This is a genomic window from Microcoleus sp. F4-D5, from assembly GCF_036704885.1.
GTDB lineage: Bacteria > Cyanobacteriota > Cyanobacteriia > Cyanobacteriales > Microcoleaceae > Microcoleus.
In genome coordinates this window covers 1-57,383 of sequence record NZ_JAUBSX010000006.1, presented here as the reverse complement: position 1 = coordinate 57,383, position 57,383 = coordinate 1, and the positions used below count along the sequence as shown (strand labels likewise).

Genomic DNA, 57,383 nt, shown 5'->3' with positions numbered 1-57,383 from the left:
GGTCGATCGCACGCGGCGAATTCCTATCACCGACGGCATCGGCGAACGACGGCGATCGTTCTCAATATTGCTAGGCCACAAACTCCCGCGAGAAACACTGCGAGTCTGATTAAAAACAGCACCGTTTAAATCCAACATTTCAATTTGCCGACTCAGTACAGTACCGTCATCGATCGGGCAATCTTCCCCCGGATGCTGCACCGAAAGCAACAGCGTATCCCCCACAAAAGTCGGCCCCGTCATTTCGCACCGATTCGGGCCGTAAGCAAACGGAATTACTGTTCCCGCATTCGGGCCGGAAGTCGGAATATAAAACAGCCAATTGTTGCCGAAAACTCCAGTAAAATCTGATACATTTCCAGTCTTTTTATGGTCGATCGCCGTTGGCTTTCCAGCCGCACCGACATCAAAACCGTTATGCGTGCTCGTAGACATATCAGTGACGGCCCAAATATTGCCTTGACCGTCAAAATCCAAATTGTCTGCACTAGCAAATCCCGACCCAGCTACCGAACCCGCTTCTCCACCTTGAGCCAAACGCTGCCAGCGGAACGTCAAACCTGCACCGTCGGGACTGTCTTCAATTATTTTGTAAAGCCCTCCCGACTGCTGAGTGCTGTTAACTGCGGTACCGTATTTAGCAACATTAAAAATCCGAGAATCTGGATAACCGTCGCTTCCCGGTGCGCCGTCAGTATAAGCAATAAAAACTTCCTGAGTAGTAGGATTTATTTCCAAATCTTCCGGTCGCGCCGTCGGAGTGCCTCCAATCAAATTAGCAGCTAAGAAAGCATCAACTAAAACCGCACCTTGGCTGCTGTAAAAATTAGCAAGAGTTTTATTCGCGTACCCAGGAAGTGCTGTTGCTTCATTGGTTGTATCCATCACAAAAGAACCGCCGTCTTCGGTTTGACCGGCAATTCCGCTGCGTTTGGGCAAGCGAGTATTTGCATCTCTTTGAGCTTTTCCAAAACTTGCTAATTCCGCCTCGCCAACTTTAGAAGGACGCACCGGATTCGTCGGGCTATTTATAGTTAGCGGCAGCCATTTTCCCGCACCGTTGCGGTTGTATTGGGCGACGTACAAAGTGCCGTCTTCAAACAAGCGGCTGTTGTTTTTATCTGCGGGATTGGTGACAGTACCGCTGCTGACAAATTTCCAGGTGTGACCGCCGCGCCGATCGTCCCCCATGTACACTACTAATTTGCGGCCCGCTGCGGCGCGAATCGCGACGTTTTCGTGGCGGAAACGGCCTAAAGAAGTGTGTTTGCGGGGGCGGAAACTCGGATCTTGAGGATCGACTTCTACCATCCAGCCGTATTTTTCGCCGACTAATCCGAATTCCTCGCCGGTAGTGCCCTTGGCGTAGCCGGTTTGGCCGCCGTTGGGTTTGACGTTTTCCTGAACTCCGACAAAGAATAGTTCGCTACCTTGGAAGTTTTCTTCGGCGGAGAGGATTGTGCCCCAAGGGGTTGTGCCGCCAGAACAGTTGTAGGCTGTACCGATGATGCGGTTTCCCAGTCCGTCGGTGTTGACTTGCGCGAAGACTTGGGTGGCTGCCGGACCCGTGCCCGTGAGGTACTCGTTATCGCCTTGTATGGTTCCCCAGGAGGTGACATCTTTATATTTGTCCGCACGCTGGCTGTTGATGCCGAGGCCGGAAAGTCCGTGAATGCGTCGGTTGAGGGGGTCGCGGGCGATCGCCCCAAAGCGTCCGTTGGCTTGTTTGGTGATGCGGACGATCGAACCGCCGAGATTGTACAGGAATTCGCCGAAGCTGTCGCGATTTTTTACGGATAAGTCTTTACCGAGTACGGCGCGATCCGTTGCTGGAAATGATGCCACATCTGAGGGCGCTTCCGGTGCTACTTTCGACATCGGGAAGGATACGTACTCGTGGTTAACCCAGAGATAGCCGTCGCCATTGCTGCCGCGAAGGGGTAGGAAGGCGGTGTAGTCGCAGTTGTAGCCGAAATAGTCGGCCTGATTCGGAAAAACTCGATCGCCCCAGCGGAGAATCACGTACCGTTCGTATTCCGGCGGCACAACCACATCGTCAACAACGCTGTAACTCGTTAATTTAGTATCCTGTGAGGCAGGCATCACGGTTCCCAGTCCGTTTAAGCCCGTCGGCATAAAGCTGGGCAGTTCTCGATAAATCGGCAGCGGGTGGGGAAGTCTTAACGGAGTGAAAGATAGCGGCCCTGTAACAGATTCTGCCGAGGTGGAATTGATGCCGAATAGTGTTTGAGTTAGTTGAGGGGCAAACACAGTGGTAGCTGCACTGCTGCCGAAGAAAATTAGCAGTTGTCGGCGAGTTATTTTAGACATAAATTCCTTTTCAAACCAACATCCTCAGATGATTCCGTATGAAACTCTATCACTGTTCAATTAAGAGCAGTTAACCTAAAGGTTAATTAACAGTACATTGTATTTTGGTTAATAACAAGTTAAATATTTTTGTTACTGGTTATTTGTTATTGGTTGTTTGTGACAAATCCCCCCTATCCATGACAATTACTAATTTTTCAATCATCTCGAAAACCCGGATCGTTTTGTCTGGATGTCGATCGACTGGCGGCAGGTAAACCGATCGCTTGCGAAGACCCAGCATTTGCGGGCGAAGTATTGCCGTCTCTGAATCCCAGCAGCAATTGAGCATCGGCAAAATATCTAGTCCACTGTTCGATTCTCGCATCTTTCTGCCAGTCGCGGCGGGATACTCTCGATCGCAAAACTGGAACTCTTTGTCGGCGGCGATCGGCTGTAATGATGACTGTAACTTCTGTTAATGCCGGATTTTCTTGAAACGATCGGGCGATCGACTCTTTCGCTAAATCTTCCGCCTGCTGCACTAAACTCGCAAAAGATTGACTGCCGTCCGAATCTAGGATAAGATAGCTTTTCTTAGTTTCTGCTAAAGATACTGATATACTTGCCGCGAAAAAGACCGCTGCCAAAATAAAGGCTGAAAATAAGCGCAGGTGCAAACTCATTATTTTTAAAACTAAATGCTGACACTTGTCAATGATAATAAATAAAAATTAACTGCCAATTAAGCTTTGATTAAAATAATATTTTATGTCACCATATTTCGCCAAAAAAGCGTCCTGTCTGCTCAATTTACCCCAAAACTAAGGTTTGTCGGGGCAGGTTTTACCAGAAATATTTGTCGGTAGCAAAGGATATCGATAAACCCGCCCCCGCGTTACTCAGAAAGTAACTAGCAATTACCAATTCCCAACTACCAATTACCAACTACCAATTGCCCATGAAATCAACAAAATGCGCGATCGCCCTCGGTAGCAACTTAGGCGACTCCCTCGCCACACTCAAAAGCGCGATCGCAACCCTCAACAACACCCCGGGAATAGCAGTAAAATCTCATTCAAGCTGGTATCAAACCGCCCCCGTCGGGCCGCCCCAACCCGATTACATCAACGCCTGTGCCATCCTAGAAGTGGCATTAGAACCCGAACAATTGCTAGCAAATTTATTAGAAATTGAAATAAAATTTAATCGAACTCGCCGAGAAAAATGGGGGCCGAGAACCCTCGACCTAGATTTGCTGCTGTACGACAATTTAATCCTAGAAACTCCGACACTGACTCTACCTCATCCCCGGATGACCGAAAGAGCTTTTGTATTAGTACCTTTGGCAGAAATTGCCCCGGATTGGGTGCATCCGGTGACGAAAAGTGCGATCGCCCAACTCTTGCAAACAGCAGACTGTTCCGGAGTGGAAAAATTGCAACTGTAAAAATTGAGGAAAATTCGCGGATCTTACCAATTTTAAAAAAAATGCAACCGTAGGTAATCTCCAAACTGTGATAGTTATCAGTCATTGCCAATCTAAAATCTAAAATCTAAAATCTAAAACCCTATGAGATCGCCTATGATGTCTTAAATCGGTGCAATCAAACATTATTCGCTTGTCGCTTATGTCGATCGGTCAAGAACTACCCCAACTCCTGAAACAACGCCTATTTTACCAAGGGCGCAAATTTAATTTTGACGTAGCCACCCTCCGTCTTCCCAACGGTTCCGAAGGCGACTGGGAATGTATTCGCCACCCTGGGGGAGCACTTGCTGTTCCCGTCACCCCCGACGGTAAACTCGTCTTGCTGCGACAATACCGCTTCGCCGCCAAAGGGCGGATTTTAGAATTTCCCGCAGGTACAGTCGAAATCAATGAAAGCCCCGCCGAAACTATCAAACGCGAAATCGAAGAAGAAACTGGATACCGCGCCGGAAAATGGCAGAACTTAGGGCAATTTTTTCTCGCCCCCGGTTATTCCGACGAAATCATTTACGCTTTTTTAGCCCAAGATTTGGAAAAACTAGAAAAACCCCCAGAACAAGATGATGATGAAGACATTGAAACAGTTCTATTCACTCCAGAAGAATTAGAACAAGCTATCTTAGCTGGCGAACCAATTGACGCGAAATCAATTTCTAGCTTTTTCTTGGCGCGTCCATTTTTGAGTTAAATAGAACTGACGAAAAAAACCCGGTTTCTGATAATAATCGTGCATCAAACCGATAAATCTTAACTTAGAAACCGGGTTTTTGACCCCGCGTGTGTCCAGAACTGTAAAATCTAAAATCTAAAATCTAAAATCTAAAATCAAATGTCAGATCTAATTTTATTTTGGCACCGCCGCGACTTGCGTATTTCTGACAACATCGGACTGGCAGCAGCGCGCCAGCAAAGCCCCAAAGTAGTCGGGATTTTTTGTCTCGATCGCAATATCCTAAATCGCGATGACGTAGCCCCAGCCAGAGTCACATACATGATCGGCTGCTTGCAAAAACTCTCCTCGCGTTACAGGGAAGCAGGCAGTCAATTGCTAATAATTCAAGATGACCCGAGTCTCGGAATACCGAAATTAGCAACAGCTATAAATGCCAAAGCAGTATTTTGGAACTGGGATGTAGAACCCTACGCAAAACAGCGCGATCTGTCTGTATCAAACGCCCTCCAAGAAGCAGGAATTCAAGTTCAAAATTTCTGGGATCAAGTCCTGCACGCCCCCGATGAAATTCGCAGCGGTACAGGGACTCCCTACACAGTTTATACACCATTTTGGAAAAAATGGAACAGTAAACCCAAAGCCCAACCAGTAGAGACACTGCCGATAACATATCTGGAATTAATGACCGGATTAACCGCAGAAGAACAAGAAATCGCCAATCAAGCAGGTGCAATTGAAACAGTCCCAACTGCCTCTAGTTTGGGATTTATTTGGGAAAATCCATTAGTAATAGAACCCGGAGAAGATGCAGCGCAACAAAAATTAGAAGAATTTTGCGATCGGGCAATTTACGAATATCAAGAACAGCGCAATTTCCCCGCAACTAACGGCACATCTCAACTCAGCGCCGCCCTCAAATTTGGTGCAATAGGTATCCGCACTGTTTGGCAAGCTACCCAGATAGTAATGGAAACTTGCCGCATCGAAGAAGCGTGCACAAGCATCCGCACTTGGCAACAGGAAATAGCGTGGCGGGAATTTTACCAACACGCCATGTATAACTTCCCAGAATTAGCAGACGGCCCCTACCGTCAAGCATTCAAAGACTTTCCTTGGGAAAACGATGAAAAGCTCTTTCAAGCTTGGTGTCGGGGCAAAACTGGCTATCCTATTATTGACGCGGCAATGCGGCAGTTAAACCAGACAGGTTGGATGCACAATCGCTGCCGCATGATAGTCGCCAGTTTCCTCACCAAAGACTTAATTATTAACTGGCAGTGGGGCGAAAAATACTTCATGCAAAACTTGATAGATGGCGACCTTTCTGCTAACAACGGCGGCTGGCAGTGGAGCGCATCGAGCGGCATGGACCCGAAACCTTTGCGAATATTCAATCCCGCCAGTCAAGCTCAAAAATTTGACCCAGAAGGGGAATATATTCGGCACTGGGTTCCAGAATTGCGCCGCGTTGATACTAAACTTTTGCTAACAGGAAATATTTCGCCTTTAGAACGCCGACTTCTTCATTATCCCTCTCAGATCGTAGACCACAACGAGCAGCAGCGCAAGTTTAAGGAACTGTACAACCAGCAAAAAAACGCAGATTAGACAGCTCGATTTTTGGCAAAAGTTACCAGTAAATTAAGTTGAGGGTGCGCTGTACACCCCTCAACTTAAAAGATTGTATCAGTTATAATAAAATTCAATAAATCGGAGGTTGAAATGGTAACGCTGCAATTAAGGCAAATCAGTGTACCCCCAGGACATAGAGTGTTGTTCCATGATGTCAACTGGCAGGAATTTGAAGCAATTTTAGAAGAGTTGGGAGAACACCGTGGCTCTAGAATAGCTTACAGTCAAGGAACTTTGGAGATTAGGATGCCACTACCAGAACACGAGAAAGCTAAAATCATTATTGGCTATTTAGTGAAGATTTTGTTTGAGGAACTAGAAATCGACTTTGAACCATTTGGTTCGACGACTTTTAAGCGAAAAAGTATGTTACAAGGAATTGAACCTGATGAATGTTTTTACATTCAGAATCACGCTCTAATGATTGGTAAAAAACGGATCGACTTAACTGTAGATCCGCCGCCTGACTTAGCAATTGAAGTCGATCTAACTTCCAAGACTCAACTGGACGCTTACGAAGCTCTGGGAGTCCCTGAAATCTGGCGCTATGAAAATAACAAGCTTCAGATTAATGTGCTTCAAGATGGGAAATATGTTGAATCGGAAATTAGTCTGATTTTTCCCAATCTGCCAATTATTGAAGCTATTTCTCAATATTGCGAACAAAGCCAAACAGCGGGCACGAGTCAGACTCTCAGATTGTTTCGGAAGTGGGTTAAAGACCAAATCAGGCTTTGATTACTGAAGTATTCACTACAAAAATGACTGTTTCCCAATGCCCAATTACCGATATAGATAAGTTATCATAAACTTAAAGAAATAGGAGGTTGAAATGGTAACGCTGCAATTAAGACAAATCATTGTACCACCTGGACATAGAGTGCTGTTAGATGATGTCAACTGGCAGGAATTTGAAGCAATTTTAGAAGAGTTGGGAGAACACCGTGCCTCTAGAATAGCTTACAGTCAAGGAACTTTGGAGATTAGGATGCCGCTACCAGAACATGAATTCAATAAGGAAATCATTGGCGATATGGTGAAAATCTTACTCGAAGAACTTGAAATCGATCGAGAATGTTTTGGTTCGACGACTTTGAAGCGAAAAAATATGTTACAAGGAATTGAACCTGACAACTGCTTTTACATTCATAATTATGCTCTAATGATTGGTAAAAAGCGGATCGACTTAACTGTCGATCCGCCGCCTGACTTAGCAATTGAAGTAGATTTAACTTCCAAGACTCAACTGGACGCTTACGAAGCTCTGGGAGTCCCTGAAATCTGGCGCTATGAAAATAACAAGCTTCAGGTTAATGTGCTTCAAGATGGGAAATATGTTGAATCGGAAATTAGTCCGATTTTTCCCAATCTGCCAATTATTGCAGCTATTTCTCAATATTGCGAAGAAAGTCAAACACTGGGTACGAGTCAAACTCTCAGATTGTTTCGGAAGTGGGTGAAAAACCAAATACAAAATTGATAGGAAATCCCTAGTTAACGCACTTGCTGTTAAAAAGCAGGCTTCTGGACGAGCCAAAAAGCCATTTTCTCACAGCAAGCTTCCAAATCCCGCTGTATTTTTAATTGCGCTTTTGGGAAATAGAGAGAGAGTAAGGGTGTTGACCTTGAGATCGATCGCCCACAAAAATAACGTAAGTCCCCTTGTCCCCATAACCGGAAAATTCTACATTCCCCGCAGCAGCATTCGCCGGCAGGACGCAGAAACGCCCCCTCGGCCCCTGAATCATCAAAGTCGGAGCTCCAGCGGTTTGTACTGCAATCCGCCAGTAAGGTAAATCCTGCGTTACTTCGATGACGTGGTTCGGTGCTTGGGACACAAAACCGCAGTCGCCGCTATTGTTCGGGCCGCCGGAAACTCCAGAAACTCCCAGGGGTTCGGGAAATCCCGGAGCAATTTGTAACGGTTGGCTCCGAAGGGCACCGGCATCCGCTAAAATCATTGCCAAGGCTAGGGTCACGATCGAGCTAAACCACAGTTTGCCGCGATCGCCCGGATAATGGATCTTCATGTTTCCTCACACAATGGCATTTGGTTCTAGTTCTTTGACGGTAGGGGATAATGGCAGTTCCGAACACATTAATCTAAACAAACTTCCGAATTTTTTTATGAATCCTCAACATAACTTCAATTGGCAGCAAGCGTTCGGAGAACTAAAAGCTAAACTAGAACGATCGCCACTCATCACACAAAATTCAGACAGCTATCAAGCCCTCGGAACCTTATACAACCAATTACTCGACAAGTTTCAAAGACTCCCCAAACCCGGGCAGGTGGCAGCCTTTGCCGTCGGAGCGATAATTGTCCTGACAGTCTTCAATAGCCTCGTACAGCTAATTTCAGCGCTGATGACTCTTGCCGTTCTCGGAGTGCTAATCTACATAGCGTATAAATTGGCAATTTCCCCCCAGTCCTCAAATACTAACGACAAATAATAGGAATTTTTAAATATGGCTAACCCCACCGCGCCCAGCGGCATCAATCAACCCGATCCGTCTTGGCAAACACAATCCAAGCAAATGCCACTGCTGGTTCGCAGGTGCGGCGCTTGGGCCGTGGAAATTTCGTTAATTGCCGCCAGCGCCCTCGTTCCCTTCAGTATCGGGGTATTGGTCAACAAGGAATCTCAAACCGTGCCCCTCAATCCCTCAGTAGCAGCAGCATCCGAAACCGTCGCCCGTACTTTGGGCATACCCGTGCGCGATCGCAGCCCCAGAGTCGCACCCCTAACTAATCTATTCTGGTCAGGGGCGCTGCTGGCACCTGCAGTTTTAGCGGGGTGGCAACTGTTTTTGCTCGCCAGAACCGGTCAAACTCTCCCCAAACGCTGGTTTGGCGTCAAAGTTGTCACAGCGTCTGGTACTCCTCCGGGTTTTGGGCAAGTGCTAATTCGCGAAAGTTTGGGGCGCTGGGGAGTGCCTCTGGGCGTCGCTTACGGCATTTGGCGCTTGACGGGTGCGTTTCCGGATTTGGTGATTTTAGGGGGGCTGTGCGGCTTGGCAGTGCTCGCAGACGGTGCGGTTGCGTGGCGTTACAAACGGCAAGCGGGACACGATCGACTCGCGAATACTTTGGTCGTCAGCGCTCGATCGTCGAATGAATTGTCTGACAATCCTGTCCAGACTCAAGATTGGACTGAGGAAGACGCGCAGATTGCGGCTTTGGTTGTGACTCCACAAAGCGGGCTGAAAGTAAATCGCAGTTTGTGGAATTGGATGCGCCAACACCCGGGCACGACTTTAGTGATAGTTACCGTCGGCAGCGCGGGATTGATTTTAAGTTTGTTTGTCGGCACTCTCATCTACACTCAAACTCAAGCAAATATGCGGGATTCGCGACAGCGGAACGACGAATTATTTGTGGCTTTAGTCAGCAAATTGTCTCCCACATCGGCTAGCGGGGCAGCGGGCAGGCGATCGGCAATTTTGGCTTTGGGGGCAGTGGAAGACTCCCGCGCCGTACCGCTGCTAGCGGATTTGCTCGCTCAAGAAGACAACCGCGCCATGCTGGACGCGATCCAGCAAGCTTTAGTCAGTAGCGGGCCGAAAGCTTTGCCTGAGTTGCAGCGGTTGAATCAAGCCCTCAGCAACGACCTCGATTCCCTGCGCTTCGGCGGCAAAGCCCCGGAACGCGACTTAGCGGCCGCCCGCCAGCGAACAGTACAAAGGGCGATCGGCAAAATTCTCACAGTGTATAGCAGCCAGCTCAACGGCGCGGATCTCAGCCGCACGGATTTAGCTCAAAGCCCTGCCGGCCCGTCTCAGTTTACTTTAGTATTAAACAAAGTTGACTTGTCGGGAATTAAGCTGAGAAATGCCAATTTAACCAATGCCAGCTTGCAGGGAGCTCGCTTTTACGGCACCGGCGAAGACAGGCGTCCGGCTACCTTTGACGATTGGATTTCTGACTTGAGCGGCGCTAATTTGGAAGGAGTAAATTTGACCGGGGCGTCTTTGAACAGTGCTGTAATGAACCGGACTACTTTTGTGCGCGCTGTCCTGAACAAAGCTAATTTGTCAAGCGGCAATTTGAATTCAGCTAACTTTAGCAGTGCTATTTTAATTGGAGCAAATTTGCAGCAAGCACAGTTAAAAAACGCAAGTTTTACCGGGGCAGATATAGGAAGCGCGAATTTGTCGGGAGCGGATTTGTCAGGTGCGCGTTTGGGCAAAGTGAAGGCTCAAGGCGCTCAGTTGTCCTTGACAAATTTGTCTAAATCGGAATGGCAAGGTGCTGATTTGTCCGGTGCAGATTTGAGCGGCGCGAACTTACAAAATGCCGATTTGAGTTCGACTAAACTCGCCAACGTGAATTTAAAAGATGCTCGGTTGCAAGATGCTAATTTGCGGAATGCGGAGGTGAGTTCGGTTGATTTTAGGGGCGCAAATTTAGAGGGTGTGAATTTTAAAGGCGCTGTGTTTCTGGGGAAAACACCTCCAGATCAATTTATTCAAAGTCCGACTGGTAGTAAATCTGGTCGATTCCAAGGAGTTGATTTTGCCGAGGCTAAGAATTTAGATAAAAGTCAAATTGCTTACATTTGTTTGCAGGGGGGGATTCATCCGAAGTGCCCGCAGAAAAAGTAAGGATTGGTTGTTAGCGAGTAGGGTAATACAGTTGAGCAAAGAACTGGTAGGGTAAAATTATGAGCATTAAGCGAATCATTTATCTCATCCTAGCAATTCTGGGGCTTGTGCTGCCTTGGTACTATAACTTACAGTTTTTTAGCAATGCTGGCTTGCTCGACTTTGTAAACGAGAGTTCGGCTAATCTTGCTGCGAAATCGGTAAGTTTAGATTTGTTTATCGCAACTGTAGCAGGAAGCACTTGGATGTACGTCGAGTCGAAACGATTGGATATAAGTTTTGTATGGCTGTACTTACTTCTGGGCGTGCTTGTTTCGTTTTCATGTGCTTTCCCGCTTTTCTTGTTTGTGCGGGAAACCAAACTGGAAACATCAAGTGAAGTCTCAAGTTGAACATTTGTTTAACCGGTTAGTGCCGCGCAGCACAATAATTCAGTGCAGGCGATCGAGGTATTGTACAATTTCCGGTAAAATCACTGTTATAGGTTTGTAGTGATGACAGAAGTGCTCAGAATTTTATGAGGATTAAAGTTATCACTACAAATCAACTTAATACTTCTCGATCGAGATGGCATAATATTAATAGCAATTTCACTCATTTCTTGCTAAAAACTTTTGTGTAGAGTTTCGTTCTACAGACCCAACCTACTACTGCATTGTTGATTGATAGGACTTACGCACGGGCGGTCAGAAACCGGTTTTTTTTACCGAAAGACTCGTTACAGACGGCAGAACAGCGTAAAAAACCGGGTTTCAGCAGGTTTTGATGCGTAAGTCATAATTGAAATTGCTATTACGCAATAGCATCCGAACTGACAAGATTCTCAAATTGCGCCAATAGCATTCCATCACTCTTATTTGGAATTCCAAAAATTTTAGGTAGCTGACCTGTTTCAGCGAGAACTTGTCTCACTTCTCGGTTAGATACATCGGCTAGATTTTTGTTATTTAGAAGCGCATTAATCGCAGCGATACCCACACCTTGACCAACTGCGGCGTTGAATTCAACTATTCTGCCGACAGAACAGGCCAACCCTTCAAATCCAGAACACGGACTGACTACTGCCAGGTTAGGAACGTTTTTAATTAATGCGTGGCGGATGCCAATATTAAAGATAGGCTGTTTAAAACTCAGACTTTTAAACCATCCTAAACTGTTTGCTTTCTCGCCAATACCCGGGATGCCTCCGCGGACATCAAAATGATAGCTAAATGTTGCCAGTGCCTCATTACCTGGTACGCCACCTAACAGCATTTGTGCGCCCGTTAAAGGTTCTACAACTCCCGTCACATTGCCGGCGTGTCGGATATAAAGTTCTGAGGCATAAGTAACAGAAGTAGCCCCCAAACTCCTCAGCCAAGTTGTAAGAAATAACATCTCCTTTTGCATATTAGCCGTGGGTTTGCTCCCGCTTCTCGCTAACGCTTCTGCTTCGCTGGCGCTGACTGCAAATAAAATCGCATTCCACGAAAGTCTTTGATTTGGAAGTATTGCTATATTTCCCTCATCTAAAATTACGCCGGTTTCAGGAAAAGATAGTTTTATTCCTCTAAAGGAGTGGTAAGCTACAGACAGAGCCGGCGAGCGAACATCTATGTAATCGTTACCCGCCCACAGAGTTTTGAGATTGCCTCTAGTGTCGATCATTTCCCGCCGAAGTTCTTCTACTAGTTTGGCATCCTTGCCTGCAGCGTACAGCAAAAAATATTGACTCTCGGAATCGGCAAGGTTTGTGAAACGTTTGAGATAAATGTAATCGAGTTCTTTCAGTGCTCTTGCACTGAGTCCTTGGGTTTCAAAAACGAGGGTAACTGGAAGTTCTGAATTAGGCAGACCAAATGTTTCAAATCCCTTCAGCTTTCTCACGCCTGCGGCTTGAGCTAATTCGGCATTGACAGTGGCATCAATAAATTGCTTGCCGGCATAAACTATGCCTTTAGATGTGGTTATACTGGCAATTTTCTGACCTTCTTTATTGACTGATTGAATTTCTACTTTGCTGAGGATATCGACTCCAGCTTGTAACAGCATTTCTTTCAGCGCTGCACTGGCTTTGCGGGGGTCAAGTGCAATTGCGCTGACACCGGATTTTTGCAGGAACTCTTTATAGATTGCCGCCGGTGAACCAAAGATATCTAAATTTAAAGATTTTTGAAGTTCTTCACTAATCTGGCTTCTATCTAAATAAGCAAGGCCGCCTCTTACCAAATGCCCGCCAATTCCTTCTTGCAAGCTTCCTTTAGACATCAGCAGAACTCGCGGATAACGCTTTGTGCGGCGACGATATTCTCTGGCCGCCGAGATAACAGCGAGAACTCCTGGAACTTCATCACCAAAGCCGATGACATCGTAATAACGCAGATCCATGACCATTGTTTAATAACCTCTGCTGATTGTCATTTTTTCGAGCTGCATCTCAATGTTTTCCGTCAAACTCTCTGTTTTTTCCACATCTAGCTGCATTTTTCCTGAGTTTTGCGATAAATATTCACATATTCCTGGATGCGGCAACCGGGTTTTTTCCAGAAAATTTTTCGTTGAGGACGATCGATCTCGGTTTAAAAACTCGGTTTCTCAGCGTCTAGAGTCCGTCAGTCTGGTGCTCTTGATTGCCATCAGCTTAGATTATCAGGATCTATCCCCAACTCCCGCAGTCGCTGAGCTAGTCGATCGGAACGTTGGGCCAATCGATCGGCGCGCTGCGATTCCTGTTGGGCGCGCTGGGCTTCCTGTTGGGCGCGCTGCGATTCCTGTTGGGCGCGCTGCGATTCCTGTTGGGCGCGCTGCGCTGATTCTTTCACCTGTTCTTCAGGAGTCAGATAACGTTTTCCACCGGCATCATACCAATACAACCACTCCCTTGTCACCCCAGAATAACTTCCCCTTTCACAACCAATCCCCAAACCAATTTCTGGCATCCAAACTGGATTTCCTGGCTGCAACTCGTACTTCCCATTGACTAACTTGTGTACTTCCAAACGGGGTTTACGGCGGCGGCGGGAAGAATAAATCACGTAATAAAGTACGCCTAAAGCTTGATATTCCTCCAACTTTGTGCTGTATTCCTTGCGATAAGTTGGGGAAACTACTTCCAGCACAAAAGTCGGCAAAACATTTTCATCCCACAGCACGTAACTGGGACGCAATTCTTCATCGTAAAACCTTTCTACACCTAAACTCAAGAAAGCATCTGGCACAATGGCAGGTTGATCGGGGTGATAATAGATACCCATATCTATGCCAAAAAACCAGTCCATGCGTTCTGCCCAAAGTATCAGCAATATTGCTTTTAACAACCCCGGTATTAGTTCTTGCAGTTCGTTATCCACAGGCGTTTCATCAGAGTCTGGTAGTTCATCGGCTGAGGGCCAGTGCCTGGGCAAGTTGTACTGTAACATTGCGGCTTTCCTCAAAACTCATTAATATTATACCGTTGATTTGTTTGGCGATAGTATTGATTGAACGAATCGCGAAGACGCGAAGGAAAAGAAGAAAATATGATAGGTAATTTTGACAGAGTTAATCTGAATGAATTTTTGTAAAATATTTGCTGAGACTTACGCGATCGACTAAACTATGTCTAACCAGTCGGTTCTAATGGGGAGCAGCCGTTAGAGGAAACGGGGAAAGTTCGGTGCAAGTCCGGCGCTGTCCCGCAACTGTAATGAGAGTCATGTCGCTTTCTGAGTCAGGATGCCCGCCGATGTGTTAATTTACATAGTCTCATCTGCGAGGTTCAGCGTGAAGGCCAGAAATCGGAAATTGGTCAGCTTGGGATTGATGGCTGGCTTGAGTTGTTATATTGTCCTGGGATCGGCAACGCCCGCCGCAGCTATGCACATTTCGGAAGGTTTTTTGCCGGTGCAGTGGGCTGCGTTTTGGTGGATGGTGGCGTTGCCTTTTTTTGCAGTAGGTTTGCGATCGATTGCTCGCATTACAAAAGAACACCCGGAACTTAAACTATTGCTTGCTTTGGCGGGTGCGTTTACTTTTGTGCTTTCTGCTTTAAAAATTCCCTCGGTAACGGGCAGTTGTTCTCACCCGACGGGTACGGGTTTGGGTGCAATTTTGTTCGGCCCTTCGGTGATGGCGGTACTGGGGGCTTTAGTCCTGTTGTTTCAAACGTTACTGTTAGCGCACGGTGGCTTGACAACGCTGGGAGCGAATATGTTTTCGATGGCGATTGTCGGCCCGTTTGCCGCGTATTTTATCTATCAATTGCTGTTGCGAACTGGCAACCAGCGGGCGGCAATTTTTTGTGCGGCGGCTTTGGCAGATTTACTGACTTATGTGGTGACTTCGATTCAATTAGCGTTAGCTTTTCCGGCAGCAAGCGGCGGTTTTATGGCTTCGTTTCTCAAGTTTGTTGGCATCTTTGCTATCACTCAAGTACCCCTAGCAATCAGTGAGGGATTGCTGACTGTATTAGTCTGGAATTGGCTGCATTCTTACGGGAAGCAGGAGTTGGAAACTTTGAAATTATTGAGACAGGAGTCATAAGCCGTGAGTCAAAAAAACACAAGAAATCAGCAAGCTACTTCACAACAAAATTGGATGTTGGTAATTGCTGTCATCGCGCTTGCCGTTATTCCCCTAGTTTTTGTCCGGGGTGAATACGGCGGAGCGGATGGGGAAGCTGAGAAAGCGATTGCGGAAATTCAACCGGACTATCAACCTTGGTTTAACCACTTTTTTGAGCCTGCTAGCGGAGAAATTGAAAGTTTGCTGTTTGCGACTCAAGCGGCGCTAGGGGCTGGCGTAATTGGCTACGCGATCGGGCTGTACAAGGGGCGCACGGAATCTCATAAATCTGATGATGAATCGCCGTCGGAATAAATGGCGAATAAACGGCGAATAGAATTCGCTTCTACACATACAAAGTCCGCCTGCGCGGACTGAAAGACTTTGGAATGAACCATCAGATTGATAGTCTGGCTTATACAAATCGCTTGCGGGGGTTGCCGCCATCTCACAAGTTATCCTTTGCGATCGCCCTTTTAATTCTGTCTCTAGTTTCTGGGGCGATCGTCCAATTGTCGATCGCCCTTTGGTTGGCCGTCTGGATCGTCGTCTATGCGGGTATTCCGGGGAAACTGTATTTGCGGTTGCTGTCGCTACCATTGATGTTTTTGCTGACAAGTTTGCCTGCTTTGGCGATGGGTGCGGTTGCGGGCGATCGTATCCCGGCAATTGGGTGGGATATTTGGCAAGGTTGGGGCATTAGCACCGGCACTTTTTATCTCTATGTGAGCCGCTCTGGGATATACCAAGTGAGCTTGCTGTTTGCCCGCGCCTTCGCATCGACAAGCTGTATGTATTTCATCCTCTTGACGGTGCCATTTACCGAAATCTTGCAAATTCTCAGACAATTACGCTGTCCAGAGTTAGTCACAGAACTGCTATTACTAATGTATCGGTTTATTTTTAGCTTATTGGCGATCGCCGATGAACTTTGGATTGCTCAAAACTCGCGCTGCGGCTACCGCACTTGGAAGCTGGGAATGCACAGTTTAGGTATTTTAATCGGGCAATTGCTTCAGCGAACTTTGGAAAACTACCGTCAAGTCTCGCTGAGTTTAGCGTCGCGCGGCTTTAATGGAGAACTGCGCGTTTGGAATTCTTACCCTTACAAACCTTCGCGAAGATATACCTTGGAAGCCGTGTTTGGGTGTACAGTTTTAACTTTGTTAGGTGTTGTATTTTAATCTAATTAAACTTTGGGGCGGGCTAGAAGCCCACCCCACTCATGGTTTCAAGAAACAGGACTGTCAAAATTAGAGGTGCACCACCTTAGCAATTCTAAATGAATTGTGAGATGGGCTTCTAGCCCTTCCAAGCTAGAAGCAAACCATCCCAATCTTCATTTTATCAATATGACTTTTATGAACTAAAGTAATGATTTTTATGAATTGACCTTACAATAAACCTATTGAATAATTGTCATCAATAGCTGTTATGTAGGGAAATTACATTATGAACAAACGGCACTTCAAAAAAATACTTTATTTCTTAATGACCTCCTTGACCGTATTTATGGTCACAGTCACTCATGCAGCAGCCCAACAACTACCGTTTTACTGGGATAACATCAACGTCACAATCGACGTTCAGACGAACGGAGATATGTTAGTTACCGAAACCCAAAAATATGTGTTCACAGCCGACTACAACACTGAACGATATCGCTATATTCCTCTAGGTAAGGTAGATGAAATTAAAGATGTCACCGTTCAAGAAAATAATCAAATAATTCCGAGTAGTACGGGGATTGAAAACAATGAACTTTGGATTCGTTGGCAACATCGATTAAAAGCGCCAGAATCACATACTTTTGTCATCAAATATCGCGTGATAGGCGGATTGCAGCTACATGGTGAGAATACTCTAGTTTATTGGAAAGCTATTGCAGCGGGTCGCAAAGCTCCGATTAATACGGGAAAAGTTACGGTGAAATTACCAGAAGCTTTGTCAGGTCAAGTTCTCTCGTTTACGAATTTTGGTACAGCCGCAGTTCCGCGTCAAGTAGATCCTAAAACATTTGAGTTTGTGGCAAGTCAGCCTATTCCACCCGAACAAGAATTAGAAGTACAAATCGCATTTCCTCAGCAAATTTTGAATATACCTCAACCTAGTTGGCAACAAACTGGCAACCAAGCTCAATCTTCTTCGGGAGAACAAGGCTTTTTCCTAGACCCCGGAGCCATTTTTTTTCTAATGTTTTTCGGACTTTTTCCAGCTTTAGGAATTATCACATCCATTGCAAATCGACGCTGCCCTGAGTGTAAAAAGTTCCAGCTTAAACGAACTTATAAAGTTTTGATTCCTGCAACTACTAGCCGTTCAGGAAAGCAGCAAGTTACCCACCACTGCGGAAGCTGCTCTTACCATAACGAGTACGAAGCAATAATTCCAGTCATTAGCAATGACAGCGGTGGCGGTGGCGGTGGCGGTGGCGGTGGCGGCGGTGGCGGCGGTGGCGGTGGCGGCGGTGGCGGTGGCGGCGGTTAATATCAACGAGACTTACGCATCACAAGCAAAGAAACCGGGTTTTTACTCAATTTGGGGGTTGTAACCAAGTATTCTCGCAAAAAACCCGGTTTCTGAGCACCCGCGCCTCCAGGAATATTGTTGATAATTCTCGTATTCTCGTTAGTTTAGCGGGCAGGATTTGCATCAGGGCGATCGCACTTCCTGCAACAGCTATTACAAATATGACTTTTATGAACTTAATTAATGAATTATATGAATTGACGCGAACAGTAGTTGCATGAATAATTACAGTATCAAAATACCGAGAAAAAATTATGTATCAAGATACTAACAAAAAAAACAGTCCGCCGCCCATTGTTTTTATTATTGCCATCGGCTTAATTGGGTTTGGCGCATACAAGTTCCTTCCCAGTTTATTGAATGCCAAAACTTCAAATACACCTACATCTACATCTACTACACCGACACCGACAACGATCGCACCCGGAGCGATCGCCAATCGTATCAGTTTAGGAAATCAGATATTGCTGACATCCTACGCAACACCTGACAAACAAGCAGGAGTTCAAGCTTTTGCTGAGGGAAATTACCAAGCTGCCGCCCAATATTTTCAGGCATCGCTGCAAAAAAATCGCAACGACCCGGAAACGATTATCTATTTGAATAATGCCCGAGCCAGCAATGGTTCTTCCTTAAAAATTGCTGTCAGCGTCCCCATTGGTAGCAACCCCAATGTTGCCCAAGAAATCCTCCGAGGTGTTGCCCAAGCTCAAGATGAAATCAATACTAGCGGTGGCATCAACGGTGCCAAACTGCAAGTAGAAATTGTTAACGATGACAACAGTCCAGAAGTGGTCAGAGAAGCTGCAAAGACATTGACAAAAGATCCGAGTATACTAGCAGTAATTGGACACAATGCTAGCAACGCATCTCTCGAAGCTGCTCCGATCTATCAGCAAGAAAAACTGGTAATGGTGACACCGACGAGCTTTGCCAACAATCTATCAGGATTTGGGAGCTACATCTTTCGGACAGTACCCAATATTAGCTTAATGGCTGCTCCCTTAGCAGAATATATAGTTAAAACAGAACGCCAAACTAATATTGCTGTTTGTTATGACTCCCAAGCACCGGATAACATATCATTTAAAGATGAATTTGTGGCATCTCTTACTGCTGCTGGAGGCAAATTAGTTCCTACTGTTTGCGACTTTTCATTACCTTCTTTTAATCCCGACAAAGCCCTTGCCGATGCTGTCAGCAAAGGTGCACAAGGATTGATGCTAGCACCCCACGTCGATCGCATTGACCGTGCGATTTCTCTGGCTCGCATCAATCGAGGCAAATTGCCGCTCTACGGCAGCACTACGCTCTACACCTTTGAAACTTTAAAAGACGGACAAAAAGACGTTGACGGGCTTGTTTTGCCCGTTCCCTGGCATCCTGAAACTAATCCCGGTAGCCGTTTCCCAGAAAATGCCCGCCAGCGCTGGGGAGGAATAGTAAATTGGCGAACAGCAACGAGTTTTGACGCGACTCAAGCTGTCATCGCCGGCTTGCGTCAAAGCAATACGCGGTTCGGGTTGCAACAAGCACTCAGAAATCCGAATTTCTCGGCAGCAGGATCGAGCGAGGATGTGAAGTTTTTGCCCGCGGGCGATCGGGCTGGTAAGCCGATTTTAGTGCAAGTTAAACAAGGAGGAAGCACTGGCTATAACTTTGTCCCGCTGCGGTAAGTTTGTTAAGTGCGATCGGACTAATTATTCTTGTTCCCAGGCTTTGCCAGGGAAGGCGTAGCTGGAGGAAGAACCTCCAAACAATATCAAAATAAGGAGAAAAAATCATGTATCAAGATACTAACAAAAGAAAAAGTCCGCCACCCATTGTTTTTATAATCATTTTCGGCTTAATTGGGTTTGGCTCATACAAGTTCCTTCCCGGTTTATTGAATGCCAAAAGTTCAGATACACCTACATCGGGAACGAGTCCATCGGGAACGAGTCCATCGGGTGCGATCGCAACTCGCATGAGTTTAGGAAATCAGATATTGCTGACATCGCAAACAACAGCCGAAAAGCAAGCAGGCGTTACAGCTTTTGCCAAAGGAGATTACAAAGAAGCTGTTCAAAAATTTCAGGCTTCGCTGCAACAAAATCGCAACGATCCGGAAACGGTAATCTATTTGAATAATGCGAGAGTAAGCGATCGCACTTCTCTGAAAATTGCCGTCAGCGTGCCGAGCGGCAGCAACCCCAATGTTGCCCAAGAAATCCTCCGAGGTGTCGCCCAAGCTCAAGATGAAATCAACGCTATAGGAGGAATTAACGGTGCCGGTTTGCAAGTTGAAATTGTCAATGACAACAACCGTCCAGAAGTTGCAAAAGAAGTTGCAGCCGCCTTAGCAAATGACCCGAAAATTCTAGCGGTAATCGGACATAATGACAGCAATGCCTCTTTAGCAGCCGCTCCAATTTATCAGGAAAAGAAACTGGTAATGATCACACCTACCAGCAGTACGAATAATTTGTCAGGTTTTGGCAGCTATATTTTTCGGACAGTCCCCAATACTCGATCGATGACGGCTCCTTTAGCAGAGTATATCGTCAAACAAGTCGGCAAAAGCAATATTGCCTTCTGCTACGACTCTCAAGCTGCTGGTAAAGCTTCGTTTAAGGATGAATTTATTGCCTCTCTTTTAGCATCAGGTGGCAGATTAGTTCCTATTGTCTGCGACTTGTCAGCGCCGACATTTAATCCTAACGCTGCGATCGCGGATGCTGTTAGCCAAGGTGCACAAGGATTGATGCTAGCATCCCACGTAGATCGCATCGATCGCGCGATCGATCTAGCCCGTGCAAATCAAGGCAAATTAGCGCTTTACAGCAGTTCAACTCTTTACACCTTTCAAACGCTAAAAGACGGGCAAAAGGACGTTGACGGGCTTGTTTTGCCCGTTCCCTGGCATCCTGAAACTAATCCCAACAATCCATTTCCTAAAAATGCCAGTCAGCGCTGGGGAGGAGTAGTAAATTGGCGAACAGCAACGAGTTTTGACGCGACTCAAGCTGTCATCGCCGGCTTGCGTCAAAGCAATACGCGGTTCGGGTTGCAACAAGCACTCAGAAATCCGAATTTCTCGGCAGCAGGATCGAGCGAGGATGTGAAGTTTTTGCCCACGGGCGATCGGGCTAATAAGCCGATTTTAGTGCAAGTTAAACAAGGAGGAAGCACTGGCTATAACTTTGTCCCGCTGCGGTAAGCTTGTTAAGTGCGATCGCCCTCACATCTTGCACATTCTCAATCAGCCTTTCAGGGGGGACCATCCTGCCCGCCCCACCAGAAAATTCCCTCTTCGCTTCACAGGCATCTTGCCTGTTTATTCGCATGATTGAAATCTACTTTTGTCTTGAATTAGGAAAATTTTAAAGATAAACTAAAATAAGTAGATTAAAAGAGAGCGTTATATATGATCGCGCCAGTTGAAACCAAAACCTACACGGCTGAGGAATATCTAGAATTGGAAATCAATTCTCTGGATCGGCATGAATTTATCAATGGGGACATTGTTCTGATGGCTGGCGGTACACCGAATCACAATGAAATTACCACTAATTTAGTTGTTGCGCTGAAGCTGGCGTTAAAAGGGAAACCGTATCGGACTTTTGGTTCGGATCAGCGGCTGTGGATTTCCCAGCTTAATAATTATACTTACCCGGATGCGATGGTGGTAGCGCGCCCGATCGAGCTGCAATCTGGACGGACGGATACAATTACTAATCCCGTGTTTATTGCTGAGGTGCTATCTAAAGGTACTAAAGCTTATGACCGCGATGAAAAGTTTGCTGCTTATCGCAGTATTCCTAGTTTTCAAGAGTATTTATTTATCGCTCAATATCGGCTGCGGGTGGAGCAATATTCTAAAACAGATGCGAATAAGTGGATTTTTTCGGAATATAGCTGTATGGGCGATCGGTTGAGTTTAACATCTGTTGCTGTGGAAATTTCGCTGGCCAATTTGTATGAAAATATTGAGTTTGGTGAATAGGCGGACGGTTTTTTGTCAAATGTTCCAAATAGTGGTAATATTCCCGTATATCGATCGGCTCTGATGGAGAACAGCCATCAGACGTAAGGGGGAAAGTTCGGTGCGAATCCGGCGCTGTCCCGCAACTGTAAGGAGATTCTTGCTTCTCTGAGTCAGAATGCCCGCCGATTTGTTTGCAATCATGTTTTTCATCTGCGAGGTATGGATGATGGTGAGTTTATTATTTTTTTTATTATTGGATTGGGATTTTTTAACCGCAGATATCTGCCGATAAACGCAGATGAACGCTGATGTAATTTGATGGGCGTTCTAAAGCATATTGTATTTTAATGGAAATGAAAAGAAATGCGAGTGGAAGATAGTGTTTGGCAGGGTAGTTTTGGGTACTGGCAAAACTTGTTTATTCATCAGAATATTTTGTCGATCGGATATACTGCTTGGAATGGTTTTTTGCATCGAGGGCGAGGCTTGGTTGCTTGCCAAATCAATACTCCCATTAACCCCTCTGTGAATTGGAGCGTAGATACTATAAAGTACGATCTGGAATTTATTTCCGACTTGGAAGCAACCGTTTATTTGCAACAACTAGAAATAGAGGAAAACACTGTTTTAAATCTGCTCCAAATCATTGCTGGCTACGAGCCAAAGGAAGCAATTATATTTTTGTCGATCGCCAACGCTCAGATTGATATTAATTTGTTGCAAAAGTTGGCAATTTCTCCTGTTGAGTGCTATGAACAGGTATGCAAGCGCTGGGAAGAATTTCAACTCTGCCCGCAATCCTAAAACTTACTAAATTTTCCCAATGTCGCAGCCAAAATCAATCGAAATTTCCAAAGTAACTCGCTACCAAAATGCAGCGCTTAATTACTATTTGGGCCTGACAGATTCGCCCTACCTTCACTACGGTTATTGGAAAACCCTACCTGTGCCTGCTGAGGAACTCACGATCGCGCGGCTGCGCATCGCTCAGCAAGCTTACACAGATAAACTCTTGGATTTGATCCCCAAAGACATCAAAACCGTGCTGGATGTAGGATGCGGGATAGGGGGAAATGCGGCTTATTTGCTCGATCGAGGTTTTCGAGTGGAGGGACTCGCACCCGATCCGTTCCAACAACAGCGCTTTCTCAAGTGTACGGACGATCGGGCAATCTTCCACCTCACGAGGTTTGAAGACTTCAAAGCAACCCATTTCTACGATCTTATTCTCTTTAGCGAAAGTAGCCAGTATATGTCGGCTGTTGATATTGCTAAGGGTGCTGCCACTGTCCTCAATCCTGGTGGTTATGTACTGCTTGCCGATATGATGCGCTCTGATGTTAACTATACAGAGGGAATGTTTTCTAACTGTCACGTGGTGAAAGAGCTTCAGATTGCATTGATGCAAGCGGGGTTCAATGTAGTAAAAACTGAGGATATTTCGGCTCATATTTTACCGACGATTGACCTGTATGTAGATACTTTCCGCAGGTATGGACTGAACACAATGATTTATGTTGCGGATTTAATTGCGATCGCAGTTCCCCCCGTCCACAAATTCCTGCGCTGGATATTTCGTCGCTGGTTCAAGAAGCTGGTGGTTGAAGGATTGGATGCAAGTCAACTTTTTGAGCAACATCTCTGTTATGAAATGCAACTTTGGCAGTTGTCAAAATCCGATCGAGGCTGATACAAATTGTGTGAATTTCTTACTCCCTCCCCTTGATAAGGGGAGGGTTGGGGTGGGGTAAAAGTTTACGACTCCTGCAAGGATTTCTATACAATAGAAATCGGTAATCGGTAATCGGTAATTGGAGGCATAGCCTCCGGGTATTTATTCCCAGGCAGAGCCTGGGAACAAGGCTAAATAAAAAATAACAAATAACAAATAACAAATATGTCTGAATGGATTCTCGAATTCGCTGGCATTTCCTACTCCTATCCCTGCGGTTCGCGAGTGGCTATTCAGGGTTTAAATCTCAAAGTACCCGCTGGGAAACGCTGCGGGCTAATCGGTCAAAACGGCTGCGGCAAAACCACCTTTTTTTTGTTAGCAAATGGCTTGTATCAACCGCAACAGGGAATTATTAGCTGGCACGGTGAACCCTTGCGCTACGATCGCAAATCTTTGACGAAACTGCGCCAACAAATCGGACTCGTCTTTCAAAACCCCGAACATCAATTAGTAGCTTCGACGGTAGAAGAAGATATCTCCTACGGATTGTACAATTTAGGCTTAAAAGAATCCGAAATTGCTCAACAGGTACAGCAGGCGATCGACCAATTCGATCTAAGCGAACTCGCCCGCGAACCAATTCACAATCTCAGTTTAGGGCAGAAAAAGCGGGTGTCGATCGCCGATATCATGGTTCTCAAGCCCAAACTGCTGCTGCTAGATGAACCTACCGCCTATCTCGATCCGCGTCACACCCGACAACTTATCGGTTTACTCCAACAAATTCACAGCGCCGGAACCACCATTCTGTTAGCAAGTCACGACCTCGATTTCATCTACCGCTGGGCTGATTGGGTGTTTGTAATGGATCGAGGAAAATTGATTTTAGAAGGAACACCGGAAACCGTTTTTGCTCAGCGGGATGTCTTGGAACAATTGCAGCTTGGGGTACCGCTGGCGATCGAGCTGATGGAGCAAATAAGGGCGATCGTTGAGAGAGATGATAACTCAAAAATTCACACTTTTGAGCTGTTGCAACAAGAGATTTTACAAGCGCGGCGGCTGCTTTAAAGATTAAGCAGTTGTGCGATCTGGCCGGACAGGAACTTCATAGTGCAACTCTGCGAAGGCATCTCCATAAACCTTCGCGGATAAAAGTCTTAGCGGGGGTGTTGCGATCGTGCGCGGTAGCAAAGGTGCTCCGCTACCAAGTGTCACCGATGCAATTGACACAATTACCTCATCAAGCAACCCGCGATCGTAGAATTGACCAACCAGATCGCCACCTCCTACAAGCCAAATATTCTTATTTCCTGCCGCCGCCATCATCTCTTGATGCACAGGTAAGACATCCCCTTTGACAAATCGAATATCTGCACCCTCGATCGCAGGCAAAATCCGAGAGGTAAATACCCAAGCCGGTTGTTCATAAGACCATGCTTGGGGACGATCGGCACCTTCATTAATCTGATGGGTCAGAATCCATTCATAAGTAGTTGCTCCCATTGCTATTGCCCCTACTTCGTCGATGAAATTAGGATAGCTGTCTTCCGCCTCGCCGAACTGAAACAACCAATCGAGAGAGTGGTGTGAATCAGCAATAAAACCATCTAAGCTGGCGGCAGTGTAATATTGAGTTTTCATTAAAAGTAACGTCTCAAATGCCTTTACGGATGAAAATACCCAACCGTTTCTATTGTATATCGTTCAAGTGCGCTTGTCTATAATTTAAAAAAGTGAAAGATGGCGATCGTACTCTTCACCTTCATATCCCGTTATTTGGTGGGGAGATGAACGAGTGACGAGGTGCGATCGTCACGCTAAGAGCTAGCTGCTTGGTGTATTGGCGGCGATCGAGCTGATGGAGCAAATAAGGGCGATCGTTCAGATAGATGGTAGCTCAAATATACAAAATTTAGAGCTGTGGCAACAACAGATTTTACAAGCGCTGCGGCTGCTTTAATCCTCCATCTAACTCAACTTTACTTACGCACGTTCTGCAAATCTTTGAACAGCTTTTGGAGCAAAAGCAGCAACAAAAAAAGCAGTTGTAATGTATTTGCCCTCAGAATTATTGCTAGTTATTGTGATTGCGCCAAACACTATCGCTGCAATCAACACAGTAAAACTCATGGCTCGCATTGTCGAGTATTTCCCGTTATATTCCTGGAAATATTTGGCAAATTCCTTTCCATGTTCCGAAAACTTTGGTTGAGTCTCGACGCTATAAAAAAGTGTCTTTTTATTGACTACATAAAAGGTTAAAATTTGGCGTTGCTTAATCAGGTATGAAAAAATCAGTTTAAAATCCATAAACTGTGTCGAAAAAGGTTTCTATGACTTGCATATTTTGCCTTGCATACCGTAAATCAGCAACGCCTAAAATTTAACTAAATCATCACTTATTTATTGCTGAACTAGCGGGAAAGAGCGATCGCACTTGCAATCTTCATTTCCCGTTATTTTGTGAGGAGATGAACGAGTGACGAGGTTCGGGTCTGCACTGTGTACCTGCTGCTAACTAGCAATTGCAACTCACCTATACTTCACATACGTCCCTGTGACTTTAACCTTTGACCAACCTCGACCGACCCAAAACTTTCCCTTTGGACTCCGTGCATACGTCCGAACCTTGATTGTTTGTGGCAACTTAATCCCTGTTCCTGGTATGATTTCAACTAAATTTTCATAAATTATCTCGTGAGTATTTTCTGACCCGTTATCGGAAAGCCATTCCACCTTCACTTCATTTTGGTTAATTACGTGGTCAGCAGGAGCGGTGTTGGAAGTCCAATCAGACCAGGCATCATGCCTGGTACCATCAAAATCAGTTTCTCTAGTAGACACTTCAGACACAATTTCAAAACCAGCCATTGTAAGTTTCTCCTTTGTAAGCTAAATAAAAATTGAACAACTAAAGCCTGATGCCTCTGTCGGTGAAAAAAAGTGAGTGAGTTACATTATGGAAAATCAACCCTGATACCGACACTGACAGACTGATCTCGTTCTCGACGACCCTGAACAGTTACTCGATCGTTAACGGGTATATCAACGCGAGATCTACCATCCATAGAATCTCGAATAGATTCGGCAAGGTCGCGCTTTGTATCTTCGCTAATACGATCGAAATCACCATTCAATGCGTGTCCGACATCCTCTCTGAATCGATCTACCCGTTCACAAACTGCATCAACAACACGTTCTACTGGATCGCGATCTTGTGGCATTGGTCTTCTCCTTCGCTTTCTTTGCTAAGAAACAGGTTCTAATTCTTCTAGATGAAGTACAAGCAACATACGACCACAACCTCATACTATAGAGACGATATAACGAAGTGCATTTTTAGTATAAATTTTCAATTTTCTAGCGAAGATAGTAGAGTAGATGCCACCCAGTCAAAGATTAGTTTCAATTTCTAATCTTAAGTTATGGAATTACAAGGTTTTGTCCGGGAAAAATTTGATCGGGATCTTGTCCAATAACGCTACGATTAGCCTCATGAATTGTCTGCCATAAATTAGCATCGCCATAGAAATTTTGAGCAATAACTGACAGAGTATCTCCGGGTTGAACAGTGTATGTTCTAGGACTACCGCTAGCATTAGTAAAACCAGGAATTACAAGATTTTGCCCTGGAAAAATCCGATCTGGGTCTTGTCCAATAATGCCACGGTTAGCCTCATAAATTCTCTGCCATAAATTAGCATCGTTATAGAATTTTTGAGCAATAACTGACAGAGTATCTCCAGATTGAACAGTGTACGTAGTCATAGTTGTCTTCTTCAAGTACGTGAATACAGTTGCAAATGTTGTTTAGAGTGAACAACAGTTAACCTTACGGTCTAACCTATTGATAACGCACTCCCGATCGCCCTGCCGGTGAGAAAAAGTGACAAGCTTTAGTTTTGAATAGCCTGAATAGCTTTTGCTCTGCATTAACTCAAAGAATAAACCACCCCGATCGCCCTGCCGGTGAGAAAAAGTGACTAGCTTTTGTAAACTTAAGTAAATTCACTCAATCGATTTGAGATTTGATATCTGAGATTGTGCAATTAACCTCATCCCCAATCCGGGTTAATATCCCCTTATTTCTTAGTTTCGGAAGGCGGACTTTGTTTGTGTAGATGCGGTTTAAACTGCCAAGTATAAAAAGGATTACCTTGCGGTTAATTCAGTCAATTTGTTTTTTTTCCTGAACAGCAACTCCCACTCATGAAACATCAGTAAATTTACTGAATAGGTCAAAATGGCAAGCTATGAAAGGACAAGAAGCGATCGCCCTAGTTGATAGTCTGTTACAATCCGCAAACAAAAAGCAAAAACTCAATGACATTCAATCCCGCGTCTTTCTGGAAACTTGGGAGGGACACTCTTATCAAGAGATAGCCGATGGCTTACTTTACGAACATGACTATATCAAAAAAGTCGGTTCGCATTTGTGGCGAAAACTCTCTCAAATTCTTGGCGAAAAAATCTCAAAGCAAAATCTGCAGGCAGTCTTGCGCCGCTACCAGCATCGCAGTGCGGGCATCTTGCACGCTAGCGAAGCAGATAGCAGCACTCAAGATTGGGGAGAAGCGATCGATGTTTCCCAATTTTACAACCGGCAACAGGAACTGGAAACATTAGAAACTTGGATTAGCGGCAATTCTACTCGTCTGGTTGGTATTTTTGGACTTGGCGGTATCGGCAAAACTTCTCTCTCTGTCAAACTCGCTCAGCAAATTCAATCTCAATTTGAATTTGTTATCTGGCGGAGTTTGCAGCAAGCACCGCCATTAGATGCTATCCTCAGCAATATCTTACCGATTTTAACAGGTTCTGAAGCGACAACAAATAACTCTATTCCTGTTCTCATGGAACTGTTGCGGCAAAAACGCTGTTTGTTAATTTTAGACAATCTAGAGTCGATTTTGCAAGGGGGAAATCGCAGCGGACAATATCAACAAGGATATGAAGATTACCGACATTTATTTGCGTGCATTGCTGACGAACCTCACCAAAGTTGTCTGATTTTAACCGGACGAGAAAAACCGGGCGGGTTTGCTGTGCGATCGGGCGAAAATTTACCAGTGCGATCGCTCAACCTCTTCGGAGTTTCACCGCCAGTATGCCAGCAAATCCTCGCGGCCAAAGGATTAAAGGCAACGCTATTGCAGTGTCAAGTTCTGGTCAACTACTTTGGCGGCAATCCCCTCGCCCTCAAACTTGCTGCAACGACTATTAAAACACTTTTTGGCGGTGAAATTCACGCATTTTTAGTGCAAGGAAATACTGTTTTTAGCGACTTGTGGGATTTGCTCGATCGCCAGTTCGATCGCTTGTCACCCCTGCAACAAAAAATTATGTACTGGATCGCCATTAATCAAGAAGGAGCGACCCCTGCGAAGTTAAAAGCGGAAATTTTGCCCAAAGTTTCGGGACGGCAACTGATGGAAGCATTGGAGGCGCTGGCTGAACGATCGCTCATTGAAGATCGGCGATCGCTCAATGATACCGAATCAACAAGTTTAATGCTACAACCGGCGATCGTCGAGTATGTCAGAGAACGCTTGCTCCAAACTGCTGAGCAAGAAATTATCCCAAACAAACTTAACTTATTGAAAACTCATGTTTTAATTGAATCCCCAACCCAAGACTAGATCGGCTACTCATAAATTCAACTGATTTTGTATCCTTTCATTAAACGTCTATTAACCCATTTTGAAACTGCAATTCAACTCAAACAAGACCTCGGCAATATTTTAGCTTGGTTGCGCGATCGAACAGCAAACCAGACAGATTATCCTGCCGTTAATCGGCTGAATTTATCCAGTCATCTCAAAACCGATATCAGAGGCTTTGATTGCTCTTAGGATTTACGCAGGGGTGGTCAGAAACCGGGTTTTTTACGAAAATACTGCGTTGTGCCCAGCAGATTCAGTAAAAAACCCGGTTTCTTTGTCTGAGTGCGATCGCGAACTGATTAAGTGCGATCGTACCAACTTTGCAGCGCCAAGCGGTGAACTTCGCGCCAGCTAATATTTTTAAGTCGGGCAATTTCCGCGCAATCTTCGTATTCCGGCTGCACGTTAACAATCGTTTGTCCAGACTTCGCAACTTTTATTTGCACTTCACCGTATTCTGTTTGAACTGTCTGGATTTCCCGGTGCAGAATAGTTCTCTGTTGAGTCGATCGCCTAATTCCCAAAGTAGTAGTCTCGCGAAAGATCGCAGCTTCGCAAGCATCCTCAAATTCGGGATAACAAATCGCAGTTAACAAAACCCCCAGCCGCGACTTTTTCATCACTATTGGGGCAGTAAAAACATCCAGAGCTCCGGCGGCAAACAAAGCATCAAAAACATAGCCGATCGCCTGCGGACTCAAATCATCAATTTGCGTTTCCAGTACCGCAATAGTTTCTATGGAATTGGTAATCGGTAATTGGGAGTCCGTAATTGGGAATTGAGTATTGTTTAAAAACTTCCCTCTTCCTTCTTCCATCTTTCTAACATCCGTTACATCACCTACAGTGCTAGTTGCCGAACTACTCTGTGCCTTCTCCCCAATCCAGAGGCGCAAGATATTAGGAATTGCCAGCATTCGAGAACCTGCACCCAAACCGATCGCCTGAATTTGCATCGGCGGCGGCGGGCCGAAACCGGAGGCGAGAGTACAGGCGATTGCAGTTCCCGTAGGCGTGCACAATTCGCGATCGATCCCGTTGCTGTAAACCGGCACTCGGTGCGTTTCCCACAACCGCATCACCGCCGGCGTCGGCACCGCTAACTTACCGTGGGCCGCCTTCACCGTACCCCCACCAGTCGGCATCGCCGAAAAGTAAAATTCGTCAATATCCAACCAATCCAAACCCAAACAAGTACCGACAATATCAATAATTGCATCCGTCGCCCCCACCTCGTGAAAGTGAACCTCGCTTGCGGGGATACCGTGTACGGCACCTTCTGCCTCTGCTAATTTCCCAAATACGGCCAAACTCCAGGCTTCCACGCGCGGAGGCAATTTTGCAGAGACAATAATCTGCTTGATTTCTGGCAAATGGCGGTGATGAGTGTGGCTAATTTCGGCATCTGCTTCGCCGTGACTGTGAGAATGTTCTTCCCCGTGATGATGGTGGCGGCGGGCGTCAAAAGTCGGGGATTCCGTTTCCGAGGGATCGAGTTGGGTAGCGGGATTTGTGGGTTTTAACCATAAATCGCCACTTAAATCGACATAAAATTTAGTTGCTTGTTGAGTATTCCGATGGACTAATTCCGTCCGCAACTGGTACTCTGTCGAAATGCCGAGCAAATTGAGTTTTTCGATTAGGTAGTCTAAAGGAACGCCGGCGTGGACGAGAGCCCCGATGCACATATCGCCAGCAATGCCGGTGGGACAGTCAAAATAAGCTATTTTATTCATTATTAACAATTAATTTTCAGCATTGATTGTTTCATTCGATATTTCGATCGCCCACTTAGCCTGCAATAGCTTAACATGGCAACTATTTACGAAGTGCATCCTGTTGCACCGCAAAAAGACCGGATCGAGAAGATTACAAAAACTCTGAAAGATGGGGCAGTGATGCTTTATCCGACAGATACAGTTTACGCGATCGGCTGCGATCTCAACTCCAAGTCTGCTGTAGAACGAGTCAGGCAGATCAAGCAACTATCCAATGATAAGCCTTTAACGTTCCTGTGTTCCTCTCTGTCAAATATCGCAGAGTATGCTGTCGTCACTGATGAAGCATACAGAATTATCAAACGATTAATTCCCGGGCCTTACACATTTTTGCTGCCAGCTACCAAATTAGTGCCGCGGTTGGTAATGAACCCAAAACGCAAAACCACGGGAATTCGCGTTCCCGACCAGCGGCTTTGTTTTACACTGTTGGAAGCCTTGGGAAATCCGATTATTTCAACTTCCGCTCACATTACCACTGACGATGAAGGTGCAGCACCGGTGTCTTCAGCAAAAGCAGAAAGCTTTGGCAAAGCTGAACTTTTTGACTGTTTGTCAAAGTTAGTAGATGTCATTGTCGATGACGGTTCCGATCCGGGATATCAAGTTTCTACCATTCTTGATTTAACAGAAAGCGAACCGATTGTTGTTCGTCGCGGTTTGGGATGGGAAGCTGCCGCCGCTTGGGAAAATTAAAATTTGAGGATGCTTTCGCTTCTCCAACAGTCCGCCGGGGGTTCAAAACCCCCGTCTCATAGCGAAAGTCCTCTCAAAGAGGACTGTTAAATATAGCGGTTATGGTATTGAATTTAATTAAGCTCTATCCTATATTTTAAAGGATTGACAATTATCAGAGGAGCAATCGCTATCAGTAGATATTAGATATTATTTTTATTTGAACTCATCGCAACTTATGTTATTCCTCCCTAATTTACACAGTCGTCTTAAGACGACTTCAGCTATGAGCCAGGGAATTAATTCCCTGGCGGCCTGTCGGAATCGCCAGCTAACAAACCTGCGGAAAAAACCTAAGCCTCTACCTTAACTCCTTTCCAAAAAGCAATATATCCTGCAATATTTTTAGCAGCCTCTTTCGGAGTAGGATAGTACCAAGCAGCATCTTTATTAACTTGTCCGTCCACTTCGACACTGTAGTAACTAGCGACACCTTTCCAACCGCAAGTAGTGTGAGTGCTGCTATCCTTGAAAAACTCGCGTTTGATGGCATCCGGGGGGAAGTAATAGTTGTTTTCTACGATTTCGCACTTGTCGCTCTCGGCCAAAACGGCACCATTCCAAATTGCTTTCGGCATCAGTTTATCTGCTTAAATTGAGATTCTCAATTATTGTAACTGTATTGGTGCTCAAAAAGCATAGAATAGTTTTGAAGCCAACAACCAACTACTGCAAATGTCACGGTCGAATCCGCCAATATCTTCTGTGCCGCTGTCCCTTGAACAAGCTCTAAAACATTTTTTTGGCTATGACTCTTTCCGCCCGGGGCAGCAGGAAATTGTCGAAGCTGCTTTAAAAAAACGGGATATGATGATTGTCATGCCGACGGGCGGTGGCAAGTCTTTGTGTTTTCAATTACCGGCACTGTTGAAACCGGGATTGACAGTAGTGGTTTCGCCGTTAATTGCTCTAATGCAAGACCAGGTAGAAGCTTTGCAGGATAATGGAATTGGGGCGACTTTTCTCAACAGCACTTTGAGCGCTCAGGAAACCCGATCGCGCGAAACAGCAATTCTCGAAGGTAAGATTAAATTGCTCTATGTTGCACCGGAACGCTTGCTCGGCGAGAGATTTTTACCGTTTTTAGATATAGTAGCAAATAAGTTAGGAATTTCGGCATTTGCGATCGACGAAGCCCACTGCGTTTCGGAATGGGGGCACGACTTTCGACCAGAATACAGGCAAATGCAGCGAGTGCGCGATCGATATCCCGACATTCCCATTATGGCACTAACGGCCACCGCCACCGAGCGCGTCCGCCAAGACATCATCCAGCAGCTAACTCTGCGAAATCCCTACATCCACGTCGCCAGCTTCAACCGCCCCAATTTATACTACGAAGTTCGCCCCAAAACCAAACACAGTTTTGCCGAAGTTTTGCAAATCATCCAAAAAAAAGGCGGTTCGGGAATTATCTACTGTCTCAGCCGCAAAAAAGTTGAAGAAGTAGCTTACAAATTGCAGCAAAGTGGCATCGCAGCTTTACCCTACCATGCCGGGATGAACGATATCGATCGCACAACCAATCAAACCCGCTTCATTCGCGACGACGTGCAAGTAATGGTAGCCACAATTGCCTTTGGTATGGGCATTAACAAACCAGACGTGCGGTTTGTAATTCACTACGACTTACCCAAGAATCTTGAAGGATACTATCAAGAATCCGGTCGCGCAGGCCGAGACAACGAACCATCCCATTGCACCTTATTTTTTGGATTCGGTGATGTCAAGACCATCGAATACATCATTGAGCAAAAACCCGACCAGCAAGAACAGCGAATTGCCCGCCAACAGTTGCGACGAGTTATTAACTATGCCGAATCCAGCGATTGTCGCCGCACAATCCAGTTAAATTATTTTGGAGATTCATTCCCCGGGAATTGCGCCAATTGCGATAACTGTTGCCATCAAAAACCCGTAGAAGACTGGACAATTGAGGCAATGAAATTTCTTTCTTGCGTGGCGAGGTGCAAAGAAAATTTTGGCATGAATCACATTATTGACGTATTACGCGGTTCTAAAAATCAAAAAGTTTTGCAATACCAGCACCACCAACTTTCTACTTATGGAATTGGCAAAGATAGAAGTTTAGACGAGTGGAAAATGTTATGTCGTTCGCTGTTAAATCAAGGTTTTTTAGACGAAAAAACTGATGGTTTTCCAATTTTGAAACTCAACGAGAAAAGTTGGCAAATCATGAAACGTCAACGCCAAGTTGAAATTGCTGTTGAACCCAAACGAGAAGTGCAAGAAAAAACTCGTTCTTTGGCAGTAGAAATTGAAGGATTGTTTGCAATATTGCGAAGTCTCCGCAAACAAATTGCCGACGAACAATTTGTGCCACCTTACGTAGTTTTTGCTGACAAAAGCTTGCGAGACATGGCAGAAAAACGCCCGCAAAATCTCACCGAATTCGAGGATGTTTACGGCGTTGGTATCAACAAGCGAGATAAGTACGGCAAGGTTTTCTTGGAGGCAATTCGCAATTTTTGCAAAGAACAAGGATTGCCAACTGGTGCTGCATCTTCTGATGTCGCCAATCTTCCCAATCCTTCCAACGTTGCGTCTTATTCGCAGATGCAAACCTGGGAATTATACCGACAAGGTTTGACAGTTCAAGGAATAGCCAATGCACGGGGTATGAGTCCTAATACTATTTCTGGGCATCTGGTAGAATTGATGGAGATGGGGCGGGAAGTTGATATAAATTTGTTGGTGCAATCGGAACGCCAGCAGGCGATAGTGTACGCAATTGAAGTTATGGGGGATGAGAAACTGAGAGCCATTTATGAGTTTTTGGAACAACGTTATACCTTTGAGGAGATTAAATTGGTGCGCGCTTGGTGGCGGCAAAATTATGTGGGTTTTTGATCGCGACAAATTAGGTATCTCTGTGCTATTCGCACCCTACGTTTTAGATAGGCATCTTTTCTGTTGTGAGAGGGATGTCGGTTTCGCCCGCGCTGCGTAAATTATCTGATTGATTGTACAATAAATAATTGACCTCATTAGACAGCCATTCGTCAAACATATTGTGCAATATTTCTTGATACCGTTCAGGGGTTAATTCCGCAGGGATAAATTTTTCAACCATACATAAGTGATATCCTGCGTCAGTTTTAATTGGACGAATTACTTCTCCGGGTTGAGCGCTAAACACGGCGACGGCTATGTCTGGTTTTAAACCCCACCGATAAACCTTGCCTTCGCAACCGCATAAATGCCGACGATTTTCGTCAATGTCGTAAAAGTGAGCGGCATCAAAAAAGCTGATTTCTCCTTCTTTAATTTGATAAAATAGTTCTCTGGCAACCTGCGGGTTGGCAACAACTATTTGATAAAAATTTATTTGGTCAAATCGCAATTTGTTTTGAACAAAAAATTTTTCTACTTCTTTGCTAAACAAATGTTCTGCTAGTTTTTGGGCAAGTAGCCGATCGCGAATCCCTGCCTCTAAATCTTCTACAGAAATCATCTGATCGACCAGCCAAGCAATCGTATCCGCCGCTTTCTCCAACCGCTTCTGGCGGCGGAGTTGGTCGCCCACAGCTTGAATTTCGTCGGGAGTCACAGTTAACCCCCGTTCCCGGGCTGCTTTCTCAATAACTTTTTTCTGCAAAACCTTTTGACTAAATGTCTTTATTTGCTGCTCTTGTCTGAGTTGTTCGATGATTTCACTTGCTTCAATCAATGGCCCGTAAAAGTCCTTCATCTTTCTCTCTCAACTTATATAAATTTATTAACTTCATCCCCCGACGATTCCTGCGGGGTAGTTGGTGTTAACGGTTAACGGTTAGCTACAAGATGTCATTTGGCAAACTAATAAAATCAGCATTGCTCAAAGTTGTTGCACCCGCTGCGTTAACTGTTCCCAAAACAACTGCTAAAATTCGATCGCCATTATTTGAACTAAACTTGACCAGAGTCGCGTCTGCCGTACCGTCACCGTCAGTATCAAACGCGACGAGTGTCAAGTCTGTTACCGAAAGTCCCCCTATCAGCCCAATTTGATCGCCTTGAGCGGGATTGAAATCAACGACTCGATCTGCTAACAATGGATTAGCTGCTGCACTCGCTGTTTCGGGTCTAAAGGCAAAGGTATCAGCGCCGCTACCTCCAATCAATGTATCGCTGCCGAAGTCGCCGCAAAGCAAATCGTCGCCGTTGCCACCGCTCAGCAAATCTTGGCCTTTTCCTCCCCGCAAAGTGTCGTTTCCATCGCCTCCATCGATCGCATCATCACCTCTGTTACCTGTGACAATATCCTCGCCGCTTCCTGCAAAAATTCGATCGATCCCGCTACCGCAAATAATCACATCGCTGTCGCTGGTGCCCAACCAATATCCGTCGCCGTTGCTGTCGTAGGTGATAGTTAATGCTGCAGGATAGTTTTCTGGGGGGACCATTTCTGGAAGCGGGGTTGTGTCAGCATTGCTGTTGTTCGTATTGCGATCGGGAAGTGCGATCGAATTATTGCTGTTACTGTTATCTGTGGGATTAGAAGCGATCGCGCTGCTGTCACCACCACCCGTACCGATCGCATCCTCATTATTTGAGGGTGTTGGCGGTGTTGGCGGTGTTGGCGGTGTTGGCGCTGGTGTTGGCGCTGGTGCGGGCGCGGGCGCTGGCGCTGGCGCTGGTATTGGGGCTGGTGTGGGCGCTGGTGTTGCGATGTTAGTTGTGATGTTAGTTGTTGGTGGAGCGCCTGTAGCAGCGGTTGCTTCTGCACTGCCAGAAGTAGCTCCCGGAGTATAGGCTGTCTGAGTGCTAGTGCTACTGCCTGCAGGGGAAGTTACTGTCGCGCTGCTGTTGTTGGTAACGCCTTGATTATTGGCGATCGAGCTCGTTTCGCTCGAACTGCTACTATCTGAAGGCGCTGGCGCTGGTGCAGGCGCTGGTTCAGCCACTGGTGCTGGTGCGGGCGCTGGTGCTGGTGCGGGCGCTGGTGTTGGCGCTGGTGTTGGCGCTGGTGTTGGCGCTGGTGTTGGCGCTGGTGTTGGCGCTGGTGTTGCTGCTGTGGCGCTAGTAGTCGGCGGAGTATCTAAACCACTGCTAGCTGAGGCGCTCGCGCTACTAGAAGTGCCACCGGGAGCCGATGCTGTCTGAGTGCTGCTGCTGCTCCCTGTCGGAGAAGTCGCTGTCGCGGTGCTGCTACTACTGGCACCGCTGCTGTCTCCTAACGGCGCAGGTGCTGGCGCTGGTGTTGGCGCTGGCGCTGGCGTTGGGGCTGGTGCAGGTGTTGGCGCTGGCGCTGGTGTTGGCGCTGGCGTTGGCGCTGGCGTTGCTGCTGGAGCCGAAGCTGTGGCGCTAGTAGTTGGCGGAGCAACGGAAGAAGTTTGCGCTTGTGCGCTCCCGCTGCTAGAGGTAGCCCCCGCAGCGTAAGCAGTCTCACTACTGGTACTGGTTCCCGTTGGGGAAGTGGCTGTCGCGCTGCTGGTACTGCCTGCACCGCTGTTATCTACAAAGGCACTAGATGTGCTGGAACTACTGCTGCTGCCCGCACCAGGGTTATTCACCAACGAATTCAAGGTGTTTAAACTATTGCTGTTTCCAACAATATTATTTAAGGGCTCAGGAGCTAATGAATCTAATGGAGGCATCGTGATTTATCTCCTTTTACCTGTATGTAAAGACGAAAAGCACTTGCACGAGAGCCGACATTGCCAATCTCAATGAATGCCAATGTAGGATTTTAAAGAGAGTGAAACAATTGCTTTTGACTTCCAACTAAAGACTGAAATGTTTTTAATAAATGAACCTTGGTGCATCCCTAAAGTAGGGTGGAACAAAACTGTTACCAATACCAATCTGGGCGATACTGATTGCCAAGGGCATTTGATTTAGCCATCGCCATCACCCTCAAAAGGCTTGTATAAATTTAAACTGCACCTTCCTTGCACTCGCCCGTACTCAAAAAATATTAGGGCGGACTGCTAAATATGAGCAAAAACCGTGTTTTATTTCGATTTACCTAATATATCTGGACTAATTAGAGGTATGTTGCCAATTTGGCAGATTTGTTTGAAATTATCCGATTTACGCAAGTTTTCAATTTTTACACTCTTTGTATCCGGGCGCGCGCTTGCTGGTGTTGAGGGCCGATCGACACACCGCTGCTCCCGTTCCTGAATTTTGATTTGCAGAGCGGGGTTTGGCAGCAGTTTGATGACTGTGGTTGACCGGATGGGAGGGGACTTGGAACGGCAGTTGGAGGGGCTTGCATCAGCCTGGAAGGCGACGGATTTGGCCGATTTGAATACGATCGCGATCGAATAGATGCGGAGTCATGGCAGGTGCAGGGCGATCGCGATCGCCCTGCACCTGCCATGATGCGGAAGTAATTAGAATTGGCATTCAGCGAGTTGGGGCGATCGGCTTTTTCCTCGGCTGAAACCCGCTCGTACCCCTGACGTAGTGGTCAATAATTAAAAGCTAAAAAGAACTTAAGCCCTGACTACAAGCCCTGAAAGTTAGTGTGGCAAGTCCATCGCCTTGACAGTAACAGTCTCATAAGCATAGTTTGCTCCTGTTCCTGAATTACTTTTGATTTTCACTTTATCAAAGCCTGCGTAGTAAACATCAACACCAGCTAGAGGATCAGTGCCAATCGCTATAGCGGTTCCTGTACCCGTTGCTTTCGTAACTTTACCTTTGTTTCTCAAAATAATGTCTGTAGCAGTCAAAGTGTTTCCACTGTCCACTGATGAAAAGGCATCCAATCCCAATACAGCACCACCTAAAATCAAGTCGTTTTCTGAAACATTTTCGAGGTAGGACAAATCAAATATCAACATAATGCTCCTTGTTTTTAAACTAATCAAAACTAACTTGGGGGACTACTAGGCTGGCATGGGAGTTTTTTGATCGCAGATAGTTGCAGTTTGATGTTCACCTTGTTCTTGCAGCAGCAGAGCCAAATTATAGTGAGCCTCTGCTAAATCTGGTTTCATAGAGAGGGATTGGCGATAGTAGGCGATCGCTGTTTTCAAATCGCCTGCCTGTTTACATTTCGAGCCTAAATCGTTGTTCGTTGCCGCGTAATGAGCTTGTTTCTCTGGGGAGAGCTTTCCTTGAGCATGAAGCGCATTGGCTAAGTTCACGTCAGCTTCAACGCAATCAGGCTGTAGTTCTAGTGCTTTTTGATAACAGGCGATCGCATCTTCCGATTGGCCTTGCTGCTGTAGAGCATAGCCAAGGTTATTGTATGCGGCGATCGCATCAGGCTGTAGAGCTAAGACTTGATGATAGGCTTCTATCGCGTCGGATAACCGATCTTGAGCTTGATATAAATTCCCCAAACCAAATAGAGCCTTGATTGAATTTGGCTGCACCTGAAGCAGATTTTTCAGGAAATTTTCGGCAGTTTGGTACTCGCCTTTTTGCCTCATCAGCACCCCCAGTCCATAGAGTGCTTCTGGGTGATTTGATTGAGCTTTCAGAATCTGATGGTATCCCTGTTCAGCTTTGGTGAGTCGGTTCGATCTATGATCCCGAACAGCGAGCTGAAGTGCTAAAGGAAGAAGAGCCCTAACATCCTGTTGTCTGTTCTGGCCATTCTTGTATGTGGCTACGATATGCTGAATGTGCCGATCTTTAGCTCCAAAAGAATACTTATATTCCTCATTGCCCATTAAAAAGTCGTACACTTTAAATCCATTTTGAATCGCGTATCGGATCGCATCAGCATGGAGGATCAGCCCAGGTGGAGGATTTTTAAAGGTTTGATCGCGACCTGTAATCACAAATAGCATGGATTTTTGCTGAAAATCAACAAAGTTAGCGATCGCCCCTAAAGGTTTGTCTCCTTGCCACAGAACCGAAAGATACAGACAGTTATTTTCAAAACAATGACGTAAAATAAGGCGATTGTAACCCATGATTACCTCAAAGGTATCCCCTTTTTGCTTTTTCCATCTGGACTCCCATAATTTGAGTAGTATCTCAATATGAGATTCCAAATTCTCTGCGTCAACGTGGGTGATATAAAACTCATCAGATCTGTCAACTTTCCTTAAAAAGCGTCTGATTTTTTGACGAGTATTGACACCGACGTAGTTTTGCAGATATTGCTCCCAGTCATCTGGTAATGAAACATAAGGAGCAAGATAAATATCGGGATCTTCTCCATTCACACTTTGAATGCGGAGTTGACTGAGTTCAAAACTATCGCCAGAGAAATTACTCAAGAAGAGAGACATCCGTGTATCTGTTTCTAGAATACTTTTTACATTGAAACTAGACCATACTAACTTTTGCTGGATGTAAGCAGCAAAAGCAGGAATTACCTCTTCTTCATAACCAGGCAGGCAAATAAGTCCTGTGTAATCTGCCATGCTATTTCCTGCCATGCAGATTTCAGTTTCAAAGCCGCCTCCATCCTGGTGGGTTAATAAAATTTTTAGAGGGAAAAAAGCCACATAGGATGAATCGTGGGTATCTGGTTTGGCAGCTAATATGAACCACGGCTCATGCACCATCTGCAACCATCCAGATAACCAAATCCAGGATAAGAAGAACTGAGCCTGACGATCGGCCGCGTATACAGAATCCCAATTTTCTCTGATTTTCTTAAATGTTTCAAAATTATCAATTTTCTCAATCTGCATATAATTTTTCCCTCACCAATTATACTTGCCATATTTGTCCGTTAAGACTAGATCCTCCTAATCCTCCTGAGAGGATGTCTGAAACCCAGCATTATCCATCCTCTTCCTATCTGGTGAGATTATTAATGCCCAAAAAATGAAATTGAAGTGCTGCGAATTGTAGATGAAGCAGTTTGGTTTCCAGTCTTTGCATAGGCTGTGCCTGTTGCAGAGGCTCTACTATACTCAAGACTACCCAAATCTTTAACCGTTGTGTTAGCCCTAGTATTTGTATAAGTCTCATCACCAATGGCAAGTCCACCTGCAACAGCGATGGCAGATCCATAACCTGCTGTTGTTGTCGCGAATGTATCAGCGTAAACATTGCCACCACCTATTACAAGGCTGCTTTCGTTAATTGGTTCTAAATAACTTAAGTCAGAGATGATTAATAGATTTTTCATGCTTGTGCCACCTGATTTATCGGCAAACTCAATTACTTTCAGATTACTCCTTAAACTTCTTTCTAAAAGAGAGTCATAAACTATCTCTAGATCCAGTTGTTTTCCGGCGTATTTTAAGTAGAGCTATATCCATTTCATCTACTAACTCAAGATTTTTTTCTTGTTTAGTAGATGAGAATGAAATAGCCCTACTATTTGACGAGCAAGGATTAGTTAGTAGCAGCTACCGAGACGCTAGTAGAAGAGGTTGGAGTGACAATAGCGAAGGTTTGGGTCAAAGTATCGTAACCATAAGCATCGGCTTCCGCAGTAGCAAGATTACCCTTGACATAGGTCTTCGACACAACGTCTTTTTTGATTGCAAAGTATTCATTGAAATAGATTTTGCTAAAGTCATAGCCCAAGTTGAATCCACCAACAACAGAAGTTTCAGCAGTTTCCAAGTAGTTCAGGTCGGAAATAATCATGGCTTTTGTCCTTGTTTTTTGTGAGTTTGTAGCTCGAAGCAACCTGTGGTTGTTCTGTATTTAAGATAGCTAGGATAATCTGACCTGTGTTGCCATTTTGGCAGATTAATTTTGACTGTTTCTGACAACAAAATAGGCAAGTTGGTCACGGATTGAAAGCGATTGAAACAAAGAGCATCCTCAGCTAGGATGCCCTCTATTTCGGCTATTTATTTCATTCTCAAACTAACAACTACTAAGGATTAGTTGGTAGCAGCTACCGAGACGCTAGTAGAAGAGGTTGGAGTGACAATAGCGAAGGTTTGGGTCAAAGTATCGTAACCATAAGCATCAGCTTCCGCAGTAGCAAGATTACCCTTGACATAGGTCTTCGACACAACGTCTTTTTTGATTGCAAAGTATTCATTGAAATAGATTTTGCTAAAGTCATAGCCCAAGTTGAATCCACCAACAACAGAAGTTTCAGCAGTTTCCAAGTAGTTCAGATCGGAAATAATCATGGCTTTTGTCCTTGTTTTTTGTGATTTGTTTGCTAGAAGCAACCTGTGGTTGTTCTGTATTTAAGATAGCTAAGATAATTTGACCTGTGTTGCCATTTTGGCAGATTAATTTTGATCGGTACTGAAAACCAAAAAGGTAGGCTACTCAATCAAATTGAGTAGGACGGGCATTGCCGAAACAGACGAATAACTGTATTAGACTCGATCGCAAAGCAGTATAAATCCACAATAGCTAAAATCGGGTTTCTGAGTATAAAGTAATTACTTTGGCTAAGGTTGCCATTTTGGCAGATTTATCGAAAGCGCGGATTTTCGATACTCAAAAACCCGATCGCCTGCGGTGAGTCAACCAAAAAACTGGTACACCCAACGCCCGCAATCGGGTTGTCGGTCAATCGACTAAATTACTTACCCGCCCAATTAAACCAGCGCGTCTTAAATCCAGCAAAAAATCCTTGACTTGGAATTGGCAAATACTCAACCTTCGGCATCGAGAGATATTGCCCTTCCTTGACTTCAAGTCCAAAACCTCTGGTATCTGAGTGCAGCTCGCTAAAAGCCTCAGTTACATAACCCCCTCGAACTCCGGCTCGTTTTTCCCTCACCACTTCCACATAATCTAAATCCGCAATTTTCCCCAATGCAGGCTTAGTTTCCGATTTACTCGACTTGCTGATTTGACTGTTTTCCTTCAGCAAGCGGTTGGAAGTACGGTAAGGGATATAGTCGAGGGGGTTGTAACCGGTGCACCGCAAAAGTAAAAAACAAGCCCAAGAATACTTTCCTGCCAGAATCGCTGCAATTATCTCATCCAATTGTTCGGGTTTGATTCCAACTTGGGAATGACTCGTAGAATGGTGAAATTGGGAATTCATCGTTTTATCCTGTTTTGCGTAAATTAGTAGACTGTTGGCTGTTGACTGTTGACTGTTGATTGTTGGCTGCTGACTGTTGACTGCTGACTAATGACTAATGATTAATGACTAATTTCTACAAACTCATGCCGCCTTTTTGTAGCTGCTTGAGAGGGTCAAGCAAAATGTCGGCTATGCTGCGCTGGCGGATGACAATTTCCGCAGTAGCTGTTTGGCCAGCTTTGAGTTTCCAGGTTTGATTTTTGGCTTTCACTGAGTCTCGATCGATACTCACTTCCACCCGGTAAAAAACACCCAACCGCTCGTCTGTTTTGGCATCCGGCGAAATCGATACAACTTTTCCCGGAATCACGCCGTAATTTTGATAGGGAAAAGCATCGAATTTGACTTGCACCGGCATTCCGGTTTTGACAAATCCCGCTTCTCGGTTCGGCAAACTGACTTCGAGCACCAGAGGAGCATGATTCGGAGTCATTTCTGCAATAGTTTGACCCGGTTGAACTACTTCGCCGATGTTGTGAATGTTGAGTGCGGAAATTACTCCGCTGACTGGTGCGTAGATAAATCTTTGTTTGAGCTTATTTTTTGCTTGATCGAGCAGGGTTTGGGTTTCGGCAATTTTGGATTTGACTTGATTTAATTCCATTTCCAACTGCTGAATTTTTTGCTCTTTTTCTAACTGCATTTGGCGCGCTGCTGCTTGTTTGCTGGAGGCTTCGGCTTGCAGTCGATCGACTTCTGCCAGTTGTTGGGCTAATTCACCTTGGCTTCTAGAAATGGCGCTAGTTCGATCGCGCAAATTTTGCTCGACTTCAAACAACCTTTCCTTAACCCCAGTTGCCTCAGACAGTTGACTCCTGATGGCAGCACTTTGCCTGTCGCGAACGGTTTGCTCGACTTCAAAGGCGCGATCGTCAGCCTGAGTTTTCTCCCCCAACTGGCTTCTAATCACCGCATTTTCACTTTCTCGCAGAGCTTCCTCAGCTTGAAACAGTACATCTTTTGACAGCGCTCCCTCATCTACCAAAGGTTTGAGACGCCCTATCCGCTCTTTGTGAGCCGCTACTTTTGCTTGCAATTGCCCCAGTAATTCTTGAGTCTGATTTTGCAAAGGTTTCACCTGCTCGCGCCGCCCTTGCTGCGAGTTAATATCTGTTTTCAGTTGCCAGAGCAAGTCTTGCACATTCTTTTCCAGAGGTTTGAGCTGTTGCTTGCGCGCTTGCTGAGACACTAAATCTGTTTGCAATTGCTCGATTTGAGACTGCGTGGTGGCCGCTGAAGCGCGAGCGCGGGCGATCGCAGCTTCAGCCCCCCGCTGGTCTGCAGCAGCAATAGCTTGGCTCGCTTCAACTTCCAGTCGAGTTCTCTCGATCGAACTAATCTGCTGCACCAATTGAATTCGATAAGCGTCCAGAATTTTATCAAGACGCTCCACCTCGCTCTGGGCATTCGACGGGTCTAATTCGGCCAATAATTGTCCAGCTTTGATTTTTTGACCTTCTTTGATGGGGAGGTTAATAATTTTTCCCGTGTCCGTCGGGTGAATTTTGTAAACAGCACCTTTGGGAACTAATTTGCCCTGAGCGTGACCGACTTGATCGATTTTTCCCAAAGTTGCCCACGCTCCAAAAGCTACAGAAAAAACCATTCCTCCTAATATCAAGCGCTGGGGAAAAGATACTGGTGGTTGGTCGAGTACCGAGTGCAAAGAAGTAGACCAATTATTAGCATCAGGCTGCTGTAACTTGGCAATATTGCTACTATCATGAGTTTGAGAAGAGCGATTTTGAGATTCTACTACTTCTAAAGAGCGGTCTTTTTTTCTGGCTTCTTTGTTTTGTCTTGAAGCTACTCCCCCATAGACTTCACCTATTGCATCAGGATCGCGGCCTAATTCTTGGACATCTTCTGAAAACATTGTCTTTCCTCCAAATTAGTCTGTTGGCTGTTGGCAGTTTGCAGTTTTTAGGATCTATCAGTCAGGAGTCAGAAATTAGAATTCAGGAGTCAGTGAAAACGATCTTTAGTTTTGTGTTGGTTGCTAATTACTGATGACTGATGACTGATGACTGATGACTGATGACTTAAATATCGAGTTGTTGCTGAGCGAGGTGATAGTAAAGTCCGCGTTCAGCCATCAATTCGTCGTGGTTGCCTTGTTCGGATAAAATGCCTTTGTCTAGAACCAAAATTCGATCGGCATTACGCACCGTAGACAACCGATGAGCGATAATAAACGAAGTGCGATCGCGGCTAATGCGGGCGAGATTTTGCTGGAACCTGCGCTCAGACTCGGTATCCAGCGAAGAAGTTGCTTCGTCCAAAATCAAAATTCGGGGATCGCCCAAAAGAGCGCGGGCGATCGCAATTCGTTGTCGCTGGCCCCCAGACAAACTCGTTCCCCTTTCCCCCACAGGAGTTTGATAACCCAGCGGCATATCTTGAATAAAAGCGTGAGCTTCTGCTAGCTTCGCCACTTCTATCGCCTCTTCCAAGCTTGCAGAAGCCGCATCGTTTCCATTTTTATACAGCGTAATATTTTCCAAAATCGTTCCCGAAAACAAGAAACAATCTTGAGGAACAACACCCAACTGAACTCGCAGCGACTGCAAAGAAATGTGCCGAATATCGTGGCCGTCAATTGTCAGCCGCCCCTTTTCTGGATAATAGAAACCTTGCAGCAGCTTTACCAAAGTGCTCTTACCGGAACCGCTGCGGCCGACAATTGCCACAGTTTCTCCAGCTTGCACCTCAAAGGAAAGATTTTGCAGCGTATTGCGTTCCTCATCCTGAGAATAACGAAAAGAAACATTGTCAAACTTGACGTTTCCCTGAATGCGAGGCAGCACCAGCATTGGCTTGTAAGGGCTTTCTTCAGGTGTGGCCGAGAATACATCATCCAAACGCTCGATCGAAACGAGCACTTCTTGAAACTCATCCCAAAGTCCCACCACTGAAAGCACAGGAGAAATCACGCTCCCAATCATCATATTAAAAGCGACAAATTGACCGATCGTCAACTCGTCTTGAATCACCAGCATTGCCCCGTACCACAGCAAAGCCGTACTGCCCAAAGTATTAATCCCACCCCCGATCACCTGCAAAGAATTAGCCAACTTCTGCGCGCGAAATTTAGCATTAACCATGCAAGTTAATTGGTCTTCCCAGCGCCAGCGCATTTCTCGCTCAGCAGCAGTTGCCTTAACCGTCGCCACCCCAGTAATCATTTCCACCAAGGATGAATTTTGCTTGGCACTTTCGGTAAAAATCTCCCGGGACAATTTTCGCAGAAAGGGAGTTGCCACTAAAGTCAAAATCACGATCGGCGGAATCAACGCCAGCACCAACAACGCCAGACGCCAGTTATAGTAAACCATCAGTCCGATGTAAACTACAGCCATCAAAGCATCCAACCAAGCCGTAATAGCTTGGCGAGTCAAAAATGCCTGAATTTTTTGATTTTCCTGAACCCGCGTCAAGATATCGCCCACCTGACGAGATTCAAAAAACTTGATCGGCAAACTGAGAGTGTGACTGATAAAGCCGCTAATTAAAGTCACGTCAATGCGGTTCGACAAATAATCCAGCAAATACTGTCTCGTTGCACCCAACAGCGTTCGCCAAACACTAAACAGCAGCAGTCCGAGCGCAAAAACGTGCAGAGTTACTACGCTTTTGCTGACAACCACTTGGTCGAGAATTACTTGGGTAAATAGGGGAGTAACTAGACCAAATATTTGGAGCAACAAGGAGAGGAGCAGAATTTGGGCGATCGCAGCGCGGTATGGCCAGACTATGCCAACAAAATCTTTAAGTTTGATGCCTTGATGTTCGGCAGCGTGATTGCGGTATAGTTCCGCTGTCGGGTCTAAAATTAGGGCGTACCCAGTCCAATTTTCGCTAAAACTTTTAATGCTCATCCACCGCTTGCCCGCCGCCGGATCGGCAACTAAAACCTGTTGATTTTTAAAGCGGTAAACGGCCACGTAGTGATTGCCTTGCCAGTGAGCAATCCAGGGATTTTGATTTCGCAGCGGAGTTAAAGAAGCTCGCACGGGACGGGTTTGAAATCCCATCCTTTCCGCTGCTTTTGCCAGATTCTTGAGCGACGCGCCGCTGCGGCCGATTTCTGCCAGTTCGCGCAAGTAATTTAGGCTGAATTTTTTACCCCAATATTCGCTAATCATCGCTAAGCAAGTAGCTCCACAATCTGCTGTGCTCTGTTGTTGAATGAATGGGTATCTGCTGCTCAACCAGCGCCGCTGCTTGGGTTTGGGAAAGCTGATGATTCCGGCTGCGGGTTTTTGCTGAGCAACAGCAATTAATTTTGATGGCTCGGTTTGTGAGGTAGATCTGGCATCTTGCGGCGGCGTTACTAAGCTTAAAATTGGAGGTTTGCGGATGATTTTCGGGGGGGAATTGCTTTCGGAACTAATTGTGGCTTTGGCGATTTCCCACTGTTCGCTGCCAAGCTGGTAAATTAGCAGGTCTGTTACCGCTATCCAGTCGCTCTTTACATCTGAATGTTCCCAGTTACTGCCGAGACTTGGCGGTGCTTGACCTTGAATTTGACCGCTGCGGAGCCAAAAATGATTGTTGGAGTTTTGGCAATGCTCAGCGAGGGAAACTCCGGCAGGAATTCGGCTTTCTTCTATGTAAGCAAGTAAGTGAGGCCACAGAAGCTGCTGTTGGTGGGGAGCGAGCGATCGCAAATCTGTTTGCGTCTTGAAAAACGTTAAGCGATCTCGCTGTTTGAATTCTTGCTGCAAGTGCTGTTGCAGTTGCGGGAATTCCTCTAAAATCAGCTCCAATGTGGTAGCCGCAATTCGACCGATTTGGCAAGTACCGGCTGCAATTGCCCTGTAAGGAAGTACGTTTTCAATCAATAAGTCTTCTGTCCCAAAAATTGCTCCGACTTCCAGTACCACCGCCGAAATTTCCTGCTGTTTAGACGATTCTACCGCTAGCAGCCTGACTCTTCCCTCGCAAACTAAATAAAAATAGCGTGAAGCGAAGCTATCCCGTAGGGAATCGCTCTGTTCTTTGTTAATGAAATTGTTGCTATTATCTGATGTTTGATATTGAGTGATTTCATCTCCGAGTTGAAACTCGCAAATTTCACAGGCTGTATTTAATTTCGCCACTAATGCCGGTACTGCACCGACTTCCTCGAATTTTTTCTGAATATCCGGGAAATTTCCCAAGGCTTCTTGGGTTTTAAAAATGTGATTTTTAACCCCTAAATTGTTGTGCATAACTTACCCTGTAAAAAACTTGTTTCAATTTTTTTGAATGACAACTAACCCGGTTGTGAGAAATTTTTATTGGTTTAGTTGCAACCTAGTTGGCTTAAAAACTGCTTGTCGATATGTCAGACTAATACCCCTTAGTTACGGCATCCCTTCAACGCCTTTAGGATCTATAAAATTGCGTTTTTTCAGGATTATGTGGTGATTACGTAAGTGTGGTTTTGGCTGGCTCCCAGTTTAACTTACAGAATCGTGATTTGGGCTACCTTTAAGGGTAATCTTTACCTAATCTTTATAAATTTACCGTAATCATACGGATATTTATAAAGATTCTGTGAAGCTGGGAAGGTAACTGTTGTGCCCGGTATACGTATATATACACATAAATTGACATTCAGAATTCAAAAACCATCAATTTTCGACGCTCGTTTGTGAAGTCCCGATTCCGAACATTGTAAAGAAATATTGATTGCTGTTAGTTTGTAGCAGCAATTAAAGCAATTAATTGACCATCTAATCTGGGTATGTAACCAATTAAAGTAAAATGGAAAATTCTGCTTTTGATAACGGTCTTCCATTTGGGGGTGACTTCTGTGAGGGTCCAAACCCATGACTATCGATACCCATCACTATCCGTCTAAACCACGATTAAAAGTATCGTTTTCTCTGCTTAACGAATTTTGTGCGATCGCCCTTAGTGTATTTGTTCTCCAAAAGCATGGCATAGTGTAAAATCCAACAACCAATTACTGCAAATGTCCGGGTCGAATCCGCCAACATCTGCTGTGCCGCTGTCCCTGGAATAAGTTCTCAAACATTTTTTTGGCTATGACTCTTTGATCCCGGAGCAGCAGGAAATTGTCGAAGCTGCTTCACAAAAACGGGATATGATGATTGTCAGGCCGACGGGCAGTGGCAAGTCTTTGTATTTTCAATTACCGACACTGTTGAAACGCGGATTGAGGGTGGTGATTTCGCCGTTAATTGCTGTGATGCAAGGTCAGACACTTGTGGCGAGTAATTAACTATGCAGAATCCAACGATTGCCGCTGCACAATCCAGTTAAATTATTTGGGGGATTTATTTACAGGAAATTGCGGCAATTGCGACAACTTTTGCCATCAAATACCAGTAGAAGACTTGACAATTGAGGCTATAAAATTTCTTTCTGGCGTGGCGCGGTGCAAATAAAAATTCGGCATGAATTGCATTATATAGCAATCCTTGCAGGAGCCGTAAATTTTTTACCCCACCCCAACTCTCCCCGAACCCGCGGGTAGGGATTAAGAAATTTACAAATGATGCGAGGATTGCTATAGACGTGCTGCGCGGTTCTAAAAATCAAAAATTTTTGCAAGACCAGCACCACCAACTTTCTACTTATGGAATTCGTCAAGACTGAAGTATAGACGATTTATGGGAGGAAGGCTACTCTTCGGCACATCTGAGCCGTATCATCTGTTGTTTAGTTCACCCTACTTCATGCCGTTTCACCTGAGTTCGGATCAGTCGAGGCAACTGCTAGTAATTGAGCAGCCTGCACGTTACTCATTGCGACTTCCCAAATGCCTTTTGCACAATAGCTGTAAAAGTTAGGAACAGGCAGAAACAATGAAAGCTACTGGTAAGGTGCATACAATTGATTTGGCTGGAAATCAGTATCAAAGCCCTCGCTACTTGCAAAGTCGGGCCAGGATTAACTCCCTGATCGACCATTATATGTCATTGGAAGTTTTGAGCGATCGACTTTCCGACCTCCCCCAGCAATTTTCCGCCCCGCATCCCCGCCCTTGGGAACCCATAGATTGGCAAGGAATCAATCGCGACCAAATTATTGGTGTCAAGCCAGAAATCTTTTTACAAATTTTGGCAAGTGCGGCAGAAATTGAAGCTCCCATCCGCAGCTACGGTAGAGAAAGTTGGTGTTACTTACAGCATATTTACCCGCAAATGGCGCGGTTTATGGGAGGAATTTTTGATGACAACGGCAACATTTTAGAGATAGGTGTTTGGGAAAAAGAAGAACGCCAACATTGCCCGACATTTAGGAAAATTTACCAGCAACTTACAGGGGAAAAACTGCAAGTTAAACCCAACTCTGTGAATGGTTGTCAATCCACAGGTGACGCTTGGCAAGATACCTACAAACACGTGATTAGTCGCCTGAGTACCGAGTGGGGAGCTACTTCTGTTTATTTATGGTTGATGGTACACTCAACAGGAGCGCTGCAACAGGCAATTTCCCAGCCTTTACAGGATGAGATCAATCATTTGGCTAAGTTTTGGGGTTTCAGCCGCTGGGCATTCTCCCAGAGTTATTTTAATCAACTGAAAGGCTCTACCAAAAACCTGATTGCTTTGCTGAAACACCATCAGATTGAACGCACGCACGGCAACGATGTGTTTAACACTTCACTCAGTCTCAAACAGCTTTCTTTGGTGTTGGAATTGACTTTTACATTCACGCGAGTGATGGTGCGTCTGCGGCGCTGGAACCGCGAGCTCAGTCGCAGTTATCTCAGACATTTGTTTGGTACTGCGCCGATGGTTGATGCACGGCGCCAGGTCGCTTAAATCTGAGATATTGCACGAGTTTCATGAACAGGCAAGATGCCTGTTCCACTCATAGTTCAATTTTATTGTGGGGTAAGGTGTGCCCTAAGCACCCAGCTATGTTAAAGTGCTGACATATCTACTCGTTTTAATCTTGAAGAATACAGCGAATGAATCAAAGTTTAATGAATCTGTAACGATCGCACTTCAGAGACAATCGAAATTAAAAGGTACTATAAATCATGCAAATTACGATCGACCTTCCCGACAATCTCCACCTGACTGAAGCCGATGTGAGGATAGAATTGGCGATCGTACTTTATCAGCAGCACAGCCTCCGTCTCGATAAAGCCGCTCAACTCGCTGTAATGTCTGTGGACGACTTCTACCAACTATTAATCAGCCGCCATATTGTCACGCCGCCCGCAGATCCCGATGACGAGCCTGCCGAACTCGTCTTAGCCAGCCTCCGCACCTCCCTCCAGCAAATTAAAGAAGGCAAAGTACACCCTATTTCCGAACTGTGGGAAAGTTTTAGCATTTAATTCTAGAGTTACCACTTACAGATAGACTCTGGCTTGAGAGGACAAGTTTTGGGATAAATTGGATTTTCGTTGAGATATAAAGCACGCAATTCTGTCAAGGATTGCAAAGGTTTAATGTCACTGATTTGATTATTGCTGAGGTGTAGTTCAGTCAATTTAGTCAAAGATTCTAAGGGTTTGATCTCGCTGATTTTATTGTTGTCGAGATCGAGATAATCCAGTTTAGTCAAGGATTGTAAGGGTTTGATCTCGCTGATTTTATTGGTGTTGAGACCGAGAACAGTCAGGTTAGTCAAGGATTCTAGCGGTTTGATGTCGCTGATTTCATTGTCGCTGAGGAACAGCCTAGTCAGTTTAGTCAAGGATTCTAGCGGTTTGATATCTTTGATTTGATTGTTTTTGAGAGGGATCACAGTCAGGTTATCCAAGGATTCTAGCGGTTTGATATCTTTGATTTGATTGTCGCTGAGGAACAGCCAAGTTAGATTAGTCAAAGATTCTAGCGGTTTGATGTCGCTGATTTTATTGTCGCTGAGGAGGATCTCAGTCAGGTTAGTCAAGGATTCTAGCGGTTTGATGTCTATAATTTGATTCTCGTTCAAGCTCAGCCCTTTCAGGTTAGTCAAGGATGCTAGCGGTTTAATGTCTATAATTTGATTGTTGTCGAGGGATAGTACACTCAGGTTAGTCAAGGATGCTAGGGGTTTGATGTCGCTGATTTGATTGTTTTCGAGGCTGAGGTTTGCGAGACTAGAAAGTTTTTGATGAGCTACATCGCACTCAGTAGTCCCCGCTTGCTTCAGCAGCACTTCAACAGTATGTTTAGCTTCAGGACTCAAATCAGCTTTTTGGCGACACCAATCGGCAAATGTTCGTCTACTATTTCCCGTTTGTGTCTGTGCAACTTCGGCGGAAAGTAGATTTCCAGATAACGCTACGATCACACTCAAAGCAACTACTATCAACTTTCGTAAATTCATATATTTCTGTTTAACTTTGTTTGCTAAATGGATAATTGCGTATCAAATACCAAAGAAACCGGGTTTTTTATCGATATTAAAGGCTGCGAGCGAAGATTTTTGCAAAAAATCCGGTTTCTGCCTCAGCCCGATCGATGAAAAAATAACAACAACTCACAAAAAATAGCCTCTCTCAGGTACAGACAGATACGCAAACTGTCTGAGTTCGATGGCGCCCCTTGAGATATAAATTAATAATAGATTCACAAACAACACTTTAATCTCACACAAATCGCAAAAATCCTTATGAACAACACATCCTATCAAATGACCGATCGCGATCGCGCTAACCTCAGTCGCCTGATCGATTACAGTTCCATTCGATCGATACCCGAAATTTGGGCGATCGTCAAACAAAAATTCGGTCAAACCGTCGCCCTCCACGATCCCCACAGCCAGCCAGAAATCAAACTCACCTACACCGACCTCTACCAACAAATCCAGCAATTCGCCGCCGGCCTCCAAGCCCTCGGCATCGAACCAAATCCCGAAGAAGCAGTCCCTCCCCGCGTCGCTTTCTTCGCAGACAACAGCCCCCGCTGGCTGATAGCCGACCAAGGTATCATGATGGCCGGGGCCGCCAACGCCGTTCGAGGTGCCACCGCCGACCCCGAAGAACTTTTGTACATCATCCAAGACAGCGGCAGCACCGCCTTGGTAGTCGAAAACCGGGCATTACTGAAAAAACTGCAACACCGCCTCCCGGATTTGCCCATTCAACTCATCGTCCTCCTCTCCGACGAAGAACCCGAAGCCAGCCCAACCCTCAACACAGTCAAATTTTCCCAAGTCATGACCACAGGGGCAAACCGTCCCCTCAAACCCTCCAACCACAAGCCTCAAACCCTCGCCACCCTCCTCTACACCAGCGGCACCACAGGTAAACCCAAAGGCGTCATGCTGACTCACGGCAATCTGCTGCACCAAGTCACCACCTTCGGCACAATTCTCCAGCCCGAACCGGGCGACTCTGCCCTCAGCATTCTGCCCAGTTGGCACGCCTACGAACGCACCGTCGAATACTTCCTGCTTTCCCAAGGATGCACCCAAATTTACACCAGTATTCGCTATTTCAAACAAGACTTTAAAACTTGCAAACCCCAGTACATGGTCAGTGTTCCGCGCATCTGGGAATCGATTTATGAGGCAGTACAAAAGCAGTTTCGGGAACAGCCGCCTAACAAACAAAAATTGGTGAATTTCCTGTTATCTACCAGCCAGCAATACATCGAGGCACGCCGTATTTTCCAAGGATTAACTCTCAGTTTGAAACCGGCTTCTGCTTCCGAAAAACTCATCGCCCGCATCAAAAGCATCCTGTTGTGGCCCGTCCACGCCCTCGCCGAAAAATTGGTTTACAAAAAAGTCAGGGAAGCTACGGGAGGACGTTTTAAGTGGGCGATTAGCGGCGGCGGTTCTTTGGCAACGCATTTAGACAATTTCTTTGAAATAGCCAATATCGGCTTGTTGGTGGGATACGGTTTAACCGAAACTTCGCCGGTTTTAACTGTGCGCCGTCCTTGGCACAATCTTAAAGGTTCCGCAGGTCAGCCGATCGCGCAAACGGAAATTAAAATAGTAGACCCAGAAACCAGACAGCAACTGCCCGCAGGCCAGCGCGGCTTAGTATTGGCGCGGGGGCCGCAAATCATGCAGGGCTACTATCTCAATCCCCAAGCGACTGCCAAGGCGATCGACCCCGAAGGCTGGTTCGATACCGGCGACTTGGGCTGGCTGACACCGGGAAACGACTTAATCTTGACCGGGCGGGCCAAAGATACGATCGTCCTCAGCAACGGCGAAAACATCGAACCCCAGCCCATAGAAGACGCCTGCGTCCGCAGCCCCTACATCGACCAAATTATGCTAGTAGGTCAAGACCAGAAATCCGTCGGCGCCTTAATTGTCCCCAATGCAGAAGCCGTGCAGAAATGGGCAGAAACTCAGAATCCCCCTTTACACGAAATTGACTGGAATAGCAAGACTATTCAAGATTTATTCCGTAAAGAATTGAACCGAGAGGTGCAAAATCGCCCTGGATACCGCGCGGACGATCGCATCGGCCCGTTCCGGTTGATTCAGGAGCCATTTTCGATCGAAAATGGAATGTTGACCCAGACCCTGAAAATTAAGCGCCCGGTTGTGACGCAACACTACCGCGATATGATTGACGGGATGTTTTGAAATCTTCGCAGGACTTGGGGAATGGAAAAGAAAAATTTATCCCAACACCCGAGTCCCGAGTCCGAGTCCTCAGTCCTGGGCCATTAGTTCATGTTTACCAACTAATGACTAATGACTAATGCCTAATTCCTAATTGACAAGCAACAACTTTATGGAACCACAATTACTCTTGAAACGATCGATTAACGTTAAAGTCGTCGTTACTCCCCGCTGGAAAGAAGAAGCTCAACAGCAACTCCAAGCCCAAATCAACCAAATAGACTCTCAGCTACAACAGTTAGAAATGCAAGGGCAGCGGATGATTTCAGAAATCCAAAAGCAAAATCTGCAGCCCCCAGGCCCGCAAGTAATGCAGCAAATAGAAAACATTCAAGTGCAGGTGAATCAAAGAAAAAGCGAACTGCTAGAACAGAAAAACCAAAACCTGCAACAGCTTCAGCAAGTGCAGGTGCTAGACCTGGAACAAGAAGTGAGTCAAGGTCAAATTGACGGCACGTTCACTGTCGGGCTCGGAGAAAACTTGATTCAAAAAATGCAAGTAGAAATTCTCCTCCGCGACGGCATAGTCGAAGAAATTCGAGGTGATATTTAGAAATTGGTAAGTGGTAATTGGCGATCGGTAATTGGCAATTGATTTTAAGTCAACAGTCACACATCAAGAATGCGAGAGACTGGCATAATAATAAGTATTGCCGGTGGCCGATCGCCAACGATCAATTGCCAAATACCGATTACCTATTACCAACACAAAAGGACTTTTTACAGATGATTCGCGAAGTTTTCATGCCAGCCCTGAGTTCGACAATGACAGAGGGCAAAATTGTTTCCTGGGTCAAATCCGCCGGAGACAAAGTAGAAAAAGGCGAAACGGTGGTGGTGGTTGAATCCGACAAAGCCGACATGGACGTGGAGTCTTTCTACGAAGGCTATTTAGCAATAATTATCGTACCTGCGGGCGAAGTTGCTCCGGTGGGGGCGGCAATCGCCCTAGTAGCAGAAACAGAAGCCGAAATCGCCGTCGCTCAGCAGCAAGGAGCCGCCGCCCCAACCGCAGCCGCCGCCCCCGCTCCCAGCCCCGCTCCTGTCAGCGCAGCTACATCGTCAGCAGGTTTGCAGCAAAATGTCAGCCGCCAAAACGGCCGCAGCGTCGTTTCTCCCCGCGCTCGCAAGTTAGCCAAAGAGTTTAAAGTAGATTTGAATTCTATCAAAGGCAGCGGGCCCAACGGTCGCATTGTCGCAGAGGATGTGGAAGCAGCAGCCGGCAAAGCCCAACCCGCTCCGGTTCAGCAATCGGTAACATTCCCCGCAGCACCCGCACCCGCCCCCGCCGCACCCGCCCCCGCCGCAGCAAAACCCGCACCCGCACCAGTCCCGGCGATCGCACTTTCGGGCCAAACAGTACCGATGAATGCGCTGCAAAATGCGGTGGTGCGGAATATGGAAGCAAGTTTGAGCGTGCCGTCTTTCCGCGTGGGTTACACAATTACTACTGATAATCTGGACAAACTCTACAAACAAATTAAGTCCAAGGGCGTCACGATGACGGCTATGCTGGCGAAGGCTGTAGCAGTAACTTTACAAAAACATCCTCTGCTGAATGCTTGTTATGTGGAGTCGGGAATTCAATACCGCGCTGATATTAATGTGGCGGTAGCGGTGGCGATGGACGGCGGCGGTTTGATTACGCCGGTGCTGCAAAATGCCGATCGCCTCGATATTTATTCGCTCTCGCGCACTTGGAAGGATTTAGTCGATCGCGCCCGCACCAAGCAGTTGAAGCCTGATGAATACAGCACGGGAACTTTTACTCTTTCCAATTTGGGAATGTTTGGAGTAGACAAGTTTGACGCCATTTTGCCGCCGAATCAAGGCTCGATTTTGGCGATCGGTTCTTCGCGGCCGCAAGTAGTGGCTAATGAAGATGGTTTGATGGGAGTGAAGCGGCAAATGCAGGTGAATATTACTTGCGATCACCGGATTATTTACGGTGCTGATGCTGCGGCATTCTTGCAAGATTTAGCAAAATTGCTTGAGACAAATCCTCAGTCTTTGACGCTTTAGCGATCGTCCTAAATTTCCCTTTTACCCAAGGAAGGTAAAAGGGAGATTTTGACTGTGTTTTCATCAAATATCTCATTATCGAATATAGACACAGTTTGGTAAAGCAGATAAAATAGAGCAATGATAGACTGATGTTATGGCAGGATTGTCTGGGGCCGGTGGCAATTGGCAAGTTATTGATGAAATAGCCGCTTGGGATGTCGTCCAACAACAAGATAATTTATCATGTGGCCCTGCTTGCGGTGAAATGCTTCTTGGCGATCGGGGAATTAATGGTGCGAACCAATCTTTAATTGCGGCTGAAACTGGAGTACCTGTAAGTGCTGAAGATTTAGCAATCGCACTCAATATTCTGGATGCAACCAGTTCTAGATTTTGGTTAGGCGGTACTATTTCTCTTCCTGGGGCAACAAATTCTGAAATAGTTGAGGTATTAATTAGCACAGGTTCTTGGGCTGCTATTTTGTGGGAAACTTTAGCTGACTTAGGGCATATAGTCATTGTTGATGGACTCGACGATACAGGAAAAATTATAATTCGTGACCCTTGGAATGCTACAAAATATAAAATGGAATTAGAAGAGTTTTTAAATTACTGGAACCTTCAAGCAGTTTACTCATTAATACGATGAAAGTGCAAGTTTTGTCTGTTCAACCTGCGAGGCAACCTAATACTCACCAGGTTTTGGTGTCAGTTGGTACGGATACACACAAATTTATTTTTACAACAGAAATCAATCAAGTAGGAGAACATTTACTTCAGACTACTCGCGGCGATCGCACTTTTTCAGAAGTTTTCCGATTTAATCAGCGGGTAGCGATGAATGTAACAGCTCAGGTTGTTAAATACTACAATCGAGAAACTGTCGAACTTCCGGCAGATGTTGGCGTTTTTGTCACTCCAGAAACAGCTTTATCCAAGCAAAAGCCATTTGAAAGTAGCAGTTTAGCAAACACTGACTCGCACCAATCAAAAGCAGTCGATCGAGAAACCCGTCAAAGGGCGATAGCGATTGTTGAGAAGTTACCGGAAGCTATGCTTGATGAAGCCGTTAAGTTTCTCGAATCTTTGTATGTTAAGGGCGATGCCGTCGAGTAGCGATCGTACTTTTTGTTGTGAGAAATTCAGCCGCGTTTCGCACAATGTAAATATACAGTCAACCACCAACTAAGCTGTTGCGGCCTTTAAATTGTCTGTCAAAAAACAATCAAACTCTTGTGGCCCACATTCCGCACCCCAAACTGGCACATAGTCGGATTGAGGGGGTAAAAGTGAATCACCCGAGACAAGGGTGAGTA

Annotated in this window: 56 protein-coding genes and 2 riboswitches (1 of these 58 running past the window's edge); of the genes, 33 read left to right on the top strand and 23 right to left on the bottom strand. The window is 45.6% G+C overall.

Going from position 1 to position 57,383, the window contains the following annotated elements:
- On the bottom strand, positions 1–2,331 hold the 5' portion of the coding sequence (locus QUA80_RS04670) for a PhoX family phosphatase (protein ID WP_333421874.1). It extends 21 nt beyond the left edge of the window; only the first 2,331 of its 2,352 coding nucleotides appear in the window; the start codon lies at positions 2,329–2,331; the stop codon falls past the left edge of the window.
- A 197-nt stretch (positions 2,332–2,528) separates the two neighbouring features.
- Positions 2,529–2,996 (bottom strand): hypothetical protein, encoded by a 468-nt coding sequence (locus tag QUA80_RS04665; RefSeq protein ID WP_333421872.1) that lies wholly within the window; start codon positions 2,994–2,996, stop codon positions 2,529–2,531.
- A 275-nt stretch (positions 2,997–3,271) separates the two neighbouring features.
- Between QUA80_RS04665 and folK the strand changes: the two genes are divergently transcribed.
- The 5 genes from folK (at position 3,272) to QUA80_RS04640 (ending at position 7,587) form a co-directional block, all read left to right on the top strand.
- Positions 3,272–3,760, top strand: coding sequence for a 2-amino-4-hydroxy-6-hydroxymethyldihydropteridine diphosphokinase (gene folK / locus QUA80_RS04660; protein ID WP_333421870.1), 489 nt, complete (start codon positions 3,272–3,274; stop codon positions 3,758–3,760).
- A gap of 181 nt (positions 3,761–3,941) precedes the next feature.
- A complete protein-coding gene (locus QUA80_RS04655; RefSeq protein ID WP_333422028.1) occupies positions 3,942–4,490 on the top strand; it encodes an NUDIX hydrolase in 549 nt (182 codons plus the stop codon).
- A 141-nt stretch (positions 4,491–4,631) separates the two neighbouring features.
- Complete coding sequence (locus tag QUA80_RS04650; RefSeq protein ID WP_333421868.1) at positions 4,632–6,083, top strand: FAD-binding domain-containing protein; 1,452 nt, start codon at positions 4,632–4,634, stop codon at positions 6,081–6,083.
- A gap of 114 nt (positions 6,084–6,197) precedes the next feature.
- Positions 6,198–6,845, top strand: coding sequence for a Uma2 family endonuclease (locus tag QUA80_RS04645; RefSeq protein WP_333421866.1), 648 nt, complete (start codon positions 6,198–6,200; stop codon positions 6,843–6,845).
- Between the two features lie 94 nt (positions 6,846–6,939).
- Positions 6,940–7,587, top strand: coding sequence for a Uma2 family endonuclease (locus QUA80_RS04640; RefSeq protein ID WP_333421864.1), 648 nt, complete (start codon positions 6,940–6,942; stop codon positions 7,585–7,587).
- A 100-nt stretch (positions 7,588–7,687) separates the two neighbouring features.
- On the opposite strand, the gene QUA80_RS04635 is transcribed toward QUA80_RS04640, so the two are convergent.
- Positions 7,688–8,137, bottom strand: a complete 450-nt coding sequence (locus QUA80_RS04635; protein WP_333421861.1) for a hypothetical protein — start codon at positions 8,135–8,137, stop codon at positions 7,688–7,690.
- Between QUA80_RS04635 and QUA80_RS04630 the strand changes: the two genes are divergently transcribed.
- From QUA80_RS04630 to QUA80_RS04620, 3 genes are read left to right on the top strand one after another with little or no spacing between them, the layout of a single operon-like run.
- The gene (locus tag QUA80_RS04630; protein ID WP_333421859.1) at positions 8,136–8,561 is read left to right on the top strand and encodes a hypothetical protein; all 426 of its coding nucleotides are present in this window, start codon (positions 8,136–8,138) and stop codon (positions 8,559–8,561) included. The two genes, QUA80_RS04635 and QUA80_RS04630, sit on opposite strands and share 2 nt — an antisense overlap.
- 15 nt (positions 8,562–8,576) lie before the next feature.
- Entirely contained in the window at positions 8,577–10,712 is a 2,136-nt protein-coding gene (locus QUA80_RS04625; protein WP_333421857.1) for a pentapeptide repeat-containing protein, read from the top strand.
- A 59-nt stretch (positions 10,713–10,771) separates the two neighbouring features.
- Positions 10,772–11,104 carry a DUF2834 domain-containing protein gene (locus QUA80_RS04620; RefSeq protein ID WP_333336993.1) on the top strand — a complete coding sequence of 111 codons (333 nt, stop codon included), beginning with the start codon at positions 10,772–10,774 and terminating at the stop codon, positions 11,102–11,104.
- 400 nt (positions 11,105–11,504) lie between these two features.
- On the opposite strand, the gene QUA80_RS04615 is transcribed toward QUA80_RS04620, so the two are convergent.
- Entirely contained in the window at positions 11,505–13,085 is a 1,581-nt protein-coding gene (locus tag QUA80_RS04615) for an FAD-dependent oxidoreductase (RefSeq protein WP_333421855.1), read from the bottom strand.
- A gap of 242 nt (positions 13,086–13,327) precedes the next feature.
- Positions 13,328–14,110 (bottom strand): Uma2 family endonuclease, encoded by a 783-nt coding sequence (locus QUA80_RS04610; protein WP_333421853.1) that lies wholly within the window; start codon positions 14,108–14,110, stop codon positions 13,328–13,330.
- 174 nt (positions 14,111–14,284) lie between these two features.
- Positions 14,285–14,431: riboswitch (cobalamin riboswitch) on the top strand.
- A gap of 61 nt (positions 14,432–14,492) precedes the next feature.
- On the opposite strand from QUA80_RS04610, the gene QUA80_RS04605 reads away from it, so the two are divergent.
- The 10 genes from QUA80_RS04605 to QUA80_RS04560 all read left to right on the top strand — a co-directional run bounded on the left by QUA80_RS04605 (position 14,493) and on the right by QUA80_RS04560 (position 24,475).
- Positions 14,493–15,212 (top strand): energy-coupling factor ABC transporter permease, encoded by a 720-nt coding sequence (locus tag QUA80_RS04605; RefSeq protein WP_333422026.1) that lies wholly within the window; start codon positions 14,493–14,495, stop codon positions 15,210–15,212.
- 3 nt (positions 15,213–15,215) lie between these two features.
- Positions 15,216–15,548 carry an energy-coupling factor ABC transporter substrate-binding protein gene (locus tag QUA80_RS04600; protein WP_333421851.1) on the top strand — a complete coding sequence of 111 codons (333 nt, stop codon included), beginning with the start codon at positions 15,216–15,218 and terminating at the stop codon, positions 15,546–15,548.
- 74 nt (positions 15,549–15,622) lie between these two features.
- Positions 15,623–16,417, top strand: a complete 795-nt coding sequence (cbiQ, locus tag QUA80_RS04595; protein ID WP_333421849.1) for a cobalt ECF transporter T component CbiQ — start codon at positions 15,623–15,625, stop codon at positions 16,415–16,417.
- A 268-nt stretch (positions 16,418–16,685) separates the two neighbouring features.
- A complete protein-coding gene (locus tag QUA80_RS04590) occupies positions 16,686–17,720 on the top strand; it encodes a DUF2207 domain-containing protein (RefSeq protein WP_333421847.1) in 1,035 nt (344 codons plus the stop codon).
- A gap of 296 nt (positions 17,721–18,016) precedes the next feature.
- On the top strand, positions 18,017–19,438 hold the full coding sequence (locus tag QUA80_RS04585) for an ABC transporter substrate-binding protein (protein ID WP_333421845.1): 1,422 nt from the start codon (positions 18,017–18,019) through the stop codon (positions 19,436–19,438).
- A 107-nt stretch (positions 19,439–19,545) separates the two neighbouring features.
- Positions 19,546–20,961, top strand: coding sequence for an ABC transporter substrate-binding protein (locus QUA80_RS04580; protein WP_333421842.1), 1,416 nt, complete (start codon positions 19,546–19,548; stop codon positions 20,959–20,961).
- Positions 20,962–21,168: 207 nt separating this feature from the next.
- Positions 21,169–21,747, top strand: a complete 579-nt coding sequence (locus tag QUA80_RS04575) for a Uma2 family endonuclease (RefSeq protein ID WP_333421841.1) — start codon at positions 21,169–21,171, stop codon at positions 21,745–21,747.
- A 38-nt stretch (positions 21,748–21,785) separates the two neighbouring features.
- Positions 21,786–21,930: riboswitch (cobalamin riboswitch) on the top strand.
- A gap of 162 nt (positions 21,931–22,092) precedes the next feature.
- Entirely contained in the window at positions 22,093–22,533 is a 441-nt protein-coding gene (locus tag QUA80_RS04570) for a hypothetical protein (RefSeq protein ID WP_333421839.1), read from the top strand.
- Positions 22,534–22,552: 19 nt separating this feature from the next.
- Positions 22,553–23,419 (top strand): methyltransferase domain-containing protein, encoded by an 867-nt coding sequence (locus tag QUA80_RS04565; RefSeq protein ID WP_333421837.1) that lies wholly within the window; start codon positions 22,553–22,555, stop codon positions 23,417–23,419.
- A 207-nt stretch (positions 23,420–23,626) separates the two neighbouring features.
- Positions 23,627–24,475 (top strand): ABC transporter ATP-binding protein, encoded by an 849-nt coding sequence (locus QUA80_RS04560; protein WP_333421835.1) that lies wholly within the window; start codon positions 23,627–23,629, stop codon positions 24,473–24,475.
- 3 nt (positions 24,476–24,478) lie between these two features.
- On the opposite strand, the gene QUA80_RS04555 is transcribed toward QUA80_RS04560, so the two are convergent.
- From QUA80_RS04555 to QUA80_RS04535, 5 genes are all read right to left on the bottom strand, one after another.
- Positions 24,479–25,048: a dihydrofolate reductase family protein gene (locus tag QUA80_RS04555; RefSeq protein WP_333421833.1), complete on the bottom strand. Its 570-nt coding sequence runs from the start codon at positions 25,046–25,048 to the stop codon at positions 24,479–24,481.
- Positions 25,049–25,390: 342 nt separating this feature from the next.
- Complete coding sequence (locus QUA80_RS04550) at positions 25,391–25,717, bottom strand: hypothetical protein (protein ID WP_333421831.1); 327 nt, start codon at positions 25,715–25,717, stop codon at positions 25,391–25,393.
- Positions 25,718–25,939: 222 nt separating this feature from the next.
- Positions 25,940–26,278: a hypothetical protein gene (locus QUA80_RS04545; protein WP_333421829.1), complete on the bottom strand. Its 339-nt coding sequence runs from the start codon at positions 26,276–26,278 to the stop codon at positions 25,940–25,942.
- A gap of 86 nt (positions 26,279–26,364) precedes the next feature.
- The gene (locus QUA80_RS04540; RefSeq protein WP_333421827.1) at positions 26,365–26,631 is read right to left on the bottom strand and encodes a hypothetical protein; all 267 of its coding nucleotides are present in this window, start codon (positions 26,629–26,631) and stop codon (positions 26,365–26,367) included.
- Positions 26,632–26,830: 199 nt separating this feature from the next.
- Positions 26,831–27,175, bottom strand: coding sequence for a LysM peptidoglycan-binding domain-containing protein (locus QUA80_RS04535; RefSeq protein WP_333421825.1), 345 nt, complete (start codon positions 27,173–27,175; stop codon positions 26,831–26,833).
- A 485-nt stretch (positions 27,176–27,660) separates the two neighbouring features.
- On the opposite strand from QUA80_RS04535, the gene QUA80_RS04530 reads away from it, so the two are divergent.
- Complete coding sequence (locus QUA80_RS04530; protein ID WP_333421823.1) at positions 27,661–29,046, top strand: NB-ARC domain-containing protein; 1,386 nt, start codon at positions 27,661–27,663, stop codon at positions 29,044–29,046.
- A 27-nt stretch (positions 29,047–29,073) separates the two neighbouring features.
- A complete protein-coding gene (locus QUA80_RS04525; RefSeq protein ID WP_333421821.1) occupies positions 29,074–29,259 on the top strand; it encodes a hypothetical protein in 186 nt (61 codons plus the stop codon).
- Between the two features lie 110 nt (positions 29,260–29,369).
- On the opposite strand, the gene larC is transcribed toward QUA80_RS04525, so the two are convergent.
- A complete protein-coding gene (gene larC, locus QUA80_RS04520; RefSeq protein WP_333421819.1) occupies positions 29,370–30,806 on the bottom strand; it encodes a nickel pincer cofactor biosynthesis protein LarC in 1,437 nt (478 codons plus the stop codon).
- Positions 30,807–30,881: 75 nt separating this feature from the next.
- Here larC and QUA80_RS04515 point away from each other — a divergent pair, with 75 nt between their 5' ends.
- Entirely contained in the window at positions 30,882–31,544 is a 663-nt protein-coding gene (locus tag QUA80_RS04515; protein WP_333421818.1) for an L-threonylcarbamoyladenylate synthase, read from the top strand.
- Between the two features lie 332 nt (positions 31,545–31,876).
- Here the strand turns inward: QUA80_RS04515 and QUA80_RS04510 are convergent, their stop codons facing one another.
- A complete protein-coding gene (locus tag QUA80_RS04510; protein ID WP_333421816.1) occupies positions 31,877–32,161 on the bottom strand; it encodes a DUF427 domain-containing protein in 285 nt (94 codons plus the stop codon).
- A gap of 97 nt (positions 32,162–32,258) precedes the next feature.
- Here QUA80_RS04510 and recQ point away from each other — a divergent pair, with 97 nt between their 5' ends.
- Positions 32,259–34,454 carry a DNA helicase RecQ gene (recQ, locus tag QUA80_RS04505; protein WP_333421814.1) on the top strand — a complete coding sequence of 732 codons (2,196 nt, stop codon included), beginning with the start codon at positions 32,259–32,261 and terminating at the stop codon, positions 34,452–34,454.
- Between the two features lie 43 nt (positions 34,455–34,497).
- Here the strand turns inward: recQ and QUA80_RS04500 are convergent, their stop codons facing one another.
- A complete protein-coding gene (locus QUA80_RS04500; RefSeq protein WP_333421812.1) occupies positions 34,498–35,295 on the bottom strand; it encodes a peptidylprolyl isomerase in 798 nt (265 codons plus the stop codon).
- 85 nt (positions 35,296–35,380) lie between these two features.
- Positions 35,381–37,183, bottom strand: coding sequence for a hypothetical protein (locus QUA80_RS04495; protein ID WP_333421810.1), 1,803 nt, complete (start codon positions 37,181–37,183; stop codon positions 35,381–35,383).
- 532 nt (positions 37,184–37,715) lie between these two features.
- On the opposite strand from QUA80_RS04495, the gene QUA80_RS04490 reads away from it, so the two are divergent.
- On the top strand, positions 37,716–37,859 hold the full coding sequence (locus tag QUA80_RS04490) for a hypothetical protein (RefSeq protein WP_333421808.1): 144 nt from the start codon (positions 37,716–37,718) through the stop codon (positions 37,857–37,859).
- 194 nt (positions 37,860–38,053) lie between these two features.
- Here QUA80_RS04490 and QUA80_RS04485 read toward each other — a convergent pair whose 3' ends face one another.
- From QUA80_RS04485 to QUA80_RS04450, 8 genes are all read right to left on the bottom strand, one after another.
- Positions 38,054–38,377: a hypothetical protein gene (locus QUA80_RS04485; RefSeq protein ID WP_333421806.1), complete on the bottom strand. Its 324-nt coding sequence runs from the start codon at positions 38,375–38,377 to the stop codon at positions 38,054–38,056.
- 45 nt (positions 38,378–38,422) lie between these two features.
- On the bottom strand, positions 38,423–40,189 hold the full coding sequence (locus QUA80_RS04480; RefSeq protein WP_333421804.1) for a GNAT family N-acetyltransferase: 1,767 nt from the start codon (positions 40,187–40,189) through the stop codon (positions 38,423–38,425).
- A 122-nt stretch (positions 40,190–40,311) separates the two neighbouring features.
- Positions 40,312–40,632 carry a TonB-dependent receptor gene (locus tag QUA80_RS04475; protein WP_333421802.1) on the bottom strand — a complete coding sequence of 107 codons (321 nt, stop codon included), beginning with the start codon at positions 40,630–40,632 and terminating at the stop codon, positions 40,312–40,314.
- A 209-nt stretch (positions 40,633–40,841) separates the two neighbouring features.
- Positions 40,842–41,099, bottom strand: a complete 258-nt coding sequence (locus QUA80_RS04470) for a hypothetical protein (protein WP_333421800.1) — start codon at positions 41,097–41,099, stop codon at positions 40,842–40,844.
- A 242-nt stretch (positions 41,100–41,341) separates the two neighbouring features.
- The gene (locus tag QUA80_RS04465) at positions 41,342–41,599 is read right to left on the bottom strand and encodes a hypothetical protein (protein ID WP_333421800.1); all 258 of its coding nucleotides are present in this window, start codon (positions 41,597–41,599) and stop codon (positions 41,342–41,344) included.
- Between the two features lie 404 nt (positions 41,600–42,003).
- The gene (locus QUA80_RS04460) at positions 42,004–42,474 is read right to left on the bottom strand and encodes a HetP family heterocyst commitment protein (protein WP_333421798.1); all 471 of its coding nucleotides are present in this window, start codon (positions 42,472–42,474) and stop codon (positions 42,004–42,006) included.
- A 115-nt stretch (positions 42,475–42,589) separates the two neighbouring features.
- Positions 42,590–44,392 (bottom strand): HlyD family efflux transporter periplasmic adaptor subunit, encoded by a 1,803-nt coding sequence (locus QUA80_RS04455; protein ID WP_333421796.1) that lies wholly within the window; start codon positions 44,390–44,392, stop codon positions 42,590–42,592.
- A 166-nt stretch (positions 44,393–44,558) separates the two neighbouring features.
- The gene (locus QUA80_RS04450; RefSeq protein WP_333421794.1) at positions 44,559–47,729 is read right to left on the bottom strand and encodes a peptidase domain-containing ABC transporter; all 3,171 of its coding nucleotides are present in this window, start codon (positions 47,727–47,729) and stop codon (positions 44,559–44,561) included.
- A gap of 830 nt (positions 47,730–48,559) precedes the next feature.
- Here QUA80_RS04450 and QUA80_RS04445 point away from each other — a divergent pair.
- The 5 genes from QUA80_RS04445 (at position 48,560) to QUA80_RS04435 (ending at position 50,821) form a co-directional block, all read left to right on the top strand.
- Complete coding sequence (locus QUA80_RS04445) at positions 48,560–48,748, top strand: DEAD/DEAH box helicase (RefSeq protein WP_445302200.1); 189 nt, start codon at positions 48,560–48,562, stop codon at positions 48,746–48,748.
- Positions 48,732–48,914, top strand: a complete 183-nt coding sequence (locus tag QUA80_RS33685; protein WP_445302199.1) for a RecQ family zinc-binding domain-containing protein — start codon at positions 48,732–48,734, stop codon at positions 48,912–48,914. The genes QUA80_RS04445 and QUA80_RS33685 overlap by 17 nt, the downstream gene beginning before the upstream one ends.
- Before the next feature lie 13 nt (positions 48,915–48,927).
- A complete protein-coding gene (locus tag QUA80_RS33680) occupies positions 48,928–49,125 on the top strand; it encodes an RQC domain-containing protein (RefSeq protein ID WP_445302204.1) in 198 nt (65 codons plus the stop codon).
- Between the two features lie 209 nt (positions 49,126–49,334).
- Positions 49,335–50,297, top strand: coding sequence for a hypothetical protein (locus QUA80_RS04440; protein WP_333421792.1), 963 nt, complete (start codon positions 49,335–49,337; stop codon positions 50,295–50,297).
- 221 nt (positions 50,298–50,518) lie between these two features.
- Positions 50,519–50,821, top strand: coding sequence for a UPF0175 family protein (locus tag QUA80_RS04435; RefSeq protein WP_333421790.1), 303 nt, complete (start codon positions 50,519–50,521; stop codon positions 50,819–50,821).
- 8 nt (positions 50,822–50,829) lie between these two features.
- Here the strand turns inward: QUA80_RS04435 and QUA80_RS04430 are convergent, their stop codons facing one another.
- A complete protein-coding gene (locus QUA80_RS04430) occupies positions 50,830–51,801 on the bottom strand; it encodes a leucine-rich repeat domain-containing protein (protein WP_333421788.1) in 972 nt (323 codons plus the stop codon).
- Positions 51,802–52,086: 285 nt separating this feature from the next.
- Between QUA80_RS04430 and QUA80_RS04425 the strand changes: the two genes are divergently transcribed.
- The 5 genes from QUA80_RS04425 (at position 52,087) to QUA80_RS04405 (ending at position 57,183) form a co-directional block, all read left to right on the top strand.
- Positions 52,087–54,024, top strand: a complete 1,938-nt coding sequence (locus QUA80_RS04425; RefSeq protein ID WP_333421786.1) for a long-chain fatty acid--CoA ligase — start codon at positions 52,087–52,089, stop codon at positions 54,022–54,024.
- Positions 54,025–54,175: 151 nt separating this feature from the next.
- The gene (locus QUA80_RS04420; RefSeq protein WP_015179467.1) at positions 54,176–54,616 is read left to right on the top strand and encodes a YlqD family protein; all 441 of its coding nucleotides are present in this window, start codon (positions 54,176–54,178) and stop codon (positions 54,614–54,616) included.
- Positions 54,617–54,789: 173 nt separating this feature from the next.
- Positions 54,790–56,085, top strand: a complete 1,296-nt coding sequence (locus QUA80_RS04415; RefSeq protein ID WP_333421784.1) for a dihydrolipoamide acetyltransferase family protein — start codon at positions 54,790–54,792, stop codon at positions 56,083–56,085.
- A gap of 136 nt (positions 56,086–56,221) precedes the next feature.
- Positions 56,222–56,716: a papain-like cysteine protease family protein gene (locus tag QUA80_RS04410; RefSeq protein ID WP_333421782.1), complete on the top strand. Its 495-nt coding sequence runs from the start codon at positions 56,222–56,224 to the stop codon at positions 56,714–56,716.
- Positions 56,713–57,183 carry a hypothetical protein gene (locus QUA80_RS04405; protein ID WP_333421780.1) on the top strand — a complete coding sequence of 157 codons (471 nt, stop codon included), beginning with the start codon at positions 56,713–56,715 and terminating at the stop codon, positions 57,181–57,183. The genes QUA80_RS04410 and QUA80_RS04405 overlap by 4 nt, the downstream gene beginning before the upstream one ends.
- Positions 57,184–57,383 lie beyond the last annotated feature (200 nt).

What these genes read in the sequence shown, in the direction of transcription:
- QUA80_RS04655 (WP_333422028.1), top strand. Translation starts at nt 3,942, where the DNA reads ATGTCGATCGGTCAAGAACTACCCCAACTCCTGAAACAACGCCTATTT.
- QUA80_RS04465 (WP_333421800.1), bottom strand. Translation starts at nt 41,599, where the DNA reads ATGATTATTTCCGATCTGAACTACTTGGAAACTGCTGAAACTTCTGTT.
- QUA80_RS04510 (WP_333421816.1), bottom strand. Translation starts at nt 32,161, where the DNA reads ATGCCGAAAGCAATTTGGAATGGTGCCGTTTTGGCCGAGAGCGACAAG.
- QUA80_RS04610 (WP_333421853.1), bottom strand. Translation starts at nt 14,110, where the DNA reads ATGTTACAGTACAACTTGCCCAGGCACTGGCCCTCAGCCGATGAACTA.
- QUA80_RS04470 (WP_333421800.1), bottom strand. Translation starts at nt 41,099, where the DNA reads ATGATTATTTCCGACCTGAACTACTTGGAAACTGCTGAAACTTCTGTT.
- QUA80_RS04480 (WP_333421804.1), bottom strand. Translation starts at nt 40,189, where the DNA reads ATGCAGATTGAGAAAATTGATAATTTTGAAACATTTAAGAAAATCAGA.
- QUA80_RS04620 (WP_333336993.1), top strand. Translation starts at nt 10,772, where the DNA reads ATGAGCATTAAGCGAATCATTTATCTCATCCTAGCAATTCTGGGGCTT.
- QUA80_RS04565 (WP_333421837.1), top strand. Translation starts at nt 22,553, where the DNA reads ATGTCGCAGCCAAAATCAATCGAAATTTCCAAAGTAACTCGCTACCAA.
- QUA80_RS04580 (WP_333421842.1), top strand. Translation starts at nt 19,546, where the DNA reads ATGTATCAAGATACTAACAAAAGAAAAAGTCCGCCACCCATTGTTTTT.
- larC (WP_333421819.1), bottom strand. Translation starts at nt 30,806, where the DNA reads ATGAATAAAATAGCTTATTTTGACTGTCCCACCGGCATTGCTGGCGAT.
- QUA80_RS04625 (WP_333421857.1), top strand. Translation starts at nt 8,577, where the DNA reads ATGGCTAACCCCACCGCGCCCAGCGGCATCAATCAACCCGATCCGTCT.
- QUA80_RS04540 (WP_333421827.1), bottom strand. Translation starts at nt 26,631, where the DNA reads ATGCCACAAGATCGCGATCCAGTAGAACGTGTTGTTGATGCAGTTTGT.
- QUA80_RS04535 (WP_333421825.1), bottom strand. Translation starts at nt 27,175, where the DNA reads ATGACTACGTACACTGTTCAATCTGGAGATACTCTGTCAGTTATTGCT.
- QUA80_RS04560 (WP_333421835.1), top strand. Translation starts at nt 23,627, where the DNA reads ATGTCTGAATGGATTCTCGAATTCGCTGGCATTTCCTACTCCTATCCC.
- QUA80_RS04545 (WP_333421829.1), bottom strand. Translation starts at nt 26,278, where the DNA reads ATGGCTGGTTTTGAAATTGTGTCTGAAGTGTCTACTAGAGAAACTGAT.
- QUA80_RS04615 (WP_333421855.1), bottom strand. Translation starts at nt 13,085, where the DNA reads ATGGTCATGGATCTGCGTTATTACGATGTCATCGGCTTTGGTGATGAA.
- QUA80_RS04630 (WP_333421859.1), top strand. Translation starts at nt 8,136, where the DNA reads ATGTTTCCTCACACAATGGCATTTGGTTCTAGTTCTTTGACGGTAGGG.
- QUA80_RS04415 (WP_333421784.1), top strand. Translation starts at nt 54,790, where the DNA reads ATGATTCGCGAAGTTTTCATGCCAGCCCTGAGTTCGACAATGACAGAG.
- QUA80_RS04645 (WP_333421866.1), top strand. Translation starts at nt 6,198, where the DNA reads ATGGTAACGCTGCAATTAAGGCAAATCAGTGTACCCCCAGGACATAGA.
- QUA80_RS04585 (WP_333421845.1), top strand. Translation starts at nt 18,017, where the DNA reads ATGTATCAAGATACTAACAAAAAAAACAGTCCGCCGCCCATTGTTTTT.
- QUA80_RS04530 (WP_333421823.1), top strand. Translation starts at nt 27,661, where the DNA reads ATGAAAGGACAAGAAGCGATCGCCCTAGTTGATAGTCTGTTACAATCC.
- QUA80_RS04590 (WP_333421847.1), top strand. Translation starts at nt 16,686, where the DNA reads ATGAACAAACGGCACTTCAAAAAAATACTTTATTTCTTAATGACCTCC.
- QUA80_RS04495 (WP_333421810.1), bottom strand. Translation starts at nt 37,183, where the DNA reads ATGCCTCCATTAGATTCATTAGCTCCTGAGCCCTTAAATAATATTGTT.
- QUA80_RS04605 (WP_333422026.1), top strand. Translation starts at nt 14,493, where the DNA reads ATGGCTGGCTTGAGTTGTTATATTGTCCTGGGATCGGCAACGCCCGCC.
- QUA80_RS04640 (WP_333421864.1), top strand. Translation starts at nt 6,940, where the DNA reads ATGGTAACGCTGCAATTAAGACAAATCATTGTACCACCTGGACATAGA.
- QUA80_RS04435 (WP_333421790.1), top strand. Translation starts at nt 50,519, where the DNA reads ATGCAAATTACGATCGACCTTCCCGACAATCTCCACCTGACTGAAGCC.
- QUA80_RS04515 (WP_333421818.1), top strand. Translation starts at nt 30,882, where the DNA reads ATGGCAACTATTTACGAAGTGCATCCTGTTGCACCGCAAAAAGACCGG.
- QUA80_RS04475 (WP_333421802.1), bottom strand. Translation starts at nt 40,632, where the DNA reads ATGAAAAATCTATTAATCATCTCTGACTTAAGTTATTTAGAACCAATT.
- QUA80_RS04550 (WP_333421831.1), bottom strand. Translation starts at nt 25,717, where the DNA reads ATGGATTTTAAACTGATTTTTTCATACCTGATTAAGCAACGCCAAATT.
- folK (WP_333421870.1), top strand. Translation starts at nt 3,272, where the DNA reads ATGAAATCAACAAAATGCGCGATCGCCCTCGGTAGCAACTTAGGCGAC.
- QUA80_RS04650 (WP_333421868.1), top strand. Translation starts at nt 4,632, where the DNA reads ATGTCAGATCTAATTTTATTTTGGCACCGCCGCGACTTGCGTATTTCT.
- QUA80_RS04460 (WP_333421798.1), bottom strand. Translation starts at nt 42,474, where the DNA reads ATGAATTCCCAATTTCACCATTCTACGAGTCATTCCCAAGTTGGAATC.
- recQ (WP_333421814.1), top strand. Translation starts at nt 32,259, where the DNA reads ATGTCACGGTCGAATCCGCCAATATCTTCTGTGCCGCTGTCCCTTGAA.
- QUA80_RS04575 (WP_333421841.1), top strand. Translation starts at nt 21,169, where the DNA reads ATGATCGCGCCAGTTGAAACCAAAACCTACACGGCTGAGGAATATCTA.
- QUA80_RS04440 (WP_333421792.1), top strand. Translation starts at nt 49,335, where the DNA reads ATGAAAGCTACTGGTAAGGTGCATACAATTGATTTGGCTGGAAATCAG.
- QUA80_RS04410 (WP_333421782.1), top strand. Translation starts at nt 56,222, where the DNA reads ATGGCAGGATTGTCTGGGGCCGGTGGCAATTGGCAAGTTATTGATGAA.
- cbiQ (WP_333421849.1), top strand. Translation starts at nt 15,623, where the DNA reads ATGAACCATCAGATTGATAGTCTGGCTTATACAAATCGCTTGCGGGGG.
- QUA80_RS04425 (WP_333421786.1), top strand. Translation starts at nt 52,087, where the DNA reads ATGAACAACACATCCTATCAAATGACCGATCGCGATCGCGCTAACCTC.
- QUA80_RS04555 (WP_333421833.1), bottom strand. Translation starts at nt 25,048, where the DNA reads ATGAAAACTCAATATTACACTGCCGCCAGCTTAGATGGTTTTATTGCT.
- QUA80_RS04450 (WP_333421794.1), bottom strand. Translation starts at nt 47,729, where the DNA reads ATGCACAACAATTTAGGGGTTAAAAATCACATTTTTAAAACCCAAGAA.
- QUA80_RS04635 (WP_333421861.1), bottom strand. Translation starts at nt 8,137, where the DNA reads ATGAAGATCCATTATCCGGGCGATCGCGGCAAACTGTGGTTTAGCTCG.
- QUA80_RS04455 (WP_333421796.1), bottom strand. Translation starts at nt 44,392, where the DNA reads ATGTTTTCAGAAGATGTCCAAGAATTAGGCCGCGATCCTGATGCAATA.
- QUA80_RS04570 (WP_333421839.1), top strand. Translation starts at nt 22,093, where the DNA reads ATGCGAGTGGAAGATAGTGTTTGGCAGGGTAGTTTTGGGTACTGGCAA.
- QUA80_RS04430 (WP_333421788.1), bottom strand. Translation starts at nt 51,801, where the DNA reads ATGAATTTACGAAAGTTGATAGTAGTTGCTTTGAGTGTGATCGTAGCG.
- QUA80_RS04665 (WP_333421872.1), bottom strand. Translation starts at nt 2,996, where the DNA reads ATGAGTTTGCACCTGCGCTTATTTTCAGCCTTTATTTTGGCAGCGGTC.
- QUA80_RS04405 (WP_333421780.1), top strand. Translation starts at nt 56,713, where the DNA reads ATGAAAGTGCAAGTTTTGTCTGTTCAACCTGCGAGGCAACCTAATACT.
- QUA80_RS04420 (WP_015179467.1), top strand. Translation starts at nt 54,176, where the DNA reads ATGGAACCACAATTACTCTTGAAACGATCGATTAACGTTAAAGTCGTC.
- QUA80_RS04500 (WP_333421812.1), bottom strand. Translation starts at nt 35,295, where the DNA reads ATGAAGGACTTTTACGGGCCATTGATTGAAGCAAGTGAAATCATCGAA.
- QUA80_RS04485 (WP_333421806.1), bottom strand. Translation starts at nt 38,377, where the DNA reads ATGTTGATATTTGATTTGTCCTACCTCGAAAATGTTTCAGAAAACGAC.